General features: G+C 74.6%; 58 protein-coding genes (2 of these 58 running past the window's edge). 40 read left to right on the top strand and 18 right to left on the bottom strand.

Annotation, left to right across the window (positions count from 1 at the left end):
* On the bottom strand, positions 1–341 hold the 5' portion of the coding sequence (locus tag ACU610_RS07205; RefSeq protein WP_446767025.1) for an AAA family ATPase. The gene continues 1,609 nt to the left of window position 1, outside the view; 341 of the gene's 1,950 nt are visible here — the first part of the coding sequence; it begins with the start codon at positions 339–341; its stop codon lies beyond the left edge, outside the window.
* Positions 342–414: 73 nt separating this feature from the next.
* Positions 415–1,395 carry an aldo/keto reductase gene (locus ACU610_RS07200; protein ID WP_446767024.1) on the bottom strand — a complete coding sequence of 327 codons (981 nt, stop codon included), beginning with the start codon at positions 1,393–1,395 and terminating at the stop codon, positions 415–417.
* Positions 1,396–1,598: 203 nt separating this feature from the next.
* Between ACU610_RS07200 and ACU610_RS07195 the strand changes: the two genes are divergently transcribed.
* The 5 genes from ACU610_RS07195 (at position 1,599) to ACU610_RS07175 (ending at position 5,372) form a co-directional block, all read left to right on the top strand.
* Positions 1,599–2,432 (top strand): undecaprenyl-diphosphate phosphatase, encoded by an 834-nt coding sequence (locus ACU610_RS07195; RefSeq protein WP_446767023.1) that lies wholly within the window; start codon positions 1,599–1,601, stop codon positions 2,430–2,432.
* Positions 2,433–2,749: 317 nt separating this feature from the next.
* Positions 2,750–3,448, top strand: coding sequence for a histidine phosphatase family protein (locus ACU610_RS07190; RefSeq protein WP_446767022.1), 699 nt, complete (start codon positions 2,750–2,752; stop codon positions 3,446–3,448).
* Positions 3,449–3,496: 48 nt separating this feature from the next.
* A complete protein-coding gene (locus ACU610_RS07185; RefSeq protein ID WP_446767021.1) occupies positions 3,497–4,048 on the top strand; it encodes a DUF3090 family protein in 552 nt (183 codons plus the stop codon).
* 19 nt (positions 4,049–4,067) lie between these two features.
* Positions 4,068–4,823 carry an SCO1664 family protein gene (locus tag ACU610_RS07180; RefSeq protein ID WP_446767020.1) on the top strand — a complete coding sequence of 252 codons (756 nt, stop codon included), beginning with the start codon at positions 4,068–4,070 and terminating at the stop codon, positions 4,821–4,823.
* 162 nt (positions 4,824–4,985) lie between these two features.
* Positions 4,986–5,372: a VOC family protein gene (locus ACU610_RS07175; RefSeq protein ID WP_446767019.1), complete on the top strand. Its 387-nt coding sequence runs from the start codon at positions 4,986–4,988 to the stop codon at positions 5,370–5,372.
* A gap of 9 nt (positions 5,373–5,381) precedes the next feature.
* On the opposite strand, the gene ACU610_RS07170 is transcribed toward ACU610_RS07175, so the two are convergent.
* Positions 5,382–6,098 carry a maleylpyruvate isomerase family mycothiol-dependent enzyme gene (locus tag ACU610_RS07170; RefSeq protein WP_446767018.1) on the bottom strand — a complete coding sequence of 239 codons (717 nt, stop codon included), beginning with the start codon at positions 6,096–6,098 and terminating at the stop codon, positions 5,382–5,384.
* Between the two features lie 105 nt (positions 6,099–6,203).
* On the opposite strand from ACU610_RS07170, the gene mshC reads away from it, so the two are divergent.
* Together mshC and ACU610_RS07160 are read left to right on the top strand one after the other, a co-directional pair.
* Positions 6,204–7,529, top strand: a complete 1,326-nt coding sequence (gene mshC / locus ACU610_RS07165; RefSeq protein ID WP_446767017.1) for a cysteine--1-D-myo-inosityl 2-amino-2-deoxy-alpha-D-glucopyranoside ligase — start codon at positions 6,204–6,206, stop codon at positions 7,527–7,529.
* A complete protein-coding gene (locus ACU610_RS07160) occupies positions 7,529–8,554 on the top strand; it encodes an HD domain-containing protein (RefSeq protein ID WP_446767016.1) in 1,026 nt (341 codons plus the stop codon). The genes mshC and ACU610_RS07160 overlap by 1 nt, the downstream gene beginning before the upstream one ends.
* A gap of 166 nt (positions 8,555–8,720) precedes the next feature.
* Here the strand turns inward: ACU610_RS07160 and ACU610_RS07155 are convergent, their stop codons facing one another.
* The gene (locus ACU610_RS07155; RefSeq protein WP_446767015.1) at positions 8,721–9,584 is read right to left on the bottom strand and encodes a PAC2 family protein; all 864 of its coding nucleotides are present in this window, start codon (positions 9,582–9,584) and stop codon (positions 8,721–8,723) included.
* 115 nt (positions 9,585–9,699) lie between these two features.
* Here ACU610_RS07155 and metH point away from each other — a divergent pair, with 115 nt between their 5' ends.
* A complete protein-coding gene (gene metH / locus ACU610_RS07150) occupies positions 9,700–13,509 on the top strand; it encodes a methionine synthase (RefSeq protein WP_446767014.1) in 3,810 nt (1,269 codons plus the stop codon).
* Between the two features lie 224 nt (positions 13,510–13,733).
* On the top strand, positions 13,734–14,465 hold the full coding sequence (locus ACU610_RS07145; RefSeq protein WP_446767013.1) for an HAD family hydrolase: 732 nt from the start codon (positions 13,734–13,736) through the stop codon (positions 14,463–14,465).
* Here ACU610_RS07145 and ACU610_RS07140 read toward each other — a convergent pair.
* Both ACU610_RS07140 and ACU610_RS07135 read right to left on the bottom strand, forming a co-directional pair.
* Positions 14,462–15,643 carry an amidohydrolase family protein gene (locus tag ACU610_RS07140; protein ID WP_446767012.1) on the bottom strand — a complete coding sequence of 394 codons (1,182 nt, stop codon included), beginning with the start codon at positions 15,641–15,643 and terminating at the stop codon, positions 14,462–14,464. The two genes, ACU610_RS07145 and ACU610_RS07140, sit on opposite strands and share 4 nt — an antisense overlap.
* A gap of 271 nt (positions 15,644–15,914) precedes the next feature.
* Positions 15,915–16,862 (bottom strand): RecB family exonuclease, encoded by a 948-nt coding sequence (locus ACU610_RS07135; RefSeq protein ID WP_446770700.1) that lies wholly within the window; start codon positions 16,860–16,862, stop codon positions 15,915–15,917.
* A 90-nt stretch (positions 16,863–16,952) separates the two neighbouring features.
* On the opposite strand from ACU610_RS07135, the gene ACU610_RS07130 reads away from it, so the two are divergent.
* From ACU610_RS07130 to pafA, 9 genes are all read left to right on the top strand, one after another.
* A complete protein-coding gene (locus ACU610_RS07130; RefSeq protein WP_446767011.1) occupies positions 16,953–17,840 on the top strand; it encodes a tRNA (adenine-N1)-methyltransferase in 888 nt (295 codons plus the stop codon).
* A 227-nt stretch (positions 17,841–18,067) separates the two neighbouring features.
* Positions 18,068–19,792, top strand: a complete 1,725-nt coding sequence (gene arc / locus ACU610_RS07125; protein ID WP_446767010.1) for a proteasome ATPase — start codon at positions 18,068–18,070, stop codon at positions 19,790–19,792.
* Between the two features lie 247 nt (positions 19,793–20,039).
* Positions 20,040–21,545, top strand: a complete 1,506-nt coding sequence (gene dop / locus ACU610_RS07120; protein WP_446767009.1) for a depupylase/deamidase Dop — start codon at positions 20,040–20,042, stop codon at positions 21,543–21,545.
* A 90-nt stretch (positions 21,546–21,635) separates the two neighbouring features.
* Positions 21,636–21,845, top strand: a complete 210-nt coding sequence (locus ACU610_RS07115; protein WP_100498555.1) for a ubiquitin-like protein Pup — start codon at positions 21,636–21,638, stop codon at positions 21,843–21,845.
* 28 nt (positions 21,846–21,873) lie between these two features.
* Positions 21,874–22,509 (top strand): endonuclease domain-containing protein, encoded by a 636-nt coding sequence (locus ACU610_RS07110; protein WP_446767008.1) that lies wholly within the window; start codon positions 21,874–21,876, stop codon positions 22,507–22,509.
* Positions 22,510–22,596: 87 nt separating this feature from the next.
* The gene (gene prcB / locus ACU610_RS07105; RefSeq protein WP_446767007.1) at positions 22,597–23,439 is read left to right on the top strand and encodes a proteasome subunit beta; all 843 of its coding nucleotides are present in this window, start codon (positions 22,597–22,599) and stop codon (positions 23,437–23,439) included.
* A gap of 5 nt (positions 23,440–23,444) precedes the next feature.
* The gene (prcA, locus tag ACU610_RS07100) at positions 23,445–24,308 is read left to right on the top strand and encodes a proteasome subunit alpha (protein ID WP_446767006.1); all 864 of its coding nucleotides are present in this window, start codon (positions 23,445–23,447) and stop codon (positions 24,306–24,308) included.
* Between the two features lie 191 nt (positions 24,309–24,499).
* On the top strand, positions 24,500–24,853 hold the full coding sequence (locus ACU610_RS07095) for a hypothetical protein (RefSeq protein WP_446767005.1): 354 nt from the start codon (positions 24,500–24,502) through the stop codon (positions 24,851–24,853).
* A gap of 80 nt (positions 24,854–24,933) precedes the next feature.
* Positions 24,934–26,292, top strand: coding sequence for a Pup--protein ligase (gene pafA, locus ACU610_RS07090; protein ID WP_446767004.1), 1,359 nt, complete (start codon positions 24,934–24,936; stop codon positions 26,290–26,292).
* Positions 26,293–26,569: 277 nt separating this feature from the next.
* Here pafA and ACU610_RS07085 read toward each other — a convergent pair whose 3' ends face one another.
* Positions 26,570–27,670 (bottom strand): DUF3866 family protein, encoded by a 1,101-nt coding sequence (locus ACU610_RS07085; RefSeq protein ID WP_446767003.1) that lies wholly within the window; start codon positions 27,668–27,670, stop codon positions 26,570–26,572.
* Between the two features lie 55 nt (positions 27,671–27,725).
* Between ACU610_RS07085 and ACU610_RS07080 the strand changes: the two genes are divergently transcribed.
* From ACU610_RS07080 to ACU610_RS07045, 8 genes are all read left to right on the top strand, one after another.
* Positions 27,726–28,712 (top strand): helix-turn-helix transcriptional regulator, encoded by a 987-nt coding sequence (locus ACU610_RS07080; protein ID WP_446767002.1) that lies wholly within the window; start codon positions 27,726–27,728, stop codon positions 28,710–28,712.
* Positions 28,709–29,704: a helix-turn-helix transcriptional regulator gene (locus tag ACU610_RS07075; protein ID WP_446767001.1), complete on the top strand. Its 996-nt coding sequence runs from the start codon at positions 28,709–28,711 to the stop codon at positions 29,702–29,704. The genes ACU610_RS07080 and ACU610_RS07075 overlap by 4 nt, the downstream gene beginning before the upstream one ends.
* Before the next feature lie 10 nt (positions 29,705–29,714).
* A complete protein-coding gene (locus ACU610_RS07070; protein ID WP_446767000.1) occupies positions 29,715–29,909 on the top strand; it encodes a hypothetical protein in 195 nt (64 codons plus the stop codon).
* An 81-nt stretch (positions 29,910–29,990) separates the two neighbouring features.
* A complete protein-coding gene (tatA, locus tag ACU610_RS07065; RefSeq protein ID WP_446766999.1) occupies positions 29,991–30,332 on the top strand; it encodes a Sec-independent protein translocase subunit TatA in 342 nt (113 codons plus the stop codon).
* A 21-nt stretch (positions 30,333–30,353) separates the two neighbouring features.
* A complete protein-coding gene (tatC, locus tag ACU610_RS07060; protein WP_446766998.1) occupies positions 30,354–31,325 on the top strand; it encodes a twin-arginine translocase subunit TatC in 972 nt (323 codons plus the stop codon).
* Between the two features lie 208 nt (positions 31,326–31,533).
* Positions 31,534–31,668: a hypothetical protein gene (locus ACU610_RS07055; protein WP_446766997.1), complete on the top strand. Its 135-nt coding sequence runs from the start codon at positions 31,534–31,536 to the stop codon at positions 31,666–31,668.
* A 189-nt stretch (positions 31,669–31,857) separates the two neighbouring features.
* Positions 31,858–34,713: a DEAD/DEAH box helicase gene (locus tag ACU610_RS07050; protein ID WP_446766996.1), complete on the top strand. Its 2,856-nt coding sequence runs from the start codon at positions 31,858–31,860 to the stop codon at positions 34,711–34,713.
* A gap of 29 nt (positions 34,714–34,742) precedes the next feature.
* Entirely contained in the window at positions 34,743–35,309 is a 567-nt protein-coding gene (locus ACU610_RS07045) for a DUF4333 domain-containing protein (RefSeq protein WP_446766995.1), read from the top strand.
* A 3-nt stretch (positions 35,310–35,312) separates the two neighbouring features.
* Here ACU610_RS07045 and ACU610_RS07040 read toward each other — a convergent pair whose 3' ends face one another.
* Complete coding sequence (locus tag ACU610_RS07040) at positions 35,313–36,230, bottom strand: 5'-3' exonuclease (RefSeq protein ID WP_446770699.1); 918 nt, start codon at positions 36,228–36,230, stop codon at positions 35,313–35,315.
* Positions 36,231–36,296: 66 nt separating this feature from the next.
* Here ACU610_RS07040 and ACU610_RS07035 point away from each other — a divergent pair, with 66 nt between their 5' ends.
* The 4 genes from ACU610_RS07035 (at position 36,297) to ACU610_RS07020 (ending at position 39,346) form a co-directional block, all read left to right on the top strand.
* Positions 36,297–37,454, top strand: coding sequence for a M24 family metallopeptidase (locus ACU610_RS07035; protein ID WP_446766994.1), 1,158 nt, complete (start codon positions 36,297–36,299; stop codon positions 37,452–37,454).
* Positions 37,429–37,914 (top strand): Lrp/AsnC family transcriptional regulator, encoded by a 486-nt coding sequence (locus ACU610_RS07030; RefSeq protein WP_446766993.1) that lies wholly within the window; start codon positions 37,429–37,431, stop codon positions 37,912–37,914. The genes ACU610_RS07035 and ACU610_RS07030 overlap by 26 nt, the downstream gene beginning before the upstream one ends.
* Positions 37,915–38,214: 300 nt before the next feature.
* Positions 38,215–38,778, top strand: coding sequence for a dihydrofolate reductase family protein (locus tag ACU610_RS07025; RefSeq protein ID WP_446766992.1), 564 nt, complete (start codon positions 38,215–38,217; stop codon positions 38,776–38,778).
* Positions 38,779–39,196: 418 nt separating this feature from the next.
* On the top strand, positions 39,197–39,346 hold the full coding sequence (locus ACU610_RS07020) for a hypothetical protein (RefSeq protein ID WP_446766991.1): 150 nt from the start codon (positions 39,197–39,199) through the stop codon (positions 39,344–39,346).
* Between the two features lie 312 nt (positions 39,347–39,658).
* Here ACU610_RS07020 and ACU610_RS07015 read toward each other — a convergent pair whose 3' ends face one another.
* On the bottom strand, positions 39,659–40,513 hold the full coding sequence (locus tag ACU610_RS07015; protein WP_446766990.1) for a hypothetical protein: 855 nt from the start codon (positions 40,511–40,513) through the stop codon (positions 39,659–39,661).
* A 147-nt stretch (positions 40,514–40,660) separates the two neighbouring features.
* Between ACU610_RS07015 and ACU610_RS07010 the strand changes: the two genes are divergently transcribed.
* Both ACU610_RS07010 and ACU610_RS07005 read left to right on the top strand, forming a co-directional pair.
* The gene (locus tag ACU610_RS07010; protein ID WP_446766989.1) at positions 40,661–41,806 is read left to right on the top strand and encodes a glutamate--cysteine ligase; all 1,146 of its coding nucleotides are present in this window, start codon (positions 40,661–40,663) and stop codon (positions 41,804–41,806) included.
* 35 nt (positions 41,807–41,841) lie between these two features.
* Positions 41,842–42,702: a lysophospholipid acyltransferase family protein gene (locus ACU610_RS07005; RefSeq protein ID WP_446766988.1), complete on the top strand. Its 861-nt coding sequence runs from the start codon at positions 41,842–41,844 to the stop codon at positions 42,700–42,702.
* 67 nt (positions 42,703–42,769) lie between these two features.
* Here ACU610_RS07005 and ACU610_RS07000 read toward each other — a convergent pair whose 3' ends face one another.
* Complete coding sequence (locus tag ACU610_RS07000; protein WP_446766987.1) at positions 42,770–43,297, bottom strand: GNAT family N-acetyltransferase; 528 nt, start codon at positions 43,295–43,297, stop codon at positions 42,770–42,772.
* A gap of 135 nt (positions 43,298–43,432) precedes the next feature.
* Here ACU610_RS07000 and ACU610_RS06995 point away from each other — a divergent pair, with 135 nt between their 5' ends.
* The 4 genes from ACU610_RS06995 (at position 43,433) to ACU610_RS06980 (ending at position 48,203) form a co-directional block, all read left to right on the top strand.
* Positions 43,433–44,956, top strand: coding sequence for an amidohydrolase (locus tag ACU610_RS06995; protein ID WP_446766986.1), 1,524 nt, complete (start codon positions 43,433–43,435; stop codon positions 44,954–44,956).
* A 374-nt stretch (positions 44,957–45,330) separates the two neighbouring features.
* Positions 45,331–46,851, top strand: coding sequence for an apolipoprotein N-acyltransferase (lnt, locus tag ACU610_RS06990; RefSeq protein WP_446766985.1), 1,521 nt, complete (start codon positions 45,331–45,333; stop codon positions 46,849–46,851).
* Positions 46,848–47,639, top strand: coding sequence for a polyprenol monophosphomannose synthase (locus ACU610_RS06985; RefSeq protein WP_446766984.1), 792 nt, complete (start codon positions 46,848–46,850; stop codon positions 47,637–47,639). Before lnt ends, ACU610_RS06985 begins: the two co-directional genes overlap by 4 nt.
* Positions 47,640–47,681: 42 nt before the next feature.
* Positions 47,682–48,203 (top strand): FxsA family protein, encoded by a 522-nt coding sequence (locus tag ACU610_RS06980; RefSeq protein WP_446766983.1) that lies wholly within the window; start codon positions 47,682–47,684, stop codon positions 48,201–48,203.
* Between the two features lie 216 nt (positions 48,204–48,419).
* On the opposite strand, the gene ACU610_RS06975 is transcribed toward ACU610_RS06980, so the two are convergent.
* From ACU610_RS06975 to ACU610_RS06960, 4 genes are all read right to left on the bottom strand, one after another.
* Positions 48,420–48,764 (bottom strand): RNA polymerase-binding protein RbpA, encoded by a 345-nt coding sequence (locus ACU610_RS06975; protein ID WP_089304327.1) that lies wholly within the window; start codon positions 48,762–48,764, stop codon positions 48,420–48,422.
* A 243-nt stretch (positions 48,765–49,007) separates the two neighbouring features.
* Entirely contained in the window at positions 49,008–49,739 is a 732-nt protein-coding gene (locus tag ACU610_RS06970; protein ID WP_446766982.1) for a thymidine kinase, read from the bottom strand.
* Between the two features lie 73 nt (positions 49,740–49,812).
* Positions 49,813–51,165: an MFS transporter gene (locus tag ACU610_RS06965; RefSeq protein WP_446766981.1), complete on the bottom strand. Its 1,353-nt coding sequence runs from the start codon at positions 51,163–51,165 to the stop codon at positions 49,813–49,815.
* 105 nt (positions 51,166–51,270) lie between these two features.
* A complete protein-coding gene (locus tag ACU610_RS06960; protein ID WP_446766980.1) occupies positions 51,271–52,047 on the bottom strand; it encodes a glycerophosphodiester phosphodiesterase in 777 nt (258 codons plus the stop codon).
* 154 nt (positions 52,048–52,201) lie between these two features.
* Here ACU610_RS06960 and ACU610_RS06955 point away from each other — a divergent pair, with 154 nt between their 5' ends.
* A complete protein-coding gene (locus ACU610_RS06955; protein WP_446766979.1) occupies positions 52,202–52,624 on the top strand; it encodes a hypothetical protein in 423 nt (140 codons plus the stop codon).
* Positions 52,625–52,642: 18 nt separating this feature from the next.
* On the opposite strand, the gene ACU610_RS06950 is transcribed toward ACU610_RS06955, so the two are convergent.
* Positions 52,643–52,888 (bottom strand): hypothetical protein, encoded by a 246-nt coding sequence (locus ACU610_RS06950; protein WP_446766978.1) that lies wholly within the window; start codon positions 52,886–52,888, stop codon positions 52,643–52,645.
* 649 nt (positions 52,889–53,537) lie between these two features.
* Between ACU610_RS06950 and ACU610_RS06945 the strand changes: the two genes are divergently transcribed.
* Both ACU610_RS06945 and ACU610_RS06940 read left to right on the top strand, forming a co-directional pair.
* A complete protein-coding gene (locus ACU610_RS06945; RefSeq protein ID WP_446766977.1) occupies positions 53,538–54,302 on the top strand; it encodes a glycerophosphodiester phosphodiesterase family protein in 765 nt (254 codons plus the stop codon).
* Positions 54,303–54,311: 9 nt separating this feature from the next.
* Complete coding sequence (locus ACU610_RS06940) at positions 54,312–54,881, top strand: DUF4231 domain-containing protein (RefSeq protein WP_446766976.1); 570 nt, start codon at positions 54,312–54,314, stop codon at positions 54,879–54,881.
* A gap of 70 nt (positions 54,882–54,951) precedes the next feature.
* Here the strand turns inward: ACU610_RS06940 and ACU610_RS06935 are convergent, their stop codons facing one another.
* The gene (locus ACU610_RS06935) at positions 54,952–55,326 is read right to left on the bottom strand and encodes a type II toxin-antitoxin system VapC family toxin (protein ID WP_446766975.1); all 375 of its coding nucleotides are present in this window, start codon (positions 55,324–55,326) and stop codon (positions 54,952–54,954) included.
* Positions 55,323–55,568 carry a type II toxin-antitoxin system Phd/YefM family antitoxin gene (locus ACU610_RS06930; protein WP_446766974.1) on the bottom strand — a complete coding sequence of 82 codons (246 nt, stop codon included), beginning with the start codon at positions 55,566–55,568 and terminating at the stop codon, positions 55,323–55,325. The genes ACU610_RS06935 and ACU610_RS06930 overlap by 4 nt, the downstream gene beginning before the upstream one ends.
* A gap of 182 nt (positions 55,569–55,750) precedes the next feature.
* Here ACU610_RS06930 and ACU610_RS06925 point away from each other — a divergent pair, with 182 nt between their 5' ends.
* Complete coding sequence (locus ACU610_RS06925) at positions 55,751–56,113, top strand: VOC family protein (RefSeq protein ID WP_446766973.1); 363 nt, start codon at positions 55,751–55,753, stop codon at positions 56,111–56,113.
* 6 nt (positions 56,114–56,119) lie between these two features.
* On the opposite strand, the gene ACU610_RS06920 is transcribed toward ACU610_RS06925, so the two are convergent.
* Positions 56,120–56,571, bottom strand: partial view of a LysE family translocator gene (locus ACU610_RS06920; protein ID WP_446766972.1) — the 3' portion only. The gene runs 193 nt beyond the window's last position; 452 of the gene's 645 nt are visible here — the last part of the coding sequence; its start codon lies beyond the right edge, outside the window; it ends in the stop codon at positions 56,120–56,122.

Below are 56,571 nucleotides of genomic sequence, written 5' to 3'. Positions count from 1 at the left end.
CCCGCCAGGCCGAGCAGCGCCCACGGGTCGTCGCGTAGCCGGCGGGCGGCGTCGTTGCCCAGGGCATCGGCTGCGGAGGAGGCGAGCTTGGCGTCCAGGCCCGCGCCGACCAGCAGCGCCACCACCTCGTAGGTGGGCTGCGCGGACAGGAAGCTGGAGAACAGCCGCTCGGCGCGCTGCCGGCCCACCCGGGGAAGGGTGAGGAGCCGGTCGGCGGTGACGTCGTCCGGAGAGGTGATCCCGGCGGCCGGCAGCTCGGCGGCCGCCCGCTTGCCCAGGCCCGGCCACAGGCCCGCGGCGCAGAAGGCCGCGAAGACCGGGTCGGTCGCAGTCGTCGTCACGACTCCTCCTCGCCGGCGCTCGTCGGTGTCGCGACGGGCCGTGCTGTGCTCACCGGTGAGCTCGCGAGCCCGCTCACCTGTCGTACCGCCGCTCGGGGTAGCCGAAGTAGGGCGCCGAGACGTCCTCGAGCGCGGTGCGGATCGCCGCCGGCAGCCGCACCGACTCCGCGTCGAGCGAGGACTGCAGCTGCGCGGCGGTGCGTGCGCCCACCACCGGTGCGGTGACGCCGGGGCGGTCGCGCACCCAGGCCAGCGCCACGGCCAGCGGCGTGGTGCCCAGGCCCTCGGCGGCGGTGACCACGGCCTCGACGATCCGGTCGGCCGTGGGCGAGCGCAGCCCGTCGATGAAGCCCTGCCACTGCGGGGAGGCGCCCCGGGACCCGTCCGGCGCGCCCTGCCGGTACTTGCCGGTGAGCAGCCCGCGGCCCAGCGGCGACCAGGCCAGCATGCCCAGCCCCAGTGCCTCGGCCGCCGGCACCACCTCGCGCTCGACGCCGCGCTGCAGCAGCGAGTACTCCACCTGGGTGCTCACCAGCGGCACCCGGCCGGGCCAGGCCCGCTGCCAGGTGACCGCCTGCGCGGTCTGCCAGCCGGTGAAGTTGCTGACGCCGACGTAGCGCACCCGGCCCGAGGAGACGGCGGTGTCGCAGGCGGCGAGGGTCTCCTCCAGCGGGGTGGTGTCGTCCCAGGTGTGCAGCTGCCACAGGTCGATGTGCTCCAGGCCCAGGCGCTCCAGCGAGGCGTCGAGGGCGGTGAGCAGGTGGCCCCGGGAGGCGCCGCGCCCCATCGGCCCCGGTGCGGTGCGCCCGACGGCCGTGGTGGCGACCAGCACGTCGGAGCGGGGGACGACGTCGGCCAGCAACCGGCCCAGGAGGCGCTCGCTCTCCCCGTCGCAGTAGACGTCGGCGGTGTCGACCAGCGTGCCGCCGGCGTCGACGAACGCCGTCAGCTGCATGGCGGCCTCGTCCTCGTCGGTGTCCCGGCCCCAGGTCATGGTGCCCAGTGCCAGGCGCGAGACGACGAGGCCGCTGCGCCCGAGTGCGCGTTGTTCCACGGGAGGCCAACCTACCGGCGGTCGGGACGCCGATCCGGGGAGCGCGGCGGTTCCTGCGTGCCGCGCGGGGCGCGGGCCGGGCGCGGCCTAGGGTGGCCTCCCGTGCTCGATCCGACCGCCCCGCCGGCCCACCCCAGCCCGCCTCACCGCCCCGCCCCGCCCGCCCGACCGACCGCTCGCGGCCGACGGGGGGCCTGCGGGCGATGAGCTGGATCGAGGCCGTCGTCCTGGGGCTGGTGCAGGGCCTGACGGAGTTCCTGCCCATCTCCTCCAGCGCGCACCTGCGGGTGGTGGGGGAGGCCTTCGGCTGGGGTGACCCGGGCGCGGCGTTCACCGCCATCACCCAGATCGGCACCGAGGCCGCGGTGCTGCTCTACTTCCGTCGCGACATCGGCCGGATCATCAACGCCTGGGTCCGCTCGCTGGGCGACCGCGCGGTGCGCAGCGACCCCGACGCCCGGATGGGCTGGCTGATCATCGTGGGCACGCTGCCCATCGGGATCCTGGGCCTGCTCTTCCAGGACCGCATCGAGACGACCTTCCGCGACCTGCGCATCGTGGCGATCGCGCTGGTCGCCTTCTCGCTCGTCCTCTACTGGGCCGACCGGGTGGGCCGCAAGAAACGCGAGCTGGACGAGCTGACCGTGGGACACGGCATCGCCTTCGGCTTCGCCCAGGCCATGGCGCTGGTGCCCGGCGTGTCCCGCTCCGGCGGCACGATCACCATGGGCCTGTTCCTCGGGTACTCGCGGGCCGCCGCGGCGCGGTACTCCTTCCTGCTGGCCGTCCCCGCCGTCCTGACCTCGGGCTTCTTCCAGGTCTACGAGGCGCTCACCGGCGGCGTCGCGGGGGAGACGGTCTCCTGGGGGCCGACGATCCTGGCCACGGTGCTGGCCTTCGGCGTGGGCCTGGCCGTCATCGCCTGGCTGCTGCGCTACCTCGACCGCGGCAGCTTCACGCCGTTCGTCGTCTACCGGGTGGTGCTGGGCCTGCTGATCCTCGCCCTCGTCGGCGCCGGGGTGCTCGCGCCGCAGTGACGTCGCGGGGCCGTCCCCCTGGTCCCGGCCTCCTCCTGCCCGCGTTGATCATGGGGTTGTCGCGCGCGGACGCGCCCGACACGGCGTGTCTCCCGCGACAACCCCATGATCAACGCGGTTTGGCCCCCCGGCGTGCGGCCCCGCTCGGCCCTCCTGCAGGGTCCCGCCGCGAGCGTGCGAGCGGTGGCCCGGCCACGCTTCAGGGGCTCGCGCCGAGCCTGCGAGGCGTGGGGGAGGGGGCGGCCCTCCTGCAGGGTCCCGCCGCGAGCGTGCGAGCGGTGGGGGGCAGGAGGGTCCTTTCTCTAGGCTCGGGCGTCGTGACCACCGTGATCCTGCTGCGGCACGGCCGCACGACGGCCAACGCCGGCGGCGTGCTCGCCGGCTGGACCCCGGGCGTGCAGCTCGACGAGACCGGCGAGCAGCAGGCGAGGGCGGTGGGGGAGCGGCTGGCGCCGGTGCCGCTGGCCGCCGTCGTCAGCAGCCCGCTGGAGCGCTGCCGGCAGACCGCCGGCGCCGTCCTCCCCGGGCGCGACCTCGAGCTGGTCACCGACGACCGGCTCGGCGAGGCCCGCTACGGCGACTGGACCGGCCGCCCGCTCAAGGAGCTGGTCAAGGAGCCGCTGTGGAAGGTCGTGCAGCAGCACCCGTCGGCGGCGGTCTTCCCCGGCCCGGAGGGGGAGGGCCTGGCGCAGACGCAGGCTCGCGCCGTCGCCGCCGTCCGGGAGTGGAACGCCCGCCTCGGCCCGGACGCGGTGTGGCTGGCCTGCAGTCACGGCGACGTCATCAAGGCCGTGCTCGCCGATGCGCTGGGGCTGCACCTCGACCAGTTCCAGCGGATCGTCGTCGACCCGGCGTCGGTGTCGGTGGTCACCTACACCGACACCCGCCCGTTCGTGGTGCGCATGAACGACACCGGTGGGGACGTCGCCGCGCTGGTCCCGCCGAAGAAGAGGCGGCGCCGCCGCAGGGCCGACTCGGACGCCGTCGTCGGTGGCGGTGCGGGCGCGACCGTCTGACCTCGCCTCTCGGGGCGCCCGTCCGGCCCGTCCGCGTAACCTGGGCCCGTGCCTCGCCAGCTCCATCTCTTCGACCGTCCGTCCCGGTTCGTCGCCGGCACGGTGGGCCAGCCCGGCGACCGCACCTTCTACCTGCAGGCCTCCGACTCCTCCGGTCGCGTCGTGAGCGTCGCGCTGGAGAAGGCGCAGGTGCAGGTGCTCGCCGACCGGATGAGCGAACTGCTCGACGAGGTGGCCACCCGCCCGGGCACCGTCGTCCCGCCGGACGCCGAGGTCGACGACCTCGAGCCGCTCACCGCCCCGGTCGACGAGGAGTTCCGGGTGGCGGCCATGGGCCTGGCGTGGGACGGCGAGTCGCAGGCCGTCGTCGTCGAGGCCGTGGCCGCCGGCGACGAGCCGGTCGAGGAGGACGTCATCCTCTCCGACAGCGAGGAGGGGCCCGACGCGCTGCGGGTGACGATCACGCCGGCCGCCGCCCGCGCCTTCGTCGTCCGGGCCCGCCGGGTCGTGGCCGCCGGCCGCCCGGCCTGCCCGCTGTGTTCGCTGCCGCTGGACCCCACCGGGCACGTGTGCCCGCGGCAGAACGGCTACCGCCGCTGAGCACCGTCCGACCGCCCCGATGAGCGAGCGCCCCGCCGACCCGGCCGCGGGTCTGCGCCCCCCGGCCGACGACGCAGAGGCGCGCGCCCTGTTGCTCGAGGGCGAGATCGACCTCGAGGGCCGGATGCTCGACGCCAGCAACGTCACGCTGGTGGGCTACGTCCGCAACGGCGAGCTCGAGGCCGAGTGCGTGTACAAGCCGGTCGCGGGCGAGCGGCCGCTGTGGGACTTCCCCGACGGCACGCTCGCCGGGCGCGAGGTGTCCGCGGCCCTGATCAGCGACGCGACCGGCTGGCGGATCGTGCCGCCGACCGTGCTGCGCGACGGCCCGTTCGGTCCCGGCATGGTGCAGCTGTGGGTGGACGGCGACCCCGACGTCGACCTGGCCGCCTTCGTCCGCTCCGACGACCCGGGGCTGCGGCGCATGGCGGTCTTCGACGCGGTCGTCAACAACGCCGACCGCAAGGGCGGGCACATCATCCCGACCTCCGACGGGCACGTGTACGGCGTCGACCACGGCATCTGCTTCTCCGTCGACCCCAAGCTGCGCACCCTGCTGTGGCGCTGGGCCGGGCAGCGGCTGCCGGCCGAGGCGGTCGAGGTGCTGGAGAAGCTGACCGGTGACCTGATGGGCGACCTCGGCGACCAGCTGCACGAGCACCTGACCCGCCGCGAGGTCCGGCGCACCCAGCAGCGGGTCGCCGAGCTGCTGCGCACCGGCCGGCACCCGCAGCCCAACGGCGACTGGCCGGCCCTGCCCTGGCCGCCCTTCTGATCGTCGTCCTCCGGGCGACACCGCGGCCAAGGGCCGTCCCCCTGCTGCGCTGAGCCCATCCCAGCCCTCGTCGCGGGAGCCTCCGGCCCCCACTCTCCTCGGACTGCCCCGCGGGGCGCCTCACCCTGCTCGCGAGGCGCCGTCCCCCGCTAGGTTGCCGCCGTGCCCCACCGCAGCCGCCTGGCCGTCCTCATGCTCGACCTGCCCCCCGACCTGCACGACGCCGGGCGGGCCTTCTGGTCCGCCGCCACCGGCCACCCGGTGCGGCCCGACCCGTCGGACGAGAACTGGTCGTCGCTGGGGGCGTTCGCCGGCGGCTTCCACCTCGAGGTCCAGCGCACGGGGGCCGGGACACCGCCACGCTGGCACGTCGACGTCGAGACCGACGACGTCGACGCCGAGGCGGCCCGGCTCGAGGCGCTCGGTGCGACGCGCGTCCAGGACATGGGTGGCTTCTGGCAGATGAAGGACCCCTCCGGGATGGTCTTCGACGTCGTCGGCGTCCAGACCGGTGCGGACTTCGAGCGGCACGCCACCACCTGGCCCTGAGCCCGGGCGCTACTCCAGGCGCACCAGGTCGATCATCGCGGCGGCCTGCAGCCCGTCGCCGTCCACCGTGAGCACCTCCAGCGGCACCCGCCGCCAGACCGCGAGCAGCAGGTCACCGGCGGTGCCGGTGACCCGGGCGATGGGCACCGGCCGGGAGCCGGGGAACAGCACCCGCTCGGCGTCGGCGTCCACCGCGTGCAGGACGACGGGGTGCGCGCCCTCCGGCGGGCCCTGCGGCAGCGCGCCGGGGACCATCACCTCCAGCCACTCGTCGAGGCCGTCCAGGCCGACGTCGGTGGGGATGGGGCGCACGTCCCCGAGCACCTCCTCGACGTCGGCGGTGTGCACGACCGCCTCCATCGCCTGCCGGCGCAGCACGAAGCCGACGTCCTGGCGGGGCGCCCAGGTCCACACCCGCTCGGCCGGGTCGGTCCCGGCCAGTACCGTCTCCAGCTCCGCCGACTGCGCCAGGCCGAAGCCGAGCAGCTCGTCGTCCGGACGCCGCGCCGGCTCGACGTAGGCGCCGGGGTCGCCGGCGCGGGTGCGCACCACCCAGGCCCAGAAGTGCTGCACCTCGGCCAGGTGCCAGACCAGGTCCGCCAGCGACCAGCCCGGGCAGCCGGCCACCGGAGCCCGCCAGCCGTGGGCGAGCACCGCCTCGGCGGCGGCGTCGGCGAAGCGAGCGTCGGCCTCCTGCAGCACCTGCAGGTACTCGTCGAGCTCCACGGTCCCTCCTCCCGCGGGCGGCGCCGCGGTCCTCCGGGGCGCCAGGGTCCTCCGACAGGATGAGGGCCGACCGGGCGCCCCGGTACCCGCATCTAGGCTCGGTACGTGCTCGCCTGGCCCGCCCCGCTCCTCCCGACCCTCCCGGGCACCGGTCCGGTCCTCAAGCTGTACGACACCGCACGCGGCGAGGTGGTCGCCACCTCTCCGGACACGACGGCGCGGATGTACGTCTGCGGCATCACCCCGTACGACGCCACACACCTCGGCCACGCCGCCACCTACCTGGCCTTCGACCTGGTCAACCGGGTGTGGCGGGACGCCGGCCACGCCGTCCACTACGTGCAGAACGTCACCGACATCGACGACCCGCTGCTCGAGCGGGCCGAGCGGGACGGCGAGGACTGGGTCGTGCTCGGCATGCGCGAGACCGCGCTGTTCCGGGAGGACATGACCGCGTTGCGCGTGCTGCCGCCCGAGGACTACGTCGGCGCGGTGGAGTCGGTGCCGCAGATCGTGGCCCACGTCGAGACGTTGCTCGACGAGGGGCTGGCCTACGTGCTCGACGACGGCACCGGCGACGTCTACCACGACGTCGCGCAGGCGCCCGGCTTCGGCAGCGAGTCCGGCTACGACGAGGCGACCATGCTGCGGTACTCCGCCGAGCGCGGCGGCGACCCCGACCGCCCCGGGAAGCGCAACCGGCTGGACCCGATGCTGTGGCTCGGCCAGCGGCCGGGGGAGCCGTCCTGGCCCGGCCCCCGGGGCATCGCCGGACGCCCCGGCTGGCACATCGAGTGCGCCACGATCGCGCTGGAGACGATCGGGATGGGCTTCGACGTCCAGGGTGGCGGCAGCGACCTGATCTTCCCGCACCACGAGTTCTCCGCCGTCCACGCCGAGGCGCTCACCGCCACGGCGACCGGGGAGAAGCTGCCCTTCGCCCGGGCCTACGTGCACGCGGCCATGATCGGCCTGGACGGCGAGAAGATGAGCAAGAGCCGCGGCAACCTGGTCTTCGTCTCGAAGCTGCGCGGCGAGGGCGTGGACCCCATGGCCATCCGCCTGGCCCTGCTGGCCGGGCACTACCGCACCGACCGCGCCTGGACGCCGGACCTGCTGGCCACCGCCGAGCGGCGGCTGGACACCTGGCGGCGGGCCGTGGCCCGCGACGCCGGCGCGCCGGCCGCGCCGGTGCTGCAGGGGCTGCGCGAGCGGCTCGCCGACGACCTCGACAGCCCCGGCGCCATCGCGCTGGTCGACGACTGGGCCGCGCGGACGCTGACCACCGGGCCGGACGACGATCCCGACGACGGCGCCCCGCGGGTCGTCGCCGACGCGGTCGACGCGCTGCTCGGCGTGGCGCTGGACCCGTGCGCCGGGGGACGAGCCCTCGACCCCGCGCTGGACGGCTCCGCGCCCCGGTCGCGCTGATGGGCGGAGGGGCCTTCCACCTGGTCGACCGGGCGGCCCGGGAGCGCGCGGAGGAGGCCCTCGCGCCGGCGGCCAGGCGCTCGACGGCCACCCGCGGCCGTGCCGTCCCCGAGGACGAGGACCCCCTGCGCACCGCCTTCGAGCGCGACCGCGACCGGATCCTGCACGCCAAGGCCTTCCGCCGGCTCAAGCACAAGACGCAGGTCTTCCTCAACCCCGACGGCGACCACTTCGTCACCCGGCTGACCCACACGCTGCAGGTCACCCAGGTCGCCCGCTCGCTGGCCCGGGCGCTGGGTCTCAACGAGGCCCTCGCGGAGGCGATCGCGCTCGGCCACGACCTGGGCCACTCGCCGTTCGGCCACATCGGCGAGGACGCGCTGGAGCCCTACGTCCCCGGCGGCTGGCACCACGCCGCCCAGGGGGTGCGGATCGTCGAGGTGCTCGAGCACCTCAACCTCACCTGGGAGGTCCGCGACGGCATCCGCGCGCACAGCTGGAAGATCACGCCGCCGCCGACCACCCGCGAGGCCGAGTGCGTGCGCTACGCCGACCGCATCGGCTACCTGTCCCACGACGCGCTGGACGCCGTCCGGGCCGGGGTGCTGCAGGTCGGCGACCTCCCGGCCCGGGCGCGCACCGTCTTCGGCGACCCGGGCAGCCGGATGGTCGGCGCGATGATCGACGCCGTCGTCGCGGGGTCGCTCGCCGACGGGGTGGTGGTCATGGCACCCGAGCCGCTGGAGGCCATGCACGAGCTGCGGACGTTCATGTTCGAGCGGGTGTACGCCTCGGAGACCGCGGCGGGGCAGAAGCAGCTGGCCATCGACGTCACCCGCCGGCTCGTCGACCACCACCTGGCCCACCCCGAGCTCATCCCGGCGACCTACCGCGACACCTCTGCCGACCCGGTCACCCAGGTCGTCGACTACGTGTCGGGCATGACCGACCGGTACGCGCTGTCCACGCACGACCGGCTCTTCGACGCCGACGCGACCAGCCGGATGCGCCCGCTGCTCCGATAGCGGCGCGCCACGCCGCACTGCGGCCCGGCCGCGCCCGCACGACGACCGTTATCCCCAACTCAGGCGCCGCTCGGCCACCCCGCCTCGCGCGAGATCTGCATACTCGCCCCGATCAGCGGCGTGAAGGGGACCAGTGTGCAGATCTCGCGGCGGCGTGGGGCGGCGCTCAGCTGGGAGAGGAGCCCCGCCGGCGCAGGTAGCGCTCGAACTCGCGGGCGATCTGGTCGCCGTCGGCCTGGGAGAGGTCGCTCTCGGTGGCCCGCTCCTCGAGCGAGCGCACGTACTCGACGACCTCGGCGTCCTCGTTGGCCATCTCGTCGACGGTCTTGACCCAGTCGTCGGCCTGCTGCGGCAGCGCGCCCAGCGGCACGGTCAGCTCGAGGACCTCCTCGACCCGACGCAGCAGCGCGACCGTCGCCCGGGGGGACGGCGGCTGCGACACGTAGTGCGGGACGGCGGCCCAGAAGCTGATCGCCGGCAGCCCGGCCTGCACGCAGGCGTCCTGGAAGACGCCGAGGATGCCGGTGGGCCCCTCGTAGCGGGAGGTCTCCAGACCCCACTTCTCGGCCGACTCGGCGTCGTAGGCCGAGCCGGTCACCGGGGTGGGCCGGGTGTGCGGGGTGTCGGCGAGCAGGGCACCGAGGCCGATCACCGTGCGCGCGTCCAGCTCCTGGCAGAGCTCGATCAGCTCCTCGCAGAAGCTGCGCCAGCGCATGTTGGGCTCGATGCCGCGGATCAGGACGACGTCGCGGCCGGAGTCCGGTGGACGGGCCACCGAGATGCGCGTGGTGGGCCACTCGATCCGGCGGCTGACCCCGCCGATGAGCGAGACGGTGGGCCGGTTGACCTGGAAGTCGTAGTAGTCCTCGGGGTCCAGCGCGGCGAGGGGGGTGGCGTCCCAGATGAGCTCGAGGTGCTCCAGCGCCCCGGTGGCGGCGTCCCCGGCGTCGTTCCAGCCCTCGAAGGCGACGACCACCACCGGGTCGTCGAGCCGGGGCAGGTCCTCAGGGGTGGACTTCGGGTCGATCACCCCTGCGAGCCTACGTCGATCCCGCCCGCCTGCCCGGGTGCTCGGCCCGGACAGCGACACCGGCGTCCCCCGCGCGGGCGACCGGCCCACCCCGGCGGGCGGCTACCCTGGCTCGGTGCAGACCCGCATCGAGTCGCCCGCTCTCCGCCCGGACGCGACCGCGGAGCTCACGGCGATGCTCGGGCAGCGGATCCTCGTGCTCGACGGGGCCATGGGGACGGCGATCCAGCGCGACCGGCCCGACGAGACCGGCTACCGCGGCGAGCGCTTCGCCGACTGGCACACCGACGTCCAGGGCAACAACGACCTGCTCGTGCTGACGCAGCCCGAGCTCGTCGCGGGCATCCACCGCGAGTACCTCGAGGCCGGCGCGGACGTCATCGAGACCAACACCTTCAACGCCAACGCCGTCTCGCTGCGCGACTACGACATGTCCGCCCTGGCCTACGAGATCAACGTGGCCGCCGCGCGGCTGGCCCGCCGCGAGGCCGACGCGGTGGCCGCCCGGACCCCGGGCCGGCCCCGCTACGTCGCCGGCGCGCTCGGCCCGACGACGCGGACGGCGTCCATCTCTCCCGACGTCAACGACCCCGGCGCCCGCAACGTCACCTTCGACGAGCTCGCCCTCGCCTACCTGGAGCAGGCCGACGGGCTGGTCGACGGCGGCGTCGACGTCCTCCTCGTCGAGACGGTCTTCGACACGCTCAACGCCAAGGCCGCGATCTTCGCGCTGGAGACGCTGTTCGAGCAGCGCGGCCGACGCTGGCCGGTGATGGTGTCGGGCACCATCACCGACGCGTCGGGCCGCACGCTCTCGGGCCAGGTGACCGAGGCCTTCTGGTACTCCGTCCGGCACGTGCGCCCGCTGCTGGTCGGCCTCAACTGCGCCCTGGGCGCCGCGGAGATGAGGCCCTACCTCGCCGAGCTCTCGCGGGTCGCCGACACGTACGTCTCCTGCTACCCCAACGCCGGTCTGCCCAACGCCTTCGGCGAGTACGACGAGTCGCCCGAGGAGACCGCGGCGGTCCTCGCCGAGTTCGCCGAGGCCGGCTTCGTGAACATGGTCGGGGGCTGCTGCGGGACCACGCCCGCGCACGTCGCCGCGATCGCCGCGAGCGTCGAGGGCCGGTCCCCGCGGACGCCTCCGCAGGCGCGCCCCGCGCTGCGCCTGTCCGGCCTCGAGCCGCTGACCGTCGACGAGGACTCGTTGTTCGTCAACGTCGGCGAGCGCACGAACATCACCGGCTCGGCCCGCTTCCGCAACCTCATCCGCGCCGGCGACTACCCGACCGCCCTCGCCGTCGCCCGCCAGCAGGTCGAGGCCGGCGCCCAGGTCATCGACGTCAACATGGACGAGGGGATGATCGACGGCGTCGAGGCGATGGACCGCTTCCTCAAGCTGGTCGCCGCCGAACCCGACATCTGCCGCGTCCCGGTCATGGTCGACTCCTCGAAGTGGGAGGTCATCGAGGCCGGCCTCAAGTGCGTCCAGGGCAAGTCCATCGTCAACTCCATCTCCCTCAAGGCGGGGGAGGAGGAGTTCGTCCGTCACGCCCGGCTGTGCCGCAAGCACGGCGCCGCCGTCGTCGTCATGGCCTTCGACGAGCAGGGCCAGGCCGACTCGCTGGAGCGGCGCCGGCAGATCTGCCGGCGGGCCTACGACATCCTCGTCGAGCAGGTCGGCTTCCCGGCCGAGGACGTCATCTTCGACCCCAACGTCTTCGCCGTCGCCACCGGCATCGAGGAGCACGCCCGCTACGGGCTGGACTTCATCGAGGCCACCCGCTGGATCAAGCAGAACCTGCCCGGGGCGCTGGTCAGCGGCGGCGTCTCGAACGTCTCGTTCTCCTTCCGCGGCAACAACCGGGTGCGCGAGGCCATCCACGCGGTGTTCCTGTTCCACGCCGTCGCCGCCGGCATGGACATGGGCATCGTCAACGCCGGGGCCCTCGAGGTCTACGACGAGGTCCCCGAGCGGCTGCGCGAGCGGATCGAGGACGTCGTCCTGGCCCGCCGCCCCGACGCCACCGAGCGGCTGCTGGAGATCGCCGCGGAGTACGCCGGGGACGGCGCCGCGAAGGAGGTGGCCTCCGAGGAGTGGCGCGCCCTGCCGGTCGAGGAGCGCATCACGCACGCGCTGGTCAAGGGCCTCGACGGGTTCATCGAGGCCGACACCGAGGAGCTGCGGGCGCAGATCGCCGCGCGCGGCGGCCGGCCGATCGAGGTCATCGAGGGCCCGCTGATGGGCGGCATGAACGTCGTCGGCGACCTCTTCGGCGCCGGCAAGATGTTCCTGCCCCAGGTGGTGAAGTCCGCCCGCGTGATGAAGAAGGCCGTCGCCTACCTGGTGCCCTTCATCGAGGCGGAGAAGCAGCCCGGGGACGCCGACCGCAGCAACGGCAAGGTCGTCATGGCCACCGTGAAGGGCGACGTCCACGACATCGGCAAGAACATCGTCGGCGTCGTCCTGCAGTGCAACAACTACGACGTCGTCGACCTCGGCGTCATGGTGCCGGCGCAGCGGGTGCTCGACACCGCCAAACAGGAGGGCGCCGACGTCATCGGCCTGTCCGGGCTGATCACGCCGTCCCTGGACGAGATGAGCACCCTGGCCGCCGAGATGGAGCGGCAGGGGTTCGACATCCCGCTGCTCATCGGCGGGGCCACGACGTCGCGCGCGCACACCGCGGTCAAGGTGGCCCCGCGCTACCACGGGCCGGTCATCTGGGTGAAGGACGCCTCCCGGTCGGTGCCGGTCGTGGCCGCGCTGCTGTCCAACGAGCAGCGCCCGACGCTGCTGGCCGACGTCGAGGCCGAGTACGCCGGCCTGCGCGAGCGGCACGCCGCCCGGCAGGACACCCGCCCGCTGCTGCCGCTGGAGGCCGCCCGCGCCGCCGCGCCGGCCCTCGACTGGACGGCGTACACCCCACCGCGGCCGCGGATGCTGCTGCAGCAGGCCAGGGACGTGTGCAGCGGCGCCGACTGCGACCACCTGCACGGGCGGGTCACCCGGTTCACCCGGGTCTTCGACGACTACCCGCTGGAGGAGCTGCGCGGCTACATCGACTGGCAGCCGTTCTTCAACACCTGGGAGATGCGCGGCCGGTTCCCCGACATCCTGCACAACCCGGCGACCGGCGAGGCCGCGCGGCGGCTGTACGAGGACGCCCAGGAGATGCTCGACCGGATCGTCGGGGAGCGCTGGCTGCGGGCCAGGGGCGTGGTCGGGCTCTTCCCGGCCAACCGGGTCGACGGCGAGGACATCGAGGTCTACACCGACGAGTCGCGCACCGCCGTCCGGGCGACGCTGCACCAGCTGCGCCAGCAGACCGAGGGCCGCGACGGCTCGCCGCGCAAGTCCCTGGCCGACTTCGTGGCGCCCAGGGAGACCGGCCTGCGTGACTACGTCGGCGCGTTCGCCGTCACGGCGGGCCTGGGCTCGGCCGACCGGGTCGCGGCGTTCAAGGCCGCCCACGACGACTACAGCGCGATCCTGCTGGAGGCGCTGGCCGACCGGCTGGCCGAGGCCTTCGCCGAGCGGCTGCACGAGCGGGTGCGCCGGGAGTTCTGGGGCTACGCCGCCGACGAGCACCTCGACAACGACGCGCTGATCGCCGAGCGGTACCGCGGCATCCGCCCCGCCCCGGGCTACCCGGCCTGCCCGGAGCACACCGAGAAGCGGACCATCTGGGAGCTGCTCGACGTCGAGGCGGCCACCGGCATCACGCTCACCGAGAGCATGGCCATGTGGCCCGGCGCCGCCGTCAGCGGCCTGTACTTCGCCCACCCGCAGGCGCGCTACTTCGTCCTGGGTCGGCTCGGCCGCGACCAGGTCGAGGACTACGCGCGGCGCAAGGGCTGGACGCTCGCCGAGGCCGAGCGGTGGCTCTCACCGAACCTGGGGTACCGCACCGACGACGAATGAAGGGGAAGGACCCCCGGCAGGGCCCCGTCCCTCCCACCGCTCGCACGCTCGCGGTGAGCCTCCGGACGGAGCCGGCCGCCCTCGCGAGCTCGGCGCGGGCCCGGGACGGGGCCGAGGACCCTGCAGGGAGGCCGTTCCAGCACGTCGCCGAGTGCGATGACCGTCACGCCGTCGTCCTGCCCGGGGACCGGCCCGACCCCCGGCCGGGCCGTACCGTGGATCCAGTGGACACCCCGGAGACCGGCGGACTGAGCGGAGCGCGGCTGCAGGCGGTGCTGTTCGACATGGACGGCACCCTCGTCGAGACCGAGCAGTACTGGGGTGAGGCGATGTTCGCCCTCGCCCGGGAGCTGGGCGGTGAGCTGTCCGTGGCCGCCCGGGAGCGCACCGTCGGCACGAGCATGGGGACGGCGCTGGGGATCCTGTACGCCGACATCGGGGTGACCCGTACCGCGGCCGAGGCCCGCGCCGACGCCCGCTGGGTGGAGGACCGCACGGCCGAGCTGCTCGCCGGCGAGATCCACTGGCGGCCCGGAGCGCGGGAGCTGCTCGGCGAGATCCGGCACGCCGCCGTCCCGACCGCGCTGGTGACCACCACACCGCGCCGGCTGGCCGACATCGTGCTGGCCGCGATCGGCCGCGCGTTCCCCGACGTCCCGCCGTTCGACACCACCGTCTGCGGCGACGAGGTCCCCGCCCGCAAGCCGGACCCCGCGCCGTACCTGCAGGCGATGGCCGCCCTGGGCGTCGAGGCGTCCGGCTGCGTCGTGGTGGAGGACTCGGTGGCCGGCTCGACCGCAGGCCTGGCCGCCGGGGCCGCCGTGCTGGGCGTGCCGTCGCTGCAGCCGCTCCCGCCGGCGCCGGGTCTGGTGCTGCGCGACACCCTCGCCGGGGTGCGGTTGGCCGACCTGACCGAGGTGCTGGCCGTCCGCGACGCGGTGGACGCCCGCGCCTAGAGCGGCACCTCCCGGCCGCGGGCGACGACGACGCGCGGCCGCTGCAGGGCGGTCACGTCGGTCGCCACGTCGCCGTCGACCCCCAGCAGGTCGGCGTCGCAGCCGGCTGCCAGCCGCCCCGTCCGGCCGTCCAGCTCGCAGGCCCGGGCCGCGCGGGCCGTCGCCGCGGTCAGCGCCTCCTCCAGCGGCACGCCGCAGGGGCCCGTCAGGTCGGCCACCGCGTACGCCACCTGACCGTGCCGCTTGGAGGGGCCGATCCCGCCGTCGGTGCCGGCCAGCAGGCTGACGCCCGCCCGGTGCAGGGCCGCCACGTGCGGCAGGTGCTGCTCGACCGTCACGCCGACCGCGGCCATCCGCGCCTGCACGTGCAGCGGCGGGTCGACGCCGGGCAGGAACCCCACGGTGGGGCACACGTCGATGCGGCCGGCGGCCAGGGCGGCGGCCAGTCCGGCGGGCAGGTGGATGCCGGTGCCGGTCAGGCAGCTGCAGTGCTCGATGCCGTCGACGCCGGCCGCGACGCTGCGTTCGACCGAGGTCAGGCCGTGCGCGTGCGCGGTCACCGGCACCCCGAGCCGGTGGGCCTCCTCGACCACGGCGCGCAGCTCCTGGAGGGTCAACTGGCAGGCGGTGAGGTCGGTCCCGGGGGTGAGCACGCCGCCGCTGGCCATGACCTTGACGACGCCGGCGCCCCGCTCGGCCCGTTCCCGGACCGCGCGGCGCAGCGCCTCGACCCCGGAGGCCTCGCCGCCCATCGACCAGCAGTGCCCGCCGGGTGAGGTGATCGGCGGCCCGGCGGCGACGACGGTCGGCCGCACGCCGTCCCGCCCGGCACGCTCCAGCACGTTCCAGTGGTGGTCGCCGAGGTCGCGGACGGTGGTGACGCCCGCCCGCAGCGTCGCCTGCTCGGCGGCCGTGACGACGGCGTCGAGCTCCGCGGGGTCCAGCTCGGGGATCTGGTCGAGCGCCCGCGGGCCGCCGTCCCCGCAGAGGTGGACGTGGGTGTCGACCAGCCCGGGCAGCAGCGTTCCGCCGGGGACGTCGACGACGGCGCAGCCCTCCGGAGCCGGCGCGGTGCCGGGCTCGACGCCCACGATGGTGGAGCCCTCGACGAGCACCAGCGCCCCGCCGTCGAGGAAGCGCTCGCCGTCGAACGCCCGCGGTGCCCGGTATCCGCGCATGCGGGGAGCTTGCGCGCTGCCGCACCGCCGGGGCAGGGCGCAAGGTCAGCGGCGGTCGCCGTCCGGGTGCCGCTCGCCCCGGGCGGCCTCGACGGCGGTGTGGGCCCGCGGGTCGGGCTCCGGGTGCAGCTGCCGGTACGGGCGGACGGGGTCGGGCAGGTCACCGGCCCCCTGCGGGGTCCCGCCGGGAGCTCGGTGACGTGCTGGAACGGCCCCCTTCCAGGCCCCCACCCTGAGCGTGCGGAGGGTGGGGAGGAAGGGGGTCCTCTTCTCAGTCGCGCTCGACGATCGGCAGCGTGGCCCACCCGGCCGCGGCCGCGGCCTCGGCGGGGAACGGCGGGGGCGTGCCGCCGAACGACGGGCACAGCGCCTGGTGGTCGCACCAGTCGCACAGCCGGCTGCGGTTGGGCCGGAAGTCGCCGGTCGCGACCGCGCGCTCGATCGCCGCCCAGATCGCCTGCAGGGTGCGCTCGAAGCGGACCAGCTCGGCCTCGTCGGGCGCGTAGGTCAGCGCGTCGCCGTCGCCGAGGTAGAGCAGCTTCAGCTGGCTGGCCACCACGCCCCGGGTGCGCCACAGCACCAGCGCGTAGAACTTCATCTGGAACAGGGCCTTGCCCTCGAACGCCTCGCGCGGCATCGACCCGGTCTTGTAGTCGACCACCCGGATCGCGCCGTTGGGCGCGACGTCGAGCCGGTCGACGTAGCCGCGCAGCAGCAGCCCGTCGGGCAGGGTGACCTCGACCAGCTCCTCGCGGCCGTGCGGCTCGATGCGCGACGGGTCCTCCAGGGAGAAGTAGGTCTCCACCAGCTTCCCGGCGGAGTCCAGCCACGCCTCCAGGGACGGGGGCTCCGGGGCGTCGTCCGCCGCGCTGCCCTCGGCGAACAGCTCGGCGACCTCCGGGTCGGCCCGCAGTTCCTCCCACGCCGGAGCGACCAACTCGCGCGCCGCCTCGGGCGTGCGCTGCCGGGCGGGCAGGTCGTAGAGACGCTCGAGCACCGAGTGCACCAGCGTGCCGCGGACCGCCGCCGGGCTCTTGCGCTCGGGCAGCCGGTCGATGGTGCGGAAGCGGTAGAGCAGCGGACAGGTCTTGAAGTCGGCCGCCCGGCTCGGGGACAGCGAGGGGCGGCGCGGCGCCCGCCCCTCGCCCGCCCCCGTGTCGGCGACGGGAGCGTCCGGGGAAGAGGCAGCGCCGTCGGCGGGCTGCCCGGTCTGCACCATCGTCGTCACCTCTCCGAGGCTAGGCCGGGGTACCGACAGAACGGAGCGCGCGCGCCGGAGCGCCGGCGCGCCTCCGTAGGCTGGCCGCCCGTGGACGCGCAGCAGCACACCGCCGAGACGACCGACGACACGCCGGAGGCCCCGCGCGGGGAGCCGGTGGCGGGGGCCTTCGTCGCCGGTGACCGGGTGCAGCTGACCGACCCCAAGGGCCGGCTGCACACCGTCGTCCTCGAGCCCGGCAGGCTCTTCCACACCCACCGCGGCGCGATCGCGCACGACGACCTCATCGGCGCGCCGGAGGGCTCCGTCGTCCACTCGACGGCCAACACCGGCTACCTGGCGTTCCGGCCGCTGCTGGCCGACTTCGTGCTCTCGATGCCCCGGGGCGCGCAGGTCATCTACCCCAAGGACGCCGCGCAGATCGTCGGCTTCGGCGACATCGGCCCGGGGATGCGGGTGCTCGAGGCCGGCGCCGGGTCCGGCGCGCTGACCTGCTCGCTGCTGCGTGCGGTCGGCGAGCACGGCACCGTCACCAGCTACGAGCGCCGCGAGGACTTCGCCGACGTCGCCCGCGCCAACGTCGGCGCCTTCTTCGGCGAGGTCCCGGCCACCTGGTCGCTGCGGCTGGGCGACCTCGACCAGCACCCGGCCGAGGAGGTCGTCGACCGGGTCGTGCTCGACATGCTGGAACCGTGGGCGGTGCTGCCCACCGTGGCGGCCGCGCTGCGCCCCGGCGGCGTCCTGGTCGGCTACGTGGCCACGACCACCCAGCTGTCCACCTACGTCGAGGCCCTGCGGGCCCAGGGCGTGTGGACCGAGCCGCACGCCTGGGAGTCCCTGCTGCGGCCCTGGCACGCCGTCGGCCTCGCCGTCCGCCCCGAGCACCGGATGGTCGCGCACACCGCCTTCCTGGTCACCGCGCGCCGGCTGGCCGAGGGCGTCGTCGCCCCGGTGCGGCAGCGACGGCCGCAGAAGTAGGGCACCCTCACCGGCCCCGGCCAGGGCTCTCGCCGAGCCTGCGGCGCGCGCGGGGGCCGGGGTCCGTCCGCCTGCGGCGGAGCCCACCGTCCCCCGCGCGCCCCGGGCACGCTGTCGCCGGGCGTGTATAGATTTGCGTCCTGGCTCTCCCGATGTGTCGGAGGTGCGCGATGGGCCCCGGTCTTGGCAATGGTCCCGACGAGTTCAGGGCGCGGCGCGAGCGTGACGTGACGGCGTTGCTCAGCCAGATCTCCTACCTGGAGGAGGAGATCGGCCTGCTGCGCCGCAAGGTGGCGGAGAGCCCCCGCCAGCTGCGGTTGCTCGAGGAGCGGGTGGCGGAGGCGGAGGGCCGCGCGGCCTTCCTGTCCGAGCGCAACGACAAGCTCGCCAGCACACTGCGCGACGCGCGTGAGCAGCTGGTCACGCTCAAGGAGGAGGTCGACCGGCTCGGCCAGCCGCCGTCGGGCTACGGGGTCTTCCTCACCCGCCACGACGACGGCACGGTGGACGTCTTCACCGGCGGCCGCAAGCTGCGCGTCTCGGTCTCCCCGGCGGTGGAGGCCGACGAGCTCCAGCACGGCCAGGAGGTCATGCTCAACGAGGCGATGAACGTCGTCGAGGCGTGCGGCTTCGAGCGCGCCGGTGACGTCGTCATGCTCAAGGAGCTGCTCGAGCCGGTCGAGGGCGAGGCCCCGCGCGCGCTGGTCATCGGGCACACCGACGAGGAGCGCGTCGTCCACCTCGCCGACTCCCTGGCCGACCAGCCGCTGCGCAGCGGCGACTCGCTGCTGCTGGAGACCCGCTCGGGCTACGTCTACGAGCGGATCCCCAAGAGCGAGGTCGAGGAGCTCGTCCTCGAGGAGGTCCCCGACATCGACTACGGCGACATCGGTGGCCTGGCCCGGCAGATCGAGCAGATCCGCGACGCCGTCGAGCTGCCGTTCCTGCACGCCGACCTGTTCCGCGAGTACGAGCTGCGCCCGCCCAAGGGCATCCTGCTCTACGGCCCGCCCGGCTGCGGCAAGACACTCATCGCCAAGGCGGTCGCCAACTCGCTGGCCAAGAAGGTCGCCGCGGTGAAGGGGGAGGGGCAGGCGAGGTCCTACTTCCTCAACATCAAGGGCCCCGAGCTGCTCAACAAGTACGTCGGCGAGACCGAGCGGCACATCCGGCTGGTCTTCCAGCGGGCCCGCGAGAAGGCCGGCGAGGGGACGCCGGTCATCGTCTTCTTCGACGAGATGGACTCGATCTTCCGCACCCGCGGCTCCGGGGTCTCCTCGGACGTCGAGTCGACGATCGTGCCCCAGCTGCTCAGCGAGATCGACGGTGTCGAGGGGCTGGAGAACGTCATCGTCATCGGCGCCTCCAACCGCGAGGACATGATCGACCCGGCGATCCTGCGGCCCGGCCGCCTGGACGTGAAGATCAAGATCGAGCGGCCGGACGCGGAGGCCGCCCGCGACATCTTCAGCAAGTACCTGACGACCACGCTGCCGCTGCACCCCGACGACCTCGCCGAGCACGGCAACAGCCGCGAGGCGACCGTGGCCGGGATGATCCAGCGCACCGTCGAGCGGATGTACACCGAGAGTGAGGAGAACCGCTTTCTCGAGGTGACCTACGCCAACGGTGACAAGGAGGTCCTGTACTTCAAGGACTTCAACTCCGGGGCGATGCTGCAGAACATCGTCGACCGCGCCAAGAAGATGGCGATCAAGGAGCGGCTCGAGACCGGCGCCGCCGGGCTGCGCGTCGGCCACCTGATGCAGGCCTGCGTCGACGAGTTCAAGGAGAACGAGGACCTGCCCAACACGACCAACCCCGACGACTGGGCGCGGATCTCGGGCAAGAAGGGCGAGCGGATCGTCTACATCCGCACGCTCATCAGCGGCAAGGGCACCGAGAGCGGCCGCGCCATCGACACCGCGACCAACACCGGCCAGTACCTCTGACGGGAGGACCTCCGAGAGGGCCCCGTCCTCCCCACCTCTCGCCGGCTCGGAGGGGCATCCGGGACGGGCCCGGCGGCGGGACCCTGCAGGGACCGGACCCTGGACGAGGCCGGCCGACGGCCCGGTCCCCGCGAACGGCCGGGGCCGGGCCATCGGTCGGCCCCGGGGCCGGGCGGGGGGCCCGACCCGTCCGCGGACGGCCGACCGTCCGCCGGACGGTGTCGCCCCGGACGCCTAGGGTGGCGACATGAGCGTGCGGCGGGTCATGGGGACCGAGGTCGAGTACGGCATCTCGGTGCCCGGGCAGCCGACGGCGAACCCGACGACGCTGTCCAGCCAGGTCGTGAACGCCTGGGCGGTGGCCGAGGCGCCGACCCCACGCCGGCCGCGCTGGGACTTCGAGGAGGAGTCGCCGCTGCGCGACGCCCGGGGCTTCGACCTGTCCCCGGCCCAGGCGCTGGACCACAACGACCTGGAGGAGGACTCGGGGATGGCCAACGTCATCCTCACCAACGGGGCCCGCCTCTACGTCGACCACGCGCACCCGGAGTACTCGACACCGGAGGTCACCAACCCCCGCGACGTCGTCCTGTGGGACAAGGCGGGGGAGCACGTGATGGCCGAGGCCGCCCGCCGCGCCGCGCGCGTGCCGGGGACCCAGCCGATCCAGCTGTACAAGAACAACACCGACGGCAAGGGCGCCTCCTACGGCGCCCACGAGAACTACCTGATGGACCGGCGGACGCCGTTCCTCGACATCATCCGCGGGCTCATCCCCTTCTTCGTGACCCGCCAGGTGGTGGCCGGCTCCGGGCGCGTGGGCATCGGCACCGAGAGCCGCACGCAGGGCTTCCAGCTCTCCCAGCGCGCCGACTTCTTCGAGGTCGAGGTGGGCCTGGAGACGACGCTCAAGCGGCCGATCATCAACACCCGCGACGAGCCGCACGCCGACGCCGACAAGTACCGCCGGCTGCACGTGATCATCGGAGACGCCAACCTCGCCGAGCTGTCCACCTACCTCAAGGTCGGGACGACGGCGCTGGTGCTGGACATGATCGAGGCACGCACCCTGACCCAGGACCTCTCGATCGAGGAGCCGGTGGCGGCGTTGCAGGCGATCAGCCACGACCCGTCGCTGACCCACCAGGTGCGGCTGCGCGACGGACGCCGGATGACGGCGCTGGAGGTGCAGCAGGCGTACCTGGAGATGGCGCAGCGGCACGTCGACCGGCGGGGCGAGGACGACGGTCAGACGGGCGACGTGTTGCGCCGGTGGGCCGAGGTGCTCGAGGACCTCGCGGTCGACCCGATGCGCTGCGCCGACCGGCTGGACTGGCCGGCGAAGCTGCGGCTGCTGGAGGGCTACCGCTCCCGCGACGGGCTCTCCTGGGGCGACTCGCGGCTGCACCTGGTCGACCTGCAGTACTCCGACGTGCGCCCGGAGAAGGGGCTGTACCACCGGCTGGTGTCGCGCGGTTCGATGCAGCGGCTGCTCACCGACGACGAGGTGGTGCAGGCGATGGTGCGCCCGCCGTCGGACACCCGGGCCTTCTTCCGCGGGGAGTGCCTGCGCCGGTACCCCGCACAGGTGGCCGCGGCGTCGTGGGACTCGGTGGTCTTCGACCTGGGCCGGGAGAACCTGGTGCGGATCCCGACCATGGAGCCGCTGCGGGGCACCCGCGACCACGTCGGCGCGTTGTTCGAGTCGACGTCCTCGGCGCAGGAGCTGGTCGACACCATCACCGGCGGCTGACCACGCCGGTCGGTCGTCCTCCGTTCGTCACACCACGCGGGTAACTTCTGCACCAGGCACCAGCCACGACCTGCACCGGGAGGAACCCCCATGGCCACGAGGGACAGCGGCGGTCAGCAGCGCTCGACGCGCAGCCGGGAGGAGACCGAGGAGGTCGAGGCGTCGGTCGACGCCGAGGTCGCCGAGCGCCACAAGGAGGTCTCCGAGGACCTGGACTCGATCCTCGACGAGATCGACGAGGTCCTCGAGGAGAATTCAGAAGAGTTCGTTCGCTCGTATGTGCAGAAGGGAGGCCAGTGATCACTCTGCGTAGTCGGCAGATGCTCCCGTGATCACTGAGAAGCGCTGCCCGTCGTGCGGGATCATCAAGCACGTCAGCGACTTCGGTCGGAACCGCACGCTGACCGATGGGCTCTCCTTCTATTGCCTGGCCTGCAACCGTGAGCGCAACAGAGCCTGGTACCGGGAGCACCGCCGCTCCCTGGGCAAGGAGGTCTGGGACCACTCGTGGATCCCGGAGGGGTTCCGTTGGTGCCCGTCGTGCGAGCAGCCGGTCGCGCACGAGGACTACACACGGAACGCCAGGACTGCGTCGGGTTTCGGTTCACGCTGCCGTGCCTGCGATCGAGCGGCCAACTCGGCCGGCTACTTCTATGGCAAGTACAGGCTGAGCAAGGGGCAGGTGGCCGACATGAGGGCGGCGCAGGGCGGCCGCTGTGCCATCTGCGGCGACCCGGCCCAGCACCTGGACCACGACCACGGAACCGGTGCGACCCGGCAGTTGCTGTGCCAGCGGTGCAACCACGGCCTCGGGCTCTTCCGTGACGACCCGGCCCTGCTGCACGCGGCAGCCTTCTACGTCGACGGTCACCGCGAACGTCAGCTCCTCGCCCGACTCGAGGAGACCTTCGTCGTCAGGCCCGACTCCGAGAGCCCGTCCGCCGAGCCGCCGGTAGGGTCGTGACGGCGTCCTGACCGGCCCGCAGGGGTCCTCGACGAGGCGTCAGAGCGAACAAGGCCGCTGGTCCCCGGCGGCGAGAGAGGCGGATGGGTGAGCGAGTATTCGGCTGGCCGGAGCGGGTTCCCGCCCGCCTATCTGGACCGGGTGGGTTCCTCGTTCACCGACTTCCTCGCGGTGGCCGCGCCCGACCTGCTGCCGGGTCGCCGTCCCGTGCCGCAGATGCCCGTCGGCGACGTCACGCCGCACGGCACCACGATCGTCTCGGTCACCTACGAGGGCGGCGTCCTCATGGGCGGCGACCGGCGGGCGACCATGGGCAACCTGATCTCCAGCCGCGACATCGAGAAGGTGTACCCGGCCGACACCTGGTCGGTCATCGGCATCGCCGGGGCGGCCGGCATCGCCATCGAGATGGTCCGGCTCTACCAGGTGGAGCTGGAGCACTACGAGAAGATCGAGGGCCTCACGCTCTCCCTCGACGGCAAGGCCAACCGGCTGGCCCAGATGATCCGCGGCAACCTCGGCGCCGCGCTGCAGGGGCTGGCCGTCGTCCCGCTGTTCGCCGGCTTCGACCTCGACGCCGCGCCCGGCACCTCACCCGGGCGGATCTTCAGCTACGACGTCACCGGCGGCAACTACGAGGAGCGCGGCTACGCCGCCGTCGGCTCGGGCTCGCTGTTCGCCCGCAACTCGCTGAAGAAGACCTGGCGCCCGAACCTGGACGCCGACGCCGCCACCACCAGCCTGGTGGAGGCGCTCTACGACGCCGCCGACGACGACTCCGCGACCGGTGGACCCGACCCGGTGCGCCGGCTGTACCCGATCGTCTACCGGGTCGACGCCGAGGGCGCCGTCCGGCTCACCGACGACGAGGTCGCCGCCATCGCGAAGACCATCACCGACGAGCGGGCCGCCGCCGAGGGGCAGGGCTGATCGCCATGACGCTGCCGTACTACGCCTCGCCCGAGCAGCTGATGCGCGACCGCTCGGAGTACGCCCGCAAGGGCATCTCCCGCGGCCGCAGCGTCGCCGTCCTCACCTACGCCGACGGCGTGCTGTTCATCGCCGAGAACCCCAGCTCCACGCTGCACAAGGTCGGTGAGCTCTACGACCGGATCGGCTTCGCCGCCGTCGGCCGCTACAGCGAGTTCGAGAGCCTGCGGGTGGCCGGCGTCCGGCTGGCCGACGTCCGCGGGTACAGCTACAACCGCCGCGACGTCACCGGCCGGGTCATCGCCAACGCCTACGCGCAGACCCTCGGCGAGATCTTCACGCAGCAGACCAAGCCCTACGAGGTCGAGCTCTGCGTCGCCGAGGTGGGCGACACCCCGGAGACCGACCAGCTCTACCGGCTCACCTTCGACGGCTCGGTCGTCGACGAGCCGGACTTCATCGTCATGGGCGGCCAGGCCGAGGCGGTGAGCGCCAACCTGCGCGAGCACTTCCTGCCCGGCATGGACCTGGCCGAGGCGCTGCGGGTCGGCGTCCAGGCGCTCTCGGCGGTCAGCCCGGCGACCAGCGCCGGCAACGGCGGCCCCGCGCTGCTCTCGGCCGAGCAGCTGGAGGTCGCCGTCCTCGACCGGCGGCGGCCCAAGCGGGCCTTCCGGCGGATCCTGGGGGCGGCGCTGCGCCCGCTGCTCGACCGCGACGGGAAGGACGCCGCCGTCGGCGGCGAGCAGCCGCACACGGCCGCACACTCCCCGAGCGTGCCCCAGCCGGGCACCCCGGCGGGCCTCGGCGAACCGTCCGCGCCCGACAGCGGCGGAACGGCGGGCAGCGGGGGAGAGGCACCCACCACCTGAGACAGGACCTCCCTGCCCCACCGCCGTGGCAGGACCCCCCGTCCTCCGCATCCCCCGCAGGCCCGGGACGGGGCCGGCGGTGGGTCCTGCGGGGACGCCGCCCACGCGCCGGCGCGGCGAGGAGCTGCTCCGCCGGCACGCTCGGCGCCCTGGGGCTGCTGCTCGGCTCCCGAGCGGGGGAGGGGAGCGGCATGCCGACCTACCGGGTGAGCGAGGCCGCCGTCGCGCGGGCGGAGCGGTTGATCGACGACGGCGGGTACGACGACCACACCGCTTGGTCCGATGCCGCGCCGGACGCCGTGGCGGCCAACGCGTCGATCGACTCGGCGGCCTTCGACGCCTTCGCCGCCTGGCACCTGGCCGAGGACGCGGACGCCTCGGAGGGCACCAAGGGCCGCTACGCGTTCCCCTACGGCGCACGGCCCATCGCAGGGTCCCACCGCGAGCCTGCGAGTGGTGGGGGGCAGTGGGTCCTGCCACACGACGCCATCGAGAAGGTCGCCGACGACCTGCTGCGACGGCTCGACGCGCACCGGGAGAGCTGATCGGGTCCACCTGCCCCGGTCCAGGGCGGCGCGGGCGCGCAGAGGGAGCTTTCGCCGGGTCCGGCGCCTAGAGTCGGTGCGTGGAGCGACGGATCTTCGGCATCGAGACCGAGTACGGCGTGACGTGCACCTTCCGCGGGCAGCGGCGGCTCTCGCCCGACGAGGTGGCCCGCTACCTGTTCCGCCGCGTGGTGTCGTGGGGGCGCAGCTCCAACGTCTTCCTGCGCAACGGCTCGCGGCTGTACCTGGACGTGGGCAGCCACCCCGAGTACGCCACGGCCGAGTGCGACGACCTGACCGAGCTGGTGGTGCACGACAAGGCCGGCGAGCGGATCCTCGAGGGGCTGCTGGTCGACGCCGAGCAGCGGCTGGCCGAGGAGGGCGTCACCGGCGACATCTACCTGTTCAAGAACAACACCGACTCCGCCGGCAACAGCTACGGCTGCCACGAGAACTACCTGGTCGGCCGGCACGGGGAGTTCAGCCGGCTGGCCGACGTGCTGATCCCGTTTCTGGTCAGCCGGCAGATCGTGGTGGGTGCGGGGAAGGTGCTGCAGACCCCCCGCGGGGCGATCTACTGCATCAGCCAGCGCGCCGAGCACATCTGGGAGGGCGTGTCCTCGGCGACCACCCGCTCGCGGCCGATCATCAACACCCGCGACGAGCCGCACGCCGACGCCGAGCGCTACCGGCGGCTGCACGTGATCGTCGGGGACTCGAACATGAACGAGACGACCACGCTGCTCAAGGTCGCCGTCACCGACCTGGTGCTGCGCATGATCGAGGCGGGGGTGCCGATCCGGGACATGAGCCTGGAGAACCCGATCCGCGCCATCCGCGAGATCAGCCACGACATGACCGGACGGCGCAAGGTGCGGCTGGCCAACGGCAAGGAGATGTCGGCGCTGGAGATCCAGTCGGAGTACCACTCCCGGGCCGCGGAGTTCGTCGACCGGGAGGGCTTCGGCCCGGTGCACCGGCAGATGCTGGAGCTGTGGGGGCGGGTGCTCAAGGCCGTCGACACCGGCGACCTCTCGCTGATCGACCGGGAGATCGACTGGGCCACCAAGTACCAGCTGATCGAGCGCTACCGGGCCAAGCGGGACCTGCCCATGAGTTCCCCCCGAGTGGCGCAGATGGACCTCGCCTACCACGACATCAGCCGCACCCGCGGGCTGTACTACCTGCTGGAGCGCAACAACCAGGTCGACCGGGTGGCGCACGAGCCGCGGGTGTTCGAGGCCAAGAACGTGCCCCCGCAGACCACCCGTGCCCGGCTGCGCGGGGAGTTCATCCGCAAGGCCCAGGAGAAGCGCCGGGACTTCACCGTCGACTGGGTGCACCTCAAGCTCAACGACCAGGCCCAGCGCACCGTGCTGTGCAAGGACCCGTTCAAGGCCGTCGACGAGCGCGTCGACAAGCTCATCGCCTCGATGTGAGCGGAGCGGCGGGCTCGCCGGTCCCGCACGCCGTCGACCGCCGGAGCGCGCGAGGTCGCCGATCTCGCCGTGTCGGGCGGTGGACGACGCGACGGCCCCTGCGCCCGGACGGCGGCTGCCTGGCCCGCACCCGTCCCCTGCCCCGGCCTCGGTGGTCACCGGCGGACGGCGGCGACGGTCGGCGTGTCGGGCAGCCCCGCTCCGACGATCACGGCGGGCGGCGGGCGGCGGGCGGCGCGCGGAGCCGGCCACCCCCGACCGAGGGGCTCGGCCGTCGTCAGTCGAGCGGGACCTGCAGCGCGGCGTACCGGCCGGCGGCCGCCGCGGCCAGGAAGTAGGCGCGCTCCTCGGGCCAGCCGCGCCCCATCGTCGACAGCGGCACCGGGGACAGGCCGAGGGCCTCCTCGAGCCCGTCGACGTCCATCCACACCACCCGGTTGCGCTCCGGCTGGCCGGCGAGGTCCTCCTCGACCTGGCTGCCCAGCTCCGAGCCCAGCCCGCGCGGCGCGACCAGCGTCACCCCGCCCAGCGCGACCCGGCCGAACGCGGTCAGCGAGTGGTGCGAGACGCCGCGGTGCCGCGGCCGCGGGTCGGCGTCGGAGATGCGCAGCGCCCCGACCGGCTCCCCGCCGAGCACGGTGACCGCGTTGCACGCCTCACCGGCGGCCACCCCGGAGAAGCCCCACGGCGTCCCGGTGCCGAGGTTGCCCGGCCCCTGGCTGACGATCGCGACGTCGGCGCCGAGCACGTGCCTGGCGGCGAGCAGCCCGGTGTGCAGGGTGACCGCCTCCAGGTCACCCCCGAACGCCTGGCCGACGGTGACCACGCCGGCCAGCGAGGGCGCCAGCGCCGACAGCGTGCGGGAGAACCCGGCGACCAGCGCGCCCCCGTCGGTCATGAGGTAGGCGACCCGGAGGTCGGGGTCGGTCGCCAGGACGCCGATCAGCGCGGCCGGCAGCGCCGAGTGCAGGTCGGCGACGACGACCGGCATCCCGGCGAGGTCCTCGGCGTCGGCGATGGTGCGGTGGTGCTCGGTCTCCTGCTCGTCGACGCCCTGCACGCTCACCTGCAGCGGCGTGTACCGGGCCTTGACCAGGTGACCGGGGCCCGTGGGGTCCGGCGGCAGCCGGTCGGGGACGGCGACCACGAGCGCGTAGCCGCCGGTGCCGAGGCCCTGCGCCCAGGCGGTGGTGTTGAGCAGCACGGTGTCGCCGACCTCCGGGACGCCGACCAGCGAGGGGTGCGCCAGCGCCCGCACCTCGCCGTCGCCGTCGACCTCGGCGGTGAGCTCCTGGGCGTCGCGCCAGGCCCGCCCGAGGGCGGTCACCGTGCCGCGTCGCCACCGGATCCGCTGCTGTGTCGTTCCGCTGTCCCCCACCGGGGCAGGCTAGCCAGAGCGCTCACGCGTTGCTGATCGTGACTAGCCTGGGCCCGTGGCGGCGAAGCGGGCGGAGCGGCTGGTGAACCTGGTCATCGCCCTGCTCGGCACCCGGCAGTACGTGACGGCGGCGAAGATCCGGGCCACCGTGCCCGGTTACGAGCCCGACGACGGCACGGCCCGCGCCGACGAGGCGTTCAAGCGGATGTTCGAGCGGGACAAGGCCGAGCTGCGCGAGATGGGCGTGCCGCTGGAGACCGGCCGCACCAGCGTCTTCGACACCGAGGACGGCTACCGCATCGCCCGCGCCGACTACGAGCTGCCCGAGATCACGCTCACCGGCGAGGAGGCCGCGGCGGTCGGCCTCGCCCTGCGGCTGTGGGAGTCCGCCCAGCTGGCCGGCGCCGCGCAGAGCGCGCTGGTCAAGCTCAAGGCCGCCGGGGTGGACGTCGACACCTCCCGCGCGATCCCGCTGCGCCCACGGCTGGACTCCGACGAGCCGGCCTTCGAGCCCTGCTACACCGCCGCCCGCGACCGCCGCGAGCTGACCTTCGACTACCGCCGTCCCGACGAGGACGCCCCCACCCGCCGGCGCGTGCAGCCGTGGGGCGTCGTCGCCTGGCACGGCCGCTGGTACCTCGGCGGCCTCGACCTCGACCGGCAGGCGCCGCGCGTCTTCCGCCTCTCCCGGGTCGTCGGCACCCCCCGGGCGACCGGTCCGGCGGGGGCCTTCGAGCCGCCGGAGGACGTCGACCTGGCGGCGATGGTCGCCGGGCAGTTCGGGGGAGAGGAGCAGCTCGTGGTGGTGCGGGCCCGGCCCGGCACCGCGGTGGGGCTGCGCCGGCACGCCGTCCCGCTCGGCCCGACCGCGGACGGCGACTGGGACCGGCTGGAGCTGCGCACCACCGAGCCGATGCGGCTGGCCGGCGAGATCGCCTCCTACGGCCCGGACGTCGTCGTCGAGGCCCCCGCCGCGGTGCGCGCGGCCGTCGTCGAGCGGCTTACGCGCCTGGCGGCGATGGCGCCGGGGGGAGCGACATGAGCGCGCCCACGACCACCGAGCGGATGACCCGGCTGCTCTCGCTGGTCCCGTACCTCACCGCCCGCCCCGAGGGGGTGCCGCTGGCCGAGGTGGCCCGCGACTTCGGCGTCCCCGAGCGGCAGCTGCGCCGCGACATGGAGCTGCTGTGGATGTGCGGCCTACCCGGCTACGGGCCCGGGGACCTCATCGACCTGGCCTTCGAGGGCGACCGGGTCCGGGTCACCTTCACCGCCGGCATGGTCCGCCCGCTGCGGCTGACCACCGACGAGGCGGTCGCGCTCGTGGTGGCGCTGCGCACCCTGCTCGAGCTGCCCGGCCTGGCCGAGCGGGAGGCGGTCAGCCGCGCGCTGGCCAAGGTCTCGGCCGCGGCCGGGCACGCCACGCAGCGGGGAACGCCGGTGGCGCTGTCGGTGGACGCGCAGGAGCAGGCGCTGGCCGTCGTCCGGGAGGGGCTCGAGCGCAAGCGGGCGCTGCACCTGCACTACTACGTGCCCACCCGGGACGAGCGCACCGAGCGCACCATCGACCCGCTGCGGCTGCTGCTGGTCGACGGCCGCTGGTACCTGGAGGCCTGGTCGCGGGAGGTCGGCGGCGTCCGGCTGTTCCGGCTGGACCGGATCGACGACGTCGAGGTCCTCGACGAGCCGTCGGCGCCGCCGCCGGGGGTGCCCCTGCGCGACCTCGACGCCGGGCTCTACCAGCCCGAGCCGGGCTCGCCGGTGGTGCGGCTGCGCCTGGCCCGCACCGCCCGCTGGGTGGCCGAGTACTACCCGGTCGAGGACGTGCGGGAGGTCGAGGACCCGCCCGGCGGTCTCGCGGTCGCCCTGCGCACCGCCGACATGGCGTGGGCGCGGCGGCTGGTCGCCTCCCTCGGCGGGGCCGCCACCGTCGACGAGCCGGCCGAGCTGGCCGCGGCCGTCGCCGCCGACGCCCGGGCGGCGCTCGCCCGCTATGCAGCCGACGGACAGCTGTCGTCCACCTCCGGCGACTAGGGTCGGGCCCGTGCTGCTGACCGTCGTGTGGATCGCCGTCGCCGTCCTCGCCGTCGTCGTGCTGGGCGCGCTGGCGTACGGGCTGCTCGGCGCGGCCGGCCGGCTGCGCCGGGAGCTCGCGGCGTTCGAGCGGGAGGTCCGGCCGCTGCTCGCCGAGGCGCAGGCGACCGCCGCCCGCGCGGCGGGGGTCCAGCGGCCGTCCTGACCCCACCCCCCGTTTCGGGGGCGGCAGGACGCCCGCGGCCACGTAGCATCGACGACGCCACCCGCTGACCTGGAGGACGACATGGCCGGACTCGGCCCCATGGAGATCGGCCTGATCATCCTGGCCATCCTGCTGCTGTTCGGTTACAAGAAGCTGCCGGACGCCTCCCGCTCCCTGGGCCGCTCGCTGCGCATCTTCAAGGGCGAGATGAAGGGCATGAAGGACGACGACGTCCGCACCAGGGAGGCCGCCAAGACCTCCCCGGTGCGCGGTGAGGTGCTGCCGCCGGCGACCGCGGCCGACCGCGAGCGCGAGGGCCTCGACCGCCATGCCCTCGAGGCCGAGGCGCGGGCCGCGGAGGCCCGGGCCGCCGAGCTGCGGGCGCGTGCCGCGCAGGCCGGACCGGCCGACAGCACCCGCTGACCCCACCCCCCCGGCACCACCATGAGCGAGCCCGCCCGCCGCTCCGGCCTGCGCCGGCGTCGGCGCCGTCCGCCGCGCGACCCCGCCGCGACGATGACGCTGGTCGCGCACCTCACCGAGCTGCGCAACCGGATCGCCAAGGCGCTGCTCGCGCTGCTGGTCGCCACCGCGGTCGCGTTCTGGTGGTACGAGCACGGCCTCGGCGACTTCATCCGGGCGCCGTACTGCGACCTGCCGGCCGACCTGCGCTTCACCCAGGGCGGCGAGCAGGAGTGCGGCCTGCTCATCACCGACGTCCTCGGCGGCGTGTTCATCCGGCTCAAGGTCAGCTTCCTGTGCGGGGCGGTGCTCTCCGCGCCGTTCTGGCTCTACCAGCTGTGGGCGTTCGTCACGCCGGGGCTCAAGCGCAACGAGAAGCGCTACGGCTTCGGCTTCGTCGCGGTCTCCTCGGTGCTGTTCGCGCTGGGCGCCACGCTGGCCTACCTGTCCCTGTCGGCGGGCCTGCAGCTGCTGCTGGGACTGGCCGGCAGCGGCACGGTGATCGCGCTGACCGCCCAGGACTACATCGGCTTCGCGCTCTCCCTGCTGGTGGCGTTCGGGGTGAGCTTCGAGGTGCCGCTGATCGCCGTCGCGCTCAACCTGGTCGGCGTCCTCTCCTACGAGACGCTGCGCGGCGCCCGGCGGTGGATCTTCTTCCTCACCGTGGTCTTCGCCGCGTTCGTCACCCCGACGCAGGACCCGTTCACCATGCTGCTGATGGCCGGGCCGATGATCGTGCTGTTCGAGCTGGCCATCCAGGTGGCCCGGTTCGTCGACCGGCGCCGGGCCAAGCGGGACGCCGCGGCGCACTTCCACGACCTCTCCGACGACGAGGCCTCGCCGCTGGACGCCGCGCCGTCCGCGCTGGACGTGGCAGCGACCCCCTACGACGACCTCCGCCGGGAGGACGACCCCGCGCCGGTCGAGGGGCCGGCGGCTCGCTCCCGCGGCTGACCGAGGGCACCTGCCCCCACCGTGGACCGACCCCGTCCCGGTCCAGACCCGGGGCTCGCCCCCGAGCCTGCGGGGGGTGGGGAGGGCGGGGTCCCTCGCGGGGCCGCGGCGGGCCCCTGCGGGGGCCGGCGCCGCGCGGAGGTCGCGGTCCTGGTGAGCCCGGCGGCCGGGCGTGGCCGGGCCCGGGGCGCCGCCGCTGCGGTGCTCGATGTACCGCGCCTCCCGGGTGGAGCTGGCCGGGGAGGGGCTCATGACCTACGCCGATGGTGAGCCCGTCGCGCCGCTCCCGGCCGCCAGCGTCTGCGTGCCCGGCGCGCTGTGGGTGGTGGGCACCGGCCGCTGAGCCGGCCCGACGATCGGCTCGGCTCGCCGCCCCGGGTCCTGGCTCACCACCGGACGCGAGCCAGGACCCGCGACGACCAGCCGAGCTGATCACCGGTGGCCGCCCCGGTCGGCACTACGCCGTTATCCCTAACAATTGCGGGACGAGGTCGGGCGCGCCGAGGAGGGGAGACGCGCCTAACGTGGAGGCATGTCCAGCCCCGCTGAGCGGTACGCGGCTGCCCGGCGGCGCGGTGCCCACCCTGCCCTGGCCGACTTCACCGCGGAACTCGGCTTCTCCCTCGACCCGTTCCAGGTGGAGGCGTGCGAGGCCCTCGACGAGGGCGCCGGCGTCCTCGTCTGCGCGCCGACCGGTGCCGGCAAGACGGTGGTGGGCGAGTTCGCCGTCCACAAGGCGCTGGCCGAGGGCCGCAAGGCCTTCTACACGACGCCGATCAAGGCGCTGTCCAACCAGAAGTACAACGACCTGGTCAACCGCTACGGCGAGGCGAAGGTCGGCCTGCTGACCGGGGACAACGCCATCAACGGCGACGCCCCGGTGGTGGTGATGACCACCGAGGTGCTCCGCAACATGCTCTACGCCGAGTCCCCGGCGATCGACGGGCTCGGCTACGTCGTCATGGACGAGGTGCACTACCTCGCCGACCGCTTCCGCGGCGCGGTCTGGGAGGAGGTGATCATCCACCTCCCGCAGTCGGTGACGCTGGTGTCCCTGTCGGCGACGGTGAGCAACGCCGAGGAGTTCGCCGACTGGCTGGTCACCGTCCGCGGCCACACCACGGTGGTCGTCAGCGAGGTCCGGCCGATCCCGCTGTGGCAGCACATGCTGGTGGGCAACCGGGTGTTCGACCTGTTCAGCCTGCGCCCGGCCGCGCACGCCGCCGAGCAGGGGAACGACCCGCGAGGCCAGTCCACCCGGGAGCGCGGCGCCAGCGTCGTCGACCCGGAGCTGGTCCGCTACGTGCGCGAGTACGAGCGGCGGCTGGACACCTGGGGCGGGGGCAACGGCGGCTCCCGCCGCGAGCGGGACTGGCACAAGCCGCGTTACAGGCCGCCGGCCCGGCCCGACGTCATCGAGCGGCTGGACCGCAACGGCCTGCTGCCGGCGATCACCTTCGTGTTCAGCCGCAACGGCTGTGACGCCGCCGTCGACCAGTGCCTGCGCTCCGGGCTGCGGCTGACCGACGAGTACGAGCGCGCCGAGATCGCCGCGATCATCGACGAGCGCACCGGGTCGCTGCCCGAGGAGGACCTGCACGTCCTCGGCTTCTGGGAGTGGCGCGAGGGGCTGCTGGCCGGGATCGCCGCCCACCACGCCGGCCTGGTCCCGGCGTTCAAGGAGACCGTCGAGGAGTGCTTCGTCCGCGGCCTGGTCAAGGCCGTGTTCGCCACCGAGACCCTCGCGCTCGGCATCAACATGCCGGCGCGCACCGTCGTCCTCGAGCGGCTGGTCAAGTGGAACGGCGAGGCGCACGTCGACGTGACGCCGGGGGAGTACACACAGCTCACCGGCCGGGCCGGCCGCCGCGGCATCGACGTCGAGGGGCACGCCGTCGTCGTCTGGGTGCCGGGCATGGACCCCTCGGTCGTCGCGGGGCTGGCCAGCACCCGCACGTACCCGCTCAGGTCCAGCTTCCGGCCCAGCTACAACATGGCCGTCAACCTGGTCAGCTCCTTCGGCCGGGCCCGCGCCCGCGAGCTGCTGGCCTCCTCGTTCGCCCAGTTCCAGGCCGACCGCTCGGTCGTGGGGCTGGCCCGCGCCGCCGCCCGGTACGAGCGGGACGCCGAGCGCTGGGCCGCCGAGATGCACTCCGAGGACGGCGACGTCGCCGCGTACGCGCGACTGCGCCAGGAGATCGCCGACCGGGAGCGGGAGCTCTCCCGCGACTCGGCGGCCAAGCGCCGGATGGAGGCCTCCGACGCCCTGGCCGCGCTGCGGCCCGGCGACGTCATCCGGGTGCCGTCCGGACGGCGCCAGGGGCTGGCCGTCGTCCTCGACCCAGGGGTGACCGACCTGGCCGAGCCCCGCCCGCTGGTGCTCACCGAGGACAAGTGGGCCGGCCGGCTGGGCACCGTGGACTTCCCGACGCCGGTGACCGCGCTGGCCCGGGTGCGGGTGCCGAAGAACTTCAACCACCGCAGCCCGCACGCCCGCCGCGACCTGGCCGCCACGCTGCGCAACGCACGGGTCGAGCACGACCTGGGCGCGCGGCGGGTCAAGCAGCGGTCCGCGGCCGCCGACGACCCGGTGCTGCACGACCTGCGCCGGGCGATGCGCGCGCACCCGGTGCACTCGCTGCCCGACCGGGAGGAGCGGGTGCGGGCGGCCGAGCGCTGGCTGCGGGCGACCCGGGAGGCCGAGGCCACCCACCGGCGGATGGCCGAGCGCACCGGCTCGCTCACCCGCCAGTTCGACCGCACCTGCGACGTCCTGGAGGAGCTGGGCTACCTGGTGCCCGACCCGGCGGCGCCGCCCGTGGTCGAGGGGGCGGACCCGGTGGACCACGAGGTCGCCGACGTCGCCCCGCTGGTCACCGACGACGGCCGGCGGCTGGCGCGCATCTGGTCGGAGGCCGACCTGCTCGTCGCCGAGTGCCTGCGCTCGGGCGTGTGGCGCGGGCTCACCCCGGCCGAGCTGGCCGCCGCGGTCTCGACCCTGGTGTTCGAGGCCCGCCGGGAGATGCCCGGGCAGCCGGCGGTCCCGGCCGGCAGGGTCGCCGCGGCGATCGCGGAGATGCGCCGGATCCGCTCGCGGCTGCAGGACGTCGAGCTCGACCACGGCGTCCCGGCGACCCGCGACCTGGACCTCGGCTTCGCCTGGGCCGCCTACCGCTGGGCCGACGGGCAGAGCCTCGACCGGGTCCTGGCCGGCGCCGAGCAGGCCGGCACGGAGCTGTCCGGCGGGGACTTCGTGCGCTGGGCCCGCCAGCTGCTGGACCTGCTCGACCAGCTGGCCAAGGTCGCGGAGAAGCCGCTCGCGGCCACGGCCCGGACGGCGGTGGAGCGGGTGCGGCGCGGCGTGGTCGCCGTCGCGGTCGGCGGCTGAGCCGCTCCCCGTGGCAGGATCTCCCGACGATGACCAACCCACCGCACGGCGGCCCTCCGCCCGGTGAGCCGCCCCAGCAGCCGTGGCCCCAGCAGCCGTGGCCCCAGCAGCCCGCGGGCTGGGGATCGCCGGCGCCCGGCCCGTACGGCGGCCAGCCACCGCAGGGGCCGCAGTACGGGCAGCCCTGGGGTGGGCAGCCGGCGGCCGGCCAGCCGCCCCACTGGACCGGTCAGCCGCAGTACGGCCAGGCGTGGGGGCCGCCGCCGTACGGGCCGCCGCCTGCCCCGCCGCGCCGGTCCCGCAGGAGGCTGGTGGCCGGCATCGTGGTCCCGGCGGTCCTCCTGCTGGTCGCCGTGGTGCTCGCCCGGCTCTTCGCCGACACCGTGCTCGACACCGGGCGGGTCGAGGCGGACGTCGCCGCACAGTTCGAGCAGATCGAGGGCGTGGCGATCGACCTGACCTGCGACGACGAGATGCAGGTCGAGCAGGGCGCCGACTACGAGTGCACCGGCACCACGGCCGACGGCGAGGAGGTCACCCTCCGCATCCTCATCACCGACGAGCAGACCGCCGCCTACACCTGGGAAGAGGTCTAGCGCTCAGTCCAGCGCGTCCGCCGGCCAGCCCAGCGCCGCACCGAGCCGCCGCAGCGAGGACTCGATGCCGTGCGCGGCGGCCAGTGCCGCGAGCGCGTCGGGGTCGGCCGGACGGCGGGGGAGCGTGCCCTCCACCGCGGGCAGGTCGACGTCGCGGGCGACGGCCACGACCACCGGGGCGGCGTCGAGGTAGTCCGCGCCGGCGTGCAGCTTCTTGAGGACGGCGGCGGTGAGCGGCGGCCTGGGGACGACGGTCCGCGCGGCGGCCGCCCGGATGCCGGCCAGGTCGCCGAACTCGGTGATCAGCGCCGCGGCGGTCTTGGCGCCGATGCCGGCCACACCGGGCAGCCCGTCGCTGGGGTCCCCGCGCAGCACGGCGAAGTCGGCGTAGGCGCGGCCGGGGATGCCGTACTTCGCGGTCACGGCCGCCTCGTCGACCAGCTCGAGGTCGGTGATGCCGCGGGCGGTGTACAGCACGCGCACGCCGCGCCCGTCGTCCACCAGCTGGAACAGGTCGCGGTCGCCGGTGACGACGTCGACCGGGCCGCGGGCACGGGTGGCCAGCGTGCCGATGACGTCATCGGCCTCGTACCCGGGGGCGCCGACCCGCGCCAGCCCCGCCGCGGCGAGCACCTCCACCAGCACCGGCACCTGGGGGCCGAGCTCCGCGGGGGTCTCCTCGCCGCCGTCGGGGGAGAGCCGGTGCGCCTTGTAGGAGGGCAGCGCCTGCACGCGGAAGGCCGGGCGCCAGTCGTCGTCCCAGCAGGCGACGAGCCGGTCGGGGGCGTGGGCGGTGACCAGCCGGGCGGTCATGTCCAGGAATCCGCGGACCGCGTTGACCGGGCGCCCGTCGGGCGACGTGACGCTGGTCGGCACCCCGTAGAAGGCCCGGAAGTAGAGGGAGGCGGCATCGAGCAGCATCGTCGTCACGACTCGGGACGGTAACGGCCGCGGACCGGCGGAGTGTGCGCTGGTTAGGCTCCGATCGTGCCCTCTCCGACCGCCGCTCCGGACGCCTCGGTGCCGCTGGTGACCCTCGACCGCGTGCACGCGGCGCGGGCGGTCGCCGCGGAGACCGGGGTCGACCTGCTCGTCGTCACCCCGGGCTCGGACCTGCGCTACCTCTGCGGCTACGACGCCCACGCGATGGAGCGGCTCACCGCGCTGGCGGTGCCGCGGCAGGGGGAGCCGTTCCTCGTCGTCCCGCGGCTGGAGGCGCCGATGGTCGACGCCAGCCCGGCCGGCGGCCTGGGCCTGGAGGTGCTGGCCTGGGACGAGACCGACGACCCGTTCGCGCTGCTCGGCCGGACCGCCACCGCCCGGCTGGGTGCCGCGCCGGCGCGGGTGGCCGTGGGCGACCGCACCTGGGCGTTGCACGCGCTCGGCGTCGCGGGGGCACTGCCCGGGGCGGCGCTGGAGCTGGCGAGCCCGGTCGTCGACCGGCTGCGGATGGTGAAGACGCCGGCCGAGGTCGCCGAGCTCGCCGCGGCCGGGGCGGCCATCGACCGGGTGCACGCCCGGATGGGGGAGTGGCTGCGGGTCGGGCGCACCGAGGCCGAGGTGGGCGCCGACATCGCCGCGGCGATCCTCGCCGAGGGGCACGTCTCGGTGGACTTCACCATCGTCGGGTCCGGGCCCAACGGCGCCAGCCCGCACCACGAGCTCTCCGACCGGGTGGTGCAGGAGGGGGACGTCGTCGTCGTCGACATCGGCGGGGAGACGGCCACCGGCTACCGGTCCGACTGCACCCGCACCTACGCCGTCGGCCGCGCGCCGGGTGCCGAGGTCGCCGAGTGGTACGCGGTCCTGCAGGAGGCCCAGCGTGCCTCGACCGCCGCCGTCCGGCCCGGCGTGACCGCCGAGGCCGTGGACGCCGCCGCGCGCGACGTCATCGCCGCCGCCGGGTGGGGCGAGTACTTCATCCACCGCACCGGGCACGGCATCGGCCTGGACACCCACGAGGCGCCCTACATCGTCGCGGGCAACGACCTGCCGCTGGAGCCGGGGATGGCGTTCTCCGTCGAGCCGGGCATCTACCTGCCCGGCCGCTGCGGCGCCCGCATCGAGGACATCGTCGTGTGCACCGACGACGGCGTCACCGTGCTGAACGAGGGTCCGCGTGAGCTCGTCGTCCTCCCGGGCTGAGGGCGGCGGCGGGCCGCTCACCTCCGGCGACGTCGACCGGGCGCTGCTGGCCGCCCTGGCCCGGGACGGGCGCGCCAGCTTCACCGAGCTCGCCGAGCGCGTGGGCCTGTCGGTGTCGGCGGTGCACCAGCGGGTGCGCCGGCTCGAGCAGCGCGGGCTGATCACCGGCTACCACGCCAGGCTCGACGCGAGATCCCTCGGCCGGGGGCTCACGGCGTTCGTGGCGATCACGCCCACCGACGCCGCCTCGCCCGACGAGGCGCCGTCGCTGCTGGCGCACCTGCCCGAGATCGAGGCCTGCCACTCGGTGGCCGGGGTGGAGAGCTACCTGCTCAAGGTGCGGACGTCGTCGCCGGACGCGCTCGAGGCGCTGCTGCGGACGATCCGGCAGACGGCCGACGTCACCACGCGGACGACGGTGGTGCTCTCCACCTTCTACGAGGACCGCCCGCCGCTGTAGTGCCCGCTGGATGTCATGCGTCAAGGAGTCGGCAGGGTTCGATCTTGATTCAGCTGGGGCTCAGTACGTGTACGTTCAGGCCCCGGCTAGGGAGATCTCCACCGTACGGGTATCTGCAACACCGCTGGTCGAGGTGAGGACGGTCCGGGCGCCCCGGTGTCGGGTGTAGGCAGGGGGTCCCCTTCCGTGCGCAGCACCCGCTTGGCGTGCTGGTCGACGGCCCTCGGTGTGGCCTGACCGATGACTCCTCCGCGCCGTGCCGGTCTGTACGCCGAACACCGACTCACGGGAGGTGAGCCCATGCGGAAACTGACCTTTGGCATGAACCTGAGCCTGGACGGCTACATCGCCGCGCCCGGCGACGACCTCGGCTGGAGCGTGCCGAGCGACGAGCTGTTCCAGTGGTGGTCCGACCGGGTGGAGGCGACCGGCCTGGCGCTGTACGGACGCAGACTGTGGGAGACGATGAGCTCCCACTGGCCGACCGCCGACCAGCAGCCCGGCGCCACACCGGCGGAGATCGAGTTCGCCCGCCGCTGGCAGGACATGCCGAAGGTGGTGTTCTCCTCCACGATCAGCGCGGTCGACTGGAACACCCGCCTGGTCACCGGCGACGCGGTCACCGAGATCACCCGGCTCAAGGCCGAGGACGGCGGCCCCATGGACATCGGCGGCGCCACCCTCGCCGCGGCGGCGATGCGGGCCGGGCTGATCGACGAGTACGTGCTGGCCACCGCACCGGTCTTGGTGGGCGGCGGCACGCCGTTCTTCACGGCCCTGGACAACTGGGTGAGCCTGACCCTGGTGGAGACCCGGACGTTTCCCGACGGCGTGGTCCTGACCAGGTACGAGACCAGGCACTGAGTGCCCGACGTCGGATCGGCGCGGGCTTCGGGCCGCCCAAGGATCTCGTGGCGCTGTGTTCCGAGGCGATCGTGATACCCCGCCGGATCACAGGCCGCCGTGTCTGTAAGGGATCCCCGCCCCGGTCCTGCCCGGCCTCACCGACCGGCTGGCCGACCTCGACGCCGCACTGCGGGCCATCGCGGAGGCCGGCGCCACCGGCGTCACCGTCGTCCCGCTGCACCTGCGCCCCGGCGCCCGGGAGTGGTTCTCCGCCTGGCTGGCTCGCGAGCACCCGGCGCTGGTGCCGCGCTACCGGCAGCTCTACCGCCGGGGCGCGAGCGTGGCGCCGGAGTAGCGCAGCTGGCTGGCCGGGCGGCTGACCCCGCTGCTGGCCCGGTACGGCCTGGACCGGTAGACGCGGGGAGCGGCGCGCAGGGTGGACGGCGGGAGCGCGCCGGCCGGCATCCCCGGTGACGGGGACGGCGACTTCCCGGCGGGCAGCCTCCCGGCGACCCGGCCGGGCGCCCGCACGGCGTGGACCCGCCCCGCCGCGGCACCGGCGGGCGAGCAGCTCGCGCTCCTCTGACCCGGCGTGCCACAGGACGAGCACGGGTGTCCTCGACCCTCCCGTGCCGTTATCCCTAACTACTGCGTGCGCATCCGCCAGGACGAACCGCAGCGATGGGGGAGGGGCCCGTCGGCCACGAGCCGCGCCGAACCGCAGAACAGGAGCGGATGGCGCCGACCACGAGCGGGTGTCACGCCGGCCGGCCGAGCTGGTCGACGCGCGCGCATTGAGGCCAGAAGACACACGCACATGCCCGTTATCCCGAACAGTCACGCAGACGAACAAGGGAAAGCAAGAGCTTCGACGCCGAGGACCCGGCCCGCACGTCGCTCAGGAGCGGCCCTCGGCCTCCCGGGCGGCCCGCGCGGCGCTGCGCTTGGCGCGCACGGCGCCCCGCGGTGCGACCGGCTCGGCGCCGCCCGCGAGCGCGAGCCGGCGATAGGAGTCGTAGGAGAGGGTCAGGTACTGCGCGGCCAGCGCCTCGGCCCACTCGCGCCGCGACGGTGGTGCGGTCAGGCGTAGGTGCTGCGCCGTCCGGACGGCGTGCTTGGCGAACGTCACCTGCAGCGCCTGGGTGGACAGCTGGGCGCCCACGGCGGAGGTGGGGCCCGGGCCGCGGCGCAGGGCCGGCAGCACCCACGGGCTGTCGGCGAGCGCGGGGAACCGGGCGCGGCAGGACTCCCAGGCGTGCCACGCGGTGAGCGCACCGGGGACCGACCACTCGCCGTCCTCGGTGCGGACGACGACCCGCCGCGCCGTCGGGTGCACCTGGTCGCGGCGCAGACCCCGGAACTGCCCGACGGTCCCGGGCCAGCCCAGTGCCAGCGCGCACCACGCCACGGTGCGCAGGTGCTCGGGGTCCTCGGTCCTGATCTGCGAGAGTGGCCGCAGCTCGAGGGTCTGTGGGTCGGGCTCCGGTGTCCGCACCATCGGCAGCGCGATCCCGCCGTACCGGGCGACCTTGCTGTAGAGGGCGACGGTGGCCGGCTTCCAGTCACGGGCCTCGGCGATGGGGTCCATGCCCTCCTCGGCGAGGGCGTCCGGCCCCATGCCGACCTCAAGCGCGGCGTCGACGAGCCGGCGCCACTGGGCCTGGTAGCCCGGCGGCACCGGCAGTCGCCGCCAGGCCCGCTCGGGAGGCGGAGCCGGCATCGCCGGGAGTGGCGCTTCCCACCGCTTGGTCATGAGTCCACTCTACCGTTATGCCTAACGAATGTGCCAATCAACTAGAGGAGCACTCGGCGCCTCCGGCGCCGCAGCACCGACCAAGACATCCAGCCCCTCACCCCGTTCGGCGCGCGGCTCCGCTGCACCCTGGCGATGCTGGTCGGCGTGCGGACGGTGGGTGTCGAGGAGGAGTTGTTGGTCGTCGCCCCCTCGGGGCGCCCGGTACCGCTCGGGCCGGCCGCGCTGGAGGTGGCGGCCCGACGGGGCGAGGGCGAGACCGTCGACGAGCACGACCGTGCTGCTCGGGGCGACGTCGCCGGTGCCGCGGACCCGGCCGCCCGCCTGGTGCCGGAGCTCAAGGCCCAGCAGCTGGAGTTCGGTACCCGCGTCTGCACCGGCCTCGAGGACGTCGCCGCCGACCTGCGGCACTGGCGGGAGCGGGCGGACGCGGCGGCCCGCGGCGTCGGTGCCCGGGTGGCCGCCCTGGCCAGCTCCCCGGTGCGGGTCGAGCCGCGGACCACGCCGGGGGAGCGGTACACCGAGATGGCCGAGACCTTCGGTCTCACCGCGGCGGAGCAGCTGACCTGCGGGTGTCACGTGCACGTCGCCGTGGCGGACGACGAGGAGGGCGTCGCGGTGCTCAACCGGATCCGCGTGTGGTTGCCGGTGCTGACCGCGCTGACCGCGAACTCGCCGTTCTGGCTGGGCCGCGACAGCGGGCACGCCAGCTACCGCGCCCAGGCGTGGAACCGGTGGCCGTCGTCCGGCCCCAACGAGCTGTTCGCCGACGCCGCCGCCTACCACCGGCTCGTGCAGGAGCTGCTCGCGACCGAGACGATCGTCGACACCGGGATGGTGTACTTCGACGCCCGGCTGTCCGAGCGCTGGCCCACCGTCGAGGTGCGGGTCGCCGACGTCGCGCTGCACGCCGAGGACGCCGTCACCCTGGCCGGTCTGGTCCGGGGACTGGTGGACACCGCCGCGGGCGAGTGGCGGGCCGGGGTGCCGGCGCCTGCCGTCCGCAGCGAGGTGGTACGCATGGCCGCGTGGCGGGCCAGCCGCTCAGGGCTGACCGGGGACCTCGTGCACCCCGTCACCGGCCGCCCCGCGCCGGCCGCGGAGGTCGTGTCGGCGCTGCTCGAGCACGCGCGCCCCGCCCTGGCCGCCGCCGGGGACGAGCGGTGCGTCGGCGACGGGGTCGCCGCGGTCCTCGCGCGGGGGACCGGTGCCGATCTGCAGCGCCGGGTGTTCGCGGAGACCGGTGACCTGACCGCGGTGGTCCGCGCGGCCGTCGAGGCGACGCACACGTGATCGCGGCGCCCGGGGACGGCGGCTATCGTCCCGCCATGTACACCGCCAGCTGGCGCGACGTCGTCCGCCGGGACCTGTTCGGTCCCCGCCCGGACCCCCGCGACCGTCCCTACCGGTTCGTCATCCGGCTGGCGCTGGTCGTCTTCCGGCTGCTGCGCTTCCGTTTCGACGTCCGCGGCTCCGAGCACCTGCCGACGTCGGGCGGCGCGGTGGTCTGCAGCAACCACGTCAGCTACCTCGACTTCACCTTCCTCGGCCTGGCGGCGCTCCCGCGGCACCGGCTGGTGCGGTTCATGGCCAAGGCCTCGGTGTTCCACCACGGCTTCTCCGGGCCCTTCATGCGGGCGATGCACCACATCCCCGTGGACCGCAAGGCCGGCGCGGCCGCGTTCGACCTCGCCGTCCGGGCGCTCAAGGACGGCGAGCTGGTGGGCGTGTTCCCGGAGGCGACGATCAGCAGCAGCTTCCGGGTCAAGGCGCTCAAGGGCGGCGCCGCGCGCATGGCGATCGACGCCGCCGTCCCGGTGGTCCCTGCGGCGGTGTGGGGCGGTCAGCGGCTGTTCACCAAGCACCACCCGATCCAGCTGAGGCGTGGCGTGGCGGTCACGGTGGTCCTCGGCGAGCCGATCCGCCCAGAGCCGGGGGAGGAGCCCCGCGCGCTGCTGGCCCGCATCCGCACGGCGATGGAGGCGCTGGTCGACGAGGCGCAGCGCAGCTACCCCCAGCCGCCGGCCGGCCCCGACGACCTGTGGTGGCAGCCGGCGCACCTGGGCGGCACCGCGCCGACGCTCGAGGAGGCCGTGCGGCTCGACCACGGCGACGTCCGGGGCACCCGCCCGAAGGCGGGCCCGCTCGCGACGGCGCGCCGACTGCTGCGCCGCCGCCGGTCCCGCTGAGCCGCTGTCGGCCCCGTCCCGGGTCCCGCCCTGAGCCCGCGAAGGATGGGGAGGACGGGGTCCTTCGTCAGTCGACCACCACCGGCGCCATGAGCCGGAAGGCGTCGAGCTCGACGTCGTACCAGCGGCGCATCCGGCCCAGCGGGGTCATCCCGAGCCGGGTGCAGACCGCCACCGAGGCGGTGTTGCCGGGACGGACGACGGCGTACACCTCCGGCAGACCCGCCTGGAAGCCCCGGTCGATCACCGCCCGCGCCGCCTCGGTGGCGTAGCCGCGGCCCCAGCTGTCCGGGTGCAGGTGCCAGCCGACCTCCACCTCGCCCACGCCCCGGGGCAGCGGCTTGAGCAGCACCGTGCCGGCCACCGTCCCGGAGGCCAGCTCGAGCGCCCAGACGCCGAAGCGGTCGTCGGCCTGCGCCACCGCGCGCCACCGCGCGACCAGCTCGACCGGCGGGACCGACGGCGTGCCGCCCAGCCAGCGGGTGACCTCGTCCCGGCTGTAGAGGTCCACCAGGCGTGCCAGGTCGTCCCGGTGGGTGGTCCAGGGCCGCAGCCGCAACCGGGCGGTGCGCAGGTCCCCGCGGTCGGCCGCCACGCCGTCCTGCCTACCGCCGAGGGCGGCCCGCGGCCACCGGACCCCGGACCCCGGACCCCCGGGACGCGTCCTCGCAGGCGCCGTGGTGTCCTTCCCCGGGTGCGGACGGCGCCCGCGCGACAGAGGGGACGGACCGTGACCGAGAGCGTGCTGGTCACCGACGTGACGATCGGCGACCGCGCCGGCCGGGCGGTGCGGGTGGAGGACGGGCGGATCACCTGGCTCGGGGACGCCGCCGGCGCGCCGTCCGCCGCCCGCGTGGTCGCGGGGGAGGGGGCGCTGCTCACCCCCGCCTTCGTCGACGCCCACGTGCACGCCACGGCGACCGGTCTGGCGCTCACCGGCCTCGACCTCCACTCGAGCCTGAGCCTTGGTGACGCCGTCGCGTCGCTGCGCTCCCACGCGGAGGCCACTCCGGCTGGCGTGGTGCTCGGCACCGGCTGGGACGAGACCGGCTGGCCCGAGGGGCGCGGGCTGACCCGCGCCGACGTCGACGCCGTCGTCGGCGACCGGCCGGCCTACCTGGCGCGGGTCGACGTCCACTCCGCCACCGTCTCCACCGCGCTGCTGGACCGCATCCCGGGCATCGCTCACCTGCCCGGTTTCTCCCCGGACGGGCAGCTGCGCCTCGATGCCCACCACGCCGCGCGGCAGGCGGCCCACGGTGCCGTGGACGCCACCCAGCGCGGCGCCGCGCAGCGCGCCGCCCGGACCGCAGCGGCCGCCCTCGGCATCGGCAGCCTGCACGAGATGGCCGGGCCGGAGGTCTCCGGCGCCGACGACCTGGCCGGCCTGCTGGGGATCGCCGCCACCGAGCCCGGTCCGCGGGTGCTCGGCTACTGGGGGGAGCTGGCCGAGCGCGGCGGCCTGGACGTGGTGCGCGAGCTGGCCCTGGTCGGCGCCGGGGGCGACCTGTTCTGCGACGGCGCCCTGGGCTCGCACACCGCCGCGCTGAGCCGTCCTTACAGCGACCGACCCGAGACCGCGGGGCACCTGCGCTTCGAGACGGCGTCCCTGGTGGAGCACGTGCGCGCCTGCACCCGCGCCGGCGTGCAGGCCGGGTTCCACGTCATCGGGGACGCCGCGGTCGACCAGGTGCTCGACGCGGTCGGCGCGGTCGTCGACGAGCTGGGCGCGGCGGCGGTGCGGGCGTGCCGGCACCGCCTCGAGCACGTGGAGATGGTGTCCCCGGCGGCGGTGCAGCGGCTGCGGGACTGGGGGATGGTGGCCAGCGTGCAGCCGGCCTTCGACGCGGCCTGGGGCGGGGACGCCGGGATGTACGCCGAGCGGCTCGGGGTGGAGCGGGCGCTGGGGACCAACCCGTTCGCCGACCTCGCCGACGCCGGGGTGGCGCTGGCCCTGGGCAGCGACGCCCCGGTCACCCCGCTCGATCCGTGGGGCGGGGTGCACGCGGCGGTCGACCACCACACGCCCGGGTCGGGGCTGCGGCCCTTCGACGCCTTCGACGCCGCCACGCACGGCGGCTGGCACGCCGTCCGCGCGGAGCACCCGCGGGGGCCGCTGGCCGTCGGGGCACCGGCCGACCTGGCGCTGTGGGCGACGTCGGAGACGCTGTCGGCCGTCCTCGCCGGACGGGGCCGGCCGGCCTGCCTCCTGCTGCTGGTGGCCGGTGCCCCGGTTCCGGACGCGGGCGCCTAGGCCACCGACGGGTCCCCGGTCCGCGGGGGCAGGGTCCTTGCAGTGACTGTAGTCAGGCCGGGGGTGGCGTTCGGCCGGCGGCCGCCATCGGAGCCGTCCCGCGGTGCGCCCGGACGGGTGCCCCCGGAACTGGGCGTCCGCCGTTCCCCGACGGGATGGGATGCTGGACCGTGGGACGCCGGCGACGTCGCCGACGGCCCGCGACCCCGTCCGACCGGCTCGGGGCAGGTCAGCGGCCGGGGGCTCCCGGCCGCACGGGTGCACGGGAGGCACGGGTGCCGTCAGCGACGCCGACCGGCACTCTCCAGCGGCCTGCCGGGTCGTCGGGCGGGATCCGCGCGACCGGGTACCAGCGGCGCTGGGTGGGTGGGCAGGTGGCATGGCGCACCCTGCTGGCGGCCGTCGCCGGGGGGCTGCTCCTGCTCGCCTTCCCTGGCTCCTCGCTGCCGCTGCTGGCACCGCTGGGCCCCGCCGCCCTGGCGCTGGCCGTCCACGGGCAGCGCGCCCGCTCCGGCGCCTGGCTGGGTCTGGTCGCCGGCCTGACGTTCTTCGTGCCCCTGCTGTCGTGGAGCGGCATCTTCGTCGGCGCGCTGCCGTGGCTGGCCCTCGCCGCCTCGCAGGCCGCCTCCGTCGCCCTGCTCGGCGCGGCGACGGCCGTGACGTCGAGGCTGCCGCTGTGGCCGCTGTGGGCGGCGGCCCTCTGGGTCGGCCAGGAGGCGCTGCGCGGCCGCTTCCCCTTCGGTGGCTTCCCCTGGGGCCGGCTGGGCCTGAGCCAGACCGAGGGCCCGTTCCTGGCGTTCGCCGCCTACGGCGGGGTGCCCCTGGTCGGTTTCGCCATCGCGCTCACCGGCACGCTGCTGGCCGCCGCGGTCCTCCGGCTGCGCTCCGGAGGACGACGGGCCGCGGCGCTCACCGCCCTCGGCGCGCTGGCCGTCCCGGCGCTGGGCGGGCTGGCCTGGCTGCCGCTGCCCGGTTCCTCGCTGACCGCGGGCGGGCCGACCCGGACGGTCGCGGTCGTGCAGGGGGACGTCCCCAAGCCGGGCCTGGAGTTCAACGAGCGGCGCCGGGCGGTGCTGGACAACCACGTGGGCCAGACGCTCGCCCTGGCCGAGGCGGTCGCGGTCGGCGAGCAGCCGCAGCCCGACCTGGTCATCTGGCCGGAGAACAGCTCCGACATCGACCCGTACCGCAACGCCGACGCCGCCCGCGAGATCAGCCGCGCCGCGGCGGCGATCGACGCGCCGATCCTGGTGGGCGCCGTCGTCAGCGGCCCGGGGGAGTTCATCAGCAACACCGCGATCGTCTGGGACCCGCAGACCGGGCCGGGCGACACCTACGTCAAGCGCCACCCGGTCCCGTTCGGCGAGTACATCCCCTTCCGCGACCTCTTCCGCCTGTTCAGCGACAAGGTCGACCTGGTGCGCCGCGACTTCGCCGCCGGCGACGAGGTCGGCCTGCTGGACGTGGGCGGCGCCCGCATCGCCGACGTCATCTGCTTCGAGGTGGTCTACGACGGCCTGGTGCACGACGCCGTCGCCGCCGGCGCCGGGATGGTCGTCGTCCAGACCAACAACGCCACCTTCGGCTACAGCGCCGAGAGCGAGCAGCAGGTCGCGGCCGCCCGGGTCCGGGCGGTCGAGTTCGGCCGCTCGGTCGCCCTCGCCTCCACCAGCGGCATCTCGGCGGTCATCGCCCCCGACGGCTCCCTGGCCGCCTCCTCGGGGCTGTTCGAGCCGGCCGTGTTCGTCGAGGAGGTCGCGCAGCGCGACTCCACCACCCTCGCGGAGCGGCTCGGCGCCGGACCGGAGTGGCTGCTGAGCGCACTGGGCGCCGGTGCGCTGCTCGCCGTCGCCGTGCCCGGGCTGCGCCGCCGGCGGCGGAGGGGGACGGCGTGAGCGCCCGTCGGGTGCTGGTCGTCGTCCCCACCTACGACGAGGTCGAGAACCTCGAGCCGATCCTGGAGCGGCTGCACGCGGCTCTCCCGGAGGCGCACGCGCTCGTCGTGGACGACGGCTCGCCCGACGGCACCGGCGAACTGGCCGAGAAGCTCGCCGCCCTCGACCCACGGGTGCACGTGCTGCGGCGGACCACCAAGGCCGGCCTGGGCCCGGCCTACGTGGCCGGGTTCCGGTGGGGCCGCGAGCGCGGCTACGACGTCCTGGTCGAGATGGACGCCGACGGCTCGCACCACCCCGAGCAGCTGCCCGACCTGCTGGCCGCGCTGGCGGACGCCGACCTGGTGCTGGGCTCGCGGTACGTGCCCGGAGGCCGGGTGGAGGACTGGCCGCTGCACCGGCTGCTGCTCTCGCGCGCCGGCAACCTCTGGACCCGCTGGTCGCTGCGGCTGCCCCTGGCCGACGCCACCGGCGGCTTCCGGGCGGTGCGCGGTGAGCTGGTCGACCGGCTGCCCCTCGACGACGTCGCCAGCCAGGGCTACTGCTTCCAGGTCGACTGGGCCTGGCGGGCGGTCCGCGCCGGCGCCCGGGTGACCGAGGTGCCGATCACGTTCACCGAGCGGACGTTCGGGCGGAGCAAGATGAGCCGCTCGATCGTTCAAGAGGCGTTGGTACGGGTCACCTGGTGGGGCCTGCAGGACCGGCTGGCCGACCGGCTGCCGGGCCGGGTCCGCCGCCCCGTGCCGGGACGAGTCCGCGACGGCGGGCGGTCGACCGCGGGCCGGTAGGCGGACCCGGGACCGCCGGCGCGTGCGGGCGGAGGGAGAGCCGTGGGACACCGCGTGCGCGTGCTGGTCGGGCTGTGGGCGCTGGCCGAGGTCGTCGTCTTCGTGCTGGTGGCCGGGTGGATCGGCGTCGGCTGGACGCTGCTGGCCGCCCTGGCCACCACCGCGCTGGGCTGGGCGCTGCTGGCCCGGCAGGGCACTCGGGCGCTGGCCGAGCTGCGGGAGCGGGCGCGCGAGCGGCGGGCACCGGGACGCGCCCTGGGCGACGCCGGGTTGATCGCCGCCGGTGGGCTGCTGATGGTGCTGCCCGGCTTCCTGGGGGACGTCGTCGGGCTGCTGTGCCTGCTGCCGCCGACCCGTCTGCTCGTCCGCGGGCTGCTGGGCCGCGCGGTGGCCGCCCGGGTGCCGGTCACGCTGCGCGGGCCGGTGCGGGTGCGCAGCGCCCGCGCCGAGGAGCCCCTGGGCGGCCCGTTCGGCTCCGGTGCGCACGCGTCCCGGTTCGGCCGGCCGCTGGTCATCGAGGGGGAGGTCGCGCGGGACGAGCCGGTGCGCGACGACCGCCCCTGACCTGGCTCCCCGGCGGGCCGCCCGCCCCTCTCTCGGAGTCGATCAGGGGCATGTCGCCGGGCGGGAGGGCGTGTCGACGTGTGTCGCCGACAACAACCTCATGATCAACCAGGAGGGCGGCTGCGCCGGTCGAGCGGGGCTCGCGCCCCGGCCCCCGAGACGCGGAACGGCCCCGGTGGGGATCCCACCGGGGCCGTTCGCCGTCGTGCGGTTCGCTCAGCTGGCGCGGGTCCGCCGGCCGCGGAGCACCTCGAGGCGCTCGGCCAGGACCTCCTCGAGGTCCTCCACCGAGCGGCGCTCCAGGAGCATGTCCCAGTGCGTCCGCGGGGGCTTGACCTTCTTCGGCGCGGGCTCGGTCCCTCCGACGAGCTTGGCGGCCGAACCGTCGAACTTGCACTCCCAGGTGTCGGGGAGCTCCGCGTCGTCCGCGAAGGGCACGGTGAACAGGTGACCCGACGGGCACCGGTACTCCGCGTACTGCCGCTCGATCGGCGCGGTGTTCCGCTCGGTCTCGTAGCTCACGCTGCCCAGTCGGCTGCCCCGCAGGGAACGCTCGCCCATGGCACACCGTCCTCTCGTGCTGGTGGTGTCGGTCCAGACTCACCGTCGCAGCAGGGGTCTACCCACTGGACGGCGGGATCAAGAGGACCAACGACAGAGTTCGCGGAGAGATTCCGCGGAATCGGTCCCGAATCATCGCATGGAGTGGTATGGCGACGCGCCACCACCCCCCCGTCCGGGGGACCCCGGCCGCTCCGTGGCGCGTGCGGACCACGGGGGAGTGGGACGCCGCCGCCGGGGGCCTCAGCGCAGCGCCAGCTGGCCCGGACCGGCCGCCGTCGGCCCGAGCTGGCCCAGCACGTGGTGGCGTCGGCAGAGCACCTGGTAGTGCACGTCGGCGTCCCGGACGTCGGGGGCTGGCGTGGGCGCGGTGTCGGCGACGACGACGGTCTCGCCCTCGCGGACCATCTCGCCGTCCACCACCCGGGCGTTGAGCAACCCGGGCAGCCCGCACCAGCAGAGCACCTCGACCTGGATGCGCTGGACGTCGTCGGCGACCTCGAGCAGCCGCTGGGTGCCCGGGAACAGCCGCGCGCGGAAGTCGGTGGTCAGCCCGAAGGCGTAGACGTCGACGTGCGACCCGTCGACGAGCTCGGCGAGCTGGTCGACCTGCGCGGCGGTGAGGAACTGGGCCTCGTCGACGATCAGGTAGTCCACCCGGTGCCCGGCGGCCCAGTGGTCGCGCACCAGCAGCCGCAGGTCGGTGCCGGCCTCCACCTCCAGCGCCTCGCGGCACAGTCCCACCCGGGAGCTGATCTGCGGCTGCGCGGAGCGGTCGCCCTGGGTCAGCAGCAGGCCCCGCCGCCCCTGCCGGCTCTGGTTGTGGTCGACCTGCAGGGCCAGCGTGGACTTGCCGCAGTCCATCGGCCCGTGGAAGAGGCGCAGGTGCGCCGGCGCCGGGTGGCGGCGGCGGTCGCCGGCGGCCGGGACGACGGACAGCAGGGTGGCGCCGTCCGCCGGGATGAGGGGTGTCACAGGATCTCCTCGCCGGCGCTGGTCGATCCCGCGCCACGGTCTGCTCCGCCCATCGGTGACCTCCCCGGCTCGGTCACAGACGCTCGGGTGGGGCGTTGCCGGCCGCGACGACCGCGCGGCGGATGGGCAGCGCGGCCAGCGCGACGAAGCCGGCCACGAAGAAGACGACGAGGCTGACAATGGCCAACCGGTAGGACCCGGTCAGCTGGTAGGTCAGCCCGAACGCCAGCGGGCCCAGCCAGCTGGTGCCGCGGTCGCTGATCTCGTAGAAGCCGTAGTACTCGGCCTCCTTGCCCGCCGGGATGAGCTGGCTGAACAGCGACCGGGACAGCGCCTGCGTGCCTCCCTGCACCAGCCCGATCACCGCGGCGAGGGCGTAGAACTGCCCGACCGCCCCGGCCTGGAGGAAGTACGCGACGACCAGCACGCCGATCCAGGCCACCAGGGCGCCCAGGACGGTCCGCTTGGCCCCGTACCGCGCGGCCAGCCGGCCCAGACCCAGCGCGCCGGCGATCGCCACCACCTGGACCATGAGGATCGCCCCGGTGAGCACCGACTGCTCCAGGCCCAGTTCCTCCGTGGCGTAGGTGGCCGACAGCGAGATGACGGTCTGGACGCCGTCGTTGAACAGCAGGTACGCGCCGAGGAACCACAGCGTCAGCGGGAAGGCACGCATCTCGCGCATCGTCCCCGCCAGCTGGCGGAAGCCGCGGCGTGGCCGGGCCGCCGCTGCGCGCACCGGCCGGTTGCGCAGCCGGGAGACGGTGAACACCGTGAACGCGCCCCACCACAGGCCCGCCGTCGCCAGGCAGATCCGCACCGCTTCCCCCGTGGTCAGCCCCAGGGACGGCGCGCCGAGCACCAGGCCGAGGTGGACCGCGAGCAGCAGCGCACCGCCGACGTAGCCGAACGCCCACCCGCGGCTGGAGACGGCGTCCCGCTCGTCCGGGGCGGCCAGGTCCGGCAGCCACGAGTAGTAGACGACGGTGGCCGCGCCGAAGCTGATGTTGGCCAGGACGAACAGGACCGCGCCGAGCAGGTAGCGGCCGTCGGCGACGAAGTAGAGCGCCGTGGTGGCCAGGGCACCCAGCGCGGCGAAGCCGGCCAGCAGCTCCCGCTTGCGCCCGGTCCGGTCAGCCACGGCGCCGGTCAGCGGCAGCACGAGGACCTGCAGCAGCACCGACGCCGACAGCACGTAGGAGAACCAGCTGCCCGGCGGGATGGACAGCCCGAGGAGGCCCAGCCGGCCGTCGGGCCCGGCCGCCTCCTCGGCGACCGACGTCAGGTACGGGCCGAGGAAGACCGTGGTGACGCTGGTGTTGAACACCGACATCGCCCAGTCGTAGGAGTACCAGCCGAACCGCTCGCGGCGCAGCGCGGGGTCGGCGGGGGGACTGGTCGGCCCGGTGGTGGCGGCGGTCGTCACGGCCGCAGGGTGTCAGCCGTGATCGAGGTCGTCCAGCAAGGGCAGGTCATGCCGGGATGTCGCCGGGGACGACGCCACGCGGGGCGGCCCGGTCGGCGACCCCGCTCACCGTGGCCTCCACTGGCCGCGGCGCTCCAGCAGGTCCCGGAGCATCGCCGGGCGGTCGGTCATCACGCCGTCCACCCCGAGGTCGAGGACGGCCGCGGCCTCCTCCTCGGTGTCCACCGTCCACACGTGCACCTGCAGTCCGCGGGCGTGCGCCGCGGCGATGAAGCGCTCGTCGACCAGCGCCCGGCCGCCCAGCTGCAGCGGCACCTGGGCGCAGCCGGCGGGGATGCGCACCAGCCCGGCGGCGCGGGGGGAGTAGGAGGACAGCCGCAGCGCCGCCACGCCGCGCGGGCCCAGCGAGGTGCACACCGAGGGGCCGAACACCCGGCGGGCCGCGGCGACCCGGGCGTCGGAGAACGAGCCCAGGCAGATGCGGTCCTCGACGCCCAGCCGGCGGACGACCCGGGCCAACGGGGCGACGACACCGGGCGCCTTGATGTCGAGGTTGAACCGCACGTCGGGCCAGGCGCCGAGCAGCTCGTCGAGCCGCAGGATCCGCTCCCGCCCGCCGATCCGTGCCCGGGCCAGCTCCGCCCAGCTCAGCTGGTCGACGCGCCCGGTGCGGTCGGTGACGCGGTCGAGCGTCGGGTCGTGGAAGACGATCGGCACACCGTCCGCGGTGACCCGGACGTCGGTCTCCAGGTACCGGTAGCCCATCGCCACGCAGGCCTCGAAGGCCGGCATGGAGTTCTCCAGGTGCTCGATCGCCCCGCCCCGGTGGGCCATCGCGATGGGGGTGTGCCCGTCGAGGAACGCGTACCGGACCGAGCCCACGCCGACACGCTAACGCCGCTGGTGCGCGCGCTGGTCAGGGCATCGTCCCGCCCGCGGTCGAGGACCGGTCCGTACCGCCCGCACCGGCCGCCCGCACGCGCGGGCCGGGCGTGTTCCGCGGATTGTGTCGGTACCTGCGTCTACGGTGCGCAGCGTGGTGAAGCGAGACACGATCCGGACGATCGACGAGGAGGCAACGACCGAGACCGGGCTGCTCAGCCCGCGCGCGGGGAGGAGCAGCGAGCGCCGGTGTGGCTGGTGCCGCCGGGTGCTGCCCGAGCAGGGGTCGGTCGGGCGCCCGCGCCAGTACTGCGGTCAGGCCTGCCGGCAGCGCGCCTACGAGCAGCGCTCCGCGACGGCGAAGGCCGGCCTGTCCGGCGACGTCGTGCTGGTCACCCGCGCGGAGCTCGACGGTCTGCAGGACCGGCTCTACCAGTTGCGCTGCGCCATCGAGGACGTGCAGACCCTGCTCGGCGAGCGGCACACCAAGGCCGAACTGGAACGCTCCCTGCAGGAGCTGGTGCGGTCGACCGGGCGGCTCGACAGGCTCTGGGTCTCCGAGCGCGCCGCCGGCTGACCGCACCGGCGCGGCGGATCAGCCGTCGTCGGCGTCGTCGTTGCTGTTGCCCTGCTCGACGCCGTCGTCGGGGTCGGATAGGTCGGGCACGTTGTCCCGCGACGGGTCCGACTCGTCGTCGGTCCCGACGTTCGGGGGCGCGTTCTCGTCGGTGCTGCCGTCGTTCTGGTCCTGCCCGGCTGCCTGACAGGCGGTCATCGTCGCGCCGCCTCCGAACAGCGCCAGGGCGGTCATCAGTGCGGCGATCGGGCGTCGGAGTTGCATGTCTCCGACCCTAGGCAGCGCCCACGCAGTCCGCCCGTCGGGGCCGCTCACCCACCCGCTATTCCGTCACAGTGACGTAAAGGTGGGTGGGTGAGCGGGCCCGGGGAAGTGGCGCCCCAGGCGGCGGCCGACGGCCCGTGGCGGGACGCCGGCCGCGATCGGCGGGTGGATCGGCGGGTGGCCCAGATGCGCCGACCGGAGGTCGGGTTCCAGGAAGACCGGGTGGACGGACCGGACGGCGCCCGGGCGACGGAACGCCGCGGCGGCGGATGGACGAGGCGGCGAGCCGACTGGTGGTCGAGCCGGCGCGACGACGTGCGCGCCGGCCGCCGGTCCGGTGCGCCAGCGCGCCGGACCGGCGAGACGTCACGGGTGACGACCGAACGGCCGTCGCGGTCGCCCGGATGTCGTCCCGCCCGGGCGATTCAGCGAGCTCCTCTCGGCCGCCGGACCTCGAACGCCGATAATGCACATTATGTCAAGCAGTCCGCTCCCCGTCGGCGGACGCCCCTCCTACCAGGGCTCTGCTACCCGTCCACACCGACACGCCGAGCCCCTGCCAACCCGACCCGACGGCTGACCACACGGCTGCGCGGCTAGTGTCGGTGGCGAGCCCTCGCGTGGGGTACCAGGCCTCGAGGAGGCGGTGGTGAGCGTGGAGAGCTGGCTGCGCGACCAGCCCATCGCCCATCGGGGGTTCTACGAGAACGCGCAGGGTGTACCGCAGAACTCCCTGGCCGCATTCCGCCGGGCCGTTGCCCACGGCATCCCGTTCGAGTTCGACGTCCAGGACACGGTGGACGGCTGCCCGGTGGTCTGGCACGACGCTGCGGTGCCCCTTCCGGACGGCCGAACCGTCGCACTCCGGCACCTGACCAGTCGGCAGCTCGCCCATGTCCGACTCGGAGACACCGAGGAGCCGATACCGACACTGGGGCAGGTCCTCGAGACCGTCGACGGCAAGGTGCCCATGGTCGTCGACGTCCGACGCTGGGTCCCCGACTGGCACGGATCGCTCGAACGCACGATCGCGGCGCACCTGCGGGACTATGCCGGCCCGGCGGCGGTCCAGTCCTTCGACCCGCTGGCGGTCTTCCGACTGCGACGGCTCACAGACGACCGCCCCATCGGTCAGGCGTCAGGCGAACTGCACTCCGCCAACGCGGTGGTCGCCGCCGTCGGCAGGACCATGCCGACGAACGCCGTCACCCGCCCGGACTTCATCAGCTACGAGATCACCAGGATGCCCTCGTTCTGGACCACGCTGTGGCGCCGCCGCGGCGTGCCGGTCCTCGCCTTCCCCGTCGACGACGAGTCGGACGAGCAGCGCGCGCGGGAGGTGGCGGACAACTTCTTCTTCGCCAACTACATCCCGAGCCAGTACCGTTCTCCTGACGCGCGTAGTGGTGTGTAGGGGCCGCCAGTGCCAGCGAGAGCTCTGTTCCGGCCACCTCCGTTCGACGAGTGGGTCGAGACCCAACCAAGCGACTTCGTCGCCCAGGCGGAGCGGTACTTCCTGCGCGTCCGCGCCTTCTACGACTCGCGCGCGCGGTGGCATCGTCACTTCTACCGCATCAGCGGCATCTTGCTCATCCTGCTCGGTGGCGCCCTACCGCTGATCGCCAGCGGCACGTTCACCGGCAAGGACGTCATCGTCTCAGCGGTCGGCTTCGTCGTGGCGGCGATCACCGCCCTCCGCGGCTTCTACCGCTGGGACTCCAGCTGGGTGTTGCTCCGCGGCACCGAGATGGCGCTCACCAAGCGCTACCTCGAGTGGAAAGCGCTGCAGGGCGGCGTCACCGACCCGGCGCTCCTGCGCGAAGAGGCTCGGCAACTTCTCGCCGACCTGGGCACCATCCGGGAGAACGAGTCCAAGGCGTTCTTCAAGGACCTGCCGGCCCTACCGGGGACGACCGGCGAGGCCGAGCAGATCCCGGCGGGCACAGGACAGGCCCCAGCCAGCACAGCAGCATCCGCGTCGGCCCAGCAGTAGCAGGGCAGTTCCAGGTCGACCGTGCGGGGTCACCAGCAGCTCGGTGCAGGGCCTCCTCTGCCGAACCCGGCTACGACAGGATCAGCACGTCGTAGTCGGCGAAGCGACGTCCCGCCGTGACGAGGACGAACCGCCGACGGACAGCCTGGGCGATGAGCATCCGGTCGAACGGGTCGCTGTGGTGTCGCGGCAGCGCGCCGGCCGCCAGGCCGTCCTCCACGGTGACCGGCAGGGCGTCGAAGCCCTGACGTCCGATCTCCCCGGCGAGATCTCCGGGGATCGTCAGCTTGTCCAGTTCCACCTTGATCGCGATCTCCCACGCCGTCACCGCTGACACCAGCACCGTCGACGCCGGGTCCGCGATCGCCTCCCGCATCGTCGGTGTCAGCCGCGGGTCATCCGCCAGCCACCACAGCAGGACGGGCGTGTCCAGCAGCAGGGTCATGAGTCGGCATCACCGTGGAAGGCAGCGATCAGCTCCTCGGGCGTGTCGTCGAAGTCGTCCGCGATGGACACGCGACCGCGCCACGACCCCGGGGCCCGGGGCTCGGTCCGCGCGGCGACCGGGACGAGCCGGGCGATCGGTCTGCCGGCCCGGGCGATGACGACGTCCTCCCCCGCCTCGACGGCCTCGAGGAGCCGCGAGAGGTGGGTCTTCGCCTCGTGGACGTTGACGGTCGTCGACATGCACCCAGGCTATGACCAAGCATGACTAGGTCAACCGAGGCGCCCGCGGGCCTCGCCTGCCCCCCTTTCGTCACGTGACGCTGCCCCGCCCGGTGACGGCGGCACCCTCCTGCGGCGGCGACCGATGAGTTCGCCGCCGCAGGAGGGTCCACCCGTCGACGTGCCCACCGAGAGGAACCCCCGTGCCCAGCAGCGTCACCCCGATGATCGTCACGCACGACCTCGAGCGCCTGGCGCGCTTCTACACCGGCGTCGCCGGCGCGACCGAGACCAGCCGGACGCCGGACGACGGACCGACGTTCTACCTCGCCCTGCAGGTCGGCGACTCCGAGCTCGGCATCGTCTCCGACGGATCGGTCGAGGGCGCTCCCGCCGGGCGGGTGCTGCTCAGCATCGAGGTGCCCGACGTCGACGCCGCCCTGAGCCGGGTCGAGGCCCACGGCGGACAGGCGCCGGCACCGGCCAACGACATGCCATGGGGCCAGCGCGTCGCCCACGTGAGGGACCCCGACGGCAACGCGGTCAACCTGACCACCACACGCTGAGCCGACTCAGCGGCTGGAGACGGCCACCCGCAGCCCGAGGGCGACGAGCACGGTTCCGCTGACCGCCTCCAGCCGCCGACGGATTCGCGGCCGTCGGAACCACGACCCCGCCCGGGCGACACCAGCGGCCAGGCCCAGGTAGAGGCCCGTCTCCAGACCGACCTGCAGCAGGCCCAGCAGCGCCGTCGTCGCGAACACCGGCCCGTCCACCGGCACGAACTGCGGGTAGAGCGCGAGCATGAGGACGGCGGCCTTCGGGTTGGCCAGTTGCACCACCAGGCCCTCTCCGAACGCCGTCCACCAGCGCCGGTGGCCCGCCGACGACACCCGCTCCCCCGCCGTGTCGGGCTGCCGCCCCACGCACCACGCCGCCCGCCAGGCACGGATCCCGAGCACCAGCAGGACGACGGCCCCCACGACCCGGAGGACCAGGTAGGCGATCTCCGAGGCGGCCACCA

This window comes from Geodermatophilus sp. URMC 61, from assembly GCF_052931555.1.
Note: the sequence above shows the minus strand (reverse complement) of the source record. Positions and strands in the feature narration are given on the sequence as shown.

Bases quoted from the DNA above. Each gene is read 5' to 3' on its own strand.
- ACU610_RS07195 (WP_446767023.1), top strand. From the start codon at position 1,599: ATGAGCTGGATCGAGGCCGTCGTCCTGGGGCTGGTGCAGGGCCTGACG.
- ACU610_RS07180 (WP_446767020.1), top strand. From the start codon at position 4,068: ATGAGCGAGCGCCCCGCCGACCCGGCCGCGGGTCTGCGCCCCCCGGCC.
- ACU610_RS07160 (WP_446767016.1), top strand. From the start codon at position 7,529: ATGGGCGGAGGGGCCTTCCACCTGGTCGACCGGGCGGCCCGGGAGCGC.
- ACU610_RS07140 (WP_446767012.1), bottom strand. From the start codon at position 15,643: ATGCGCGGATACCGGGCACCGCGGGCGTTCGACGGCGAGCGCTTCCTC.
- ACU610_RS07135 (WP_446770700.1), bottom strand. From the start codon at position 16,862: ATGGTGCAGACCGGGCAGCCCGCCGACGGCGCTGCCTCTTCCCCGGAC.
- dop (WP_446767009.1), top strand. From the start codon at position 20,040: ATGAGCGTGCGGCGGGTCATGGGGACCGAGGTCGAGTACGGCATCTCG.
- ACU610_RS07115 (WP_100498555.1), top strand. From the start codon at position 21,636: ATGGCCACGAGGGACAGCGGCGGTCAGCAGCGCTCGACGCGCAGCCGG.
- prcA (WP_446767006.1), top strand. From the start codon at position 23,445: ATGACGCTGCCGTACTACGCCTCGCCCGAGCAGCTGATGCGCGACCGC.
- ACU610_RS07095 (WP_446767005.1), top strand. From the start codon at position 24,500: ATGCCGACCTACCGGGTGAGCGAGGCCGCCGTCGCGCGGGCGGAGCGG.
- ACU610_RS07075 (WP_446767001.1), top strand. From the start codon at position 28,709: ATGAGCGCGCCCACGACCACCGAGCGGATGACCCGGCTGCTCTCGCTG.
- tatA (WP_446766999.1), top strand. From the start codon at position 29,991: ATGGCCGGACTCGGCCCCATGGAGATCGGCCTGATCATCCTGGCCATC.
- tatC (WP_446766998.1), top strand. From the start codon at position 30,354: ATGAGCGAGCCCGCCCGCCGCTCCGGCCTGCGCCGGCGTCGGCGCCGT.
- ACU610_RS07055 (WP_446766997.1), top strand. From the start codon at position 31,534: ATGTACCGCGCCTCCCGGGTGGAGCTGGCCGGGGAGGGGCTCATGACC.
- ACU610_RS07050 (WP_446766996.1), top strand. From the start codon at position 31,858: ATGTCCAGCCCCGCTGAGCGGTACGCGGCTGCCCGGCGGCGCGGTGCC.
- ACU610_RS07045 (WP_446766995.1), top strand. From the start codon at position 34,743: ATGACCAACCCACCGCACGGCGGCCCTCCGCCCGGTGAGCCGCCCCAG.
- ACU610_RS07040 (WP_446770699.1), bottom strand. From the start codon at position 36,230: ATGCTGCTCGATGCCGCCTCCCTCTACTTCCGGGCCTTCTACGGGGTG.
- ACU610_RS07025 (WP_446766992.1), top strand. From the start codon at position 38,215: ATGCGGAAACTGACCTTTGGCATGAACCTGAGCCTGGACGGCTACATC.
- ACU610_RS07015 (WP_446766990.1), bottom strand. From the start codon at position 40,513: ATGACCAAGCGGTGGGAAGCGCCACTCCCGGCGATGCCGGCTCCGCCT.
- ACU610_RS07005 (WP_446766988.1), top strand. From the start codon at position 41,842: ATGTACACCGCCAGCTGGCGCGACGTCGTCCGCCGGGACCTGTTCGGT.
- ACU610_RS06975 (WP_089304327.1), bottom strand. From the start codon at position 48,764: ATGGGCGAGCGTTCCCTGCGGGGCAGCCGACTGGGCAGCGTGAGCTAC.
- ACU610_RS06950 (WP_446766978.1), bottom strand. From the start codon at position 52,888: ATGCAACTCCGACGCCCGATCGCCGCACTGATGACCGCCCTGGCGCTG.
- ACU610_RS06935 (WP_446766975.1), bottom strand. From the start codon at position 55,326: ATGACCCTGCTGCTGGACACGCCCGTCCTGCTGTGGTGGCTGGCGGAT.
- ACU610_RS06930 (WP_446766974.1), bottom strand. From the start codon at position 55,568: ATGTCGACGACCGTCAACGTCCACGAGGCGAAGACCCACCTCTCGCGG.